General features: G+C 61.3%; 35 protein-coding genes and 2 pseudogenes (1 of these 37 cut by a window edge). 22 read left to right on the top strand and 15 right to left on the bottom strand.

Going from position 1 to position 40845, the window contains the following annotated elements; genetic code table 11:
• Positions 1–3154: 3154 nt before the first annotated feature.
• On the bottom strand, positions 3155–4774 hold the full coding sequence (gene ggt / locus AC1DQR_RS27740; RefSeq protein ID WP_477134151.1) for a gamma-glutamyltransferase: 1620 nt from the start codon (positions 4772–4774) through the stop codon (positions 3155–3157).
• Between the two features lie 91 nt (positions 4775–4865).
• Positions 4866–5849 carry a Bug family tripartite tricarboxylate transporter substrate binding protein gene (locus tag AC1DQR_RS27735; RefSeq protein ID WP_477134150.1) on the bottom strand — a complete coding sequence of 328 codons (984 nt, stop codon included), beginning with the start codon at positions 5847–5849 and terminating at the stop codon, positions 4866–4868.
• A gap of 120 nt (positions 5850–5969) precedes the next feature.
• On the opposite strand from AC1DQR_RS27735, the gene AC1DQR_RS27730 reads away from it, so the two are divergent.
• From AC1DQR_RS27730 to AC1DQR_RS27720, 3 genes and pseudogenes are all read left to right on the top strand, one after another.
• Positions 5970–6932: a LysR family transcriptional regulator gene (locus AC1DQR_RS27730; protein ID WP_477134149.1), complete on the top strand. Its 963-nt coding sequence runs from the start codon at positions 5970–5972 to the stop codon at positions 6930–6932.
• Positions 6933–6960: 28 nt separating this feature from the next.
• Positions 6961–7153, top strand: a pseudogene (locus tag AC1DQR_RS27725) (integrase core domain-containing protein); the annotation flags it as partial.
• A gap of 163 nt (positions 7154–7316) precedes the next feature.
• A complete protein-coding gene (locus AC1DQR_RS27720) occupies positions 7317–7529 on the top strand; it encodes a hypothetical protein (RefSeq protein ID WP_477134148.1) in 213 nt (70 codons plus the stop codon).
• Between the two features lie 155 nt (positions 7530–7684).
• On the opposite strand, the gene AC1DQR_RS27715 is transcribed toward AC1DQR_RS27720, so the two are convergent.
• Positions 7685–8074 carry a VOC family protein gene (locus AC1DQR_RS27715; protein ID WP_477134147.1) on the bottom strand — a complete coding sequence of 130 codons (390 nt, stop codon included), beginning with the start codon at positions 8072–8074 and terminating at the stop codon, positions 7685–7687.
• Positions 8075–8293: 219 nt separating this feature from the next.
• Here AC1DQR_RS27715 and AC1DQR_RS27710 point away from each other — a divergent pair, with 219 nt between their 5' ends.
• Positions 8294–9274 (top strand): NAD(P)H-quinone oxidoreductase, encoded by a 981-nt coding sequence (locus AC1DQR_RS27710; RefSeq protein WP_477134146.1) that lies wholly within the window; start codon positions 8294–8296, stop codon positions 9272–9274.
• Positions 9275–9333: 59 nt separating this feature from the next.
• On the opposite strand, the gene AC1DQR_RS27705 is transcribed toward AC1DQR_RS27710, so the two are convergent.
• Positions 9334–10254, bottom strand: coding sequence for a LysR substrate-binding domain-containing protein (locus tag AC1DQR_RS27705; protein WP_477134145.1), 921 nt, complete (start codon positions 10252–10254; stop codon positions 9334–9336).
• A 126-nt stretch (positions 10255–10380) separates the two neighbouring features.
• On the opposite strand from AC1DQR_RS27705, the gene AC1DQR_RS27700 reads away from it, so the two are divergent.
• The 4 genes and pseudogenes from AC1DQR_RS27700 to AC1DQR_RS27685 form a co-directional block, all read left to right on the top strand.
• Complete coding sequence (locus AC1DQR_RS27700) at positions 10381–11100, top strand: type 1 glutamine amidotransferase domain-containing protein (protein WP_477134144.1); 720 nt, start codon at positions 10381–10383, stop codon at positions 11098–11100.
• 83 nt (positions 11101–11183) lie between these two features.
• Positions 11184–12017 carry a type 1 glutamine amidotransferase domain-containing protein gene (locus AC1DQR_RS27695; protein WP_477134143.1) on the top strand — a complete coding sequence of 278 codons (834 nt, stop codon included), beginning with the start codon at positions 11184–11186 and terminating at the stop codon, positions 12015–12017.
• A gap of 163 nt (positions 12018–12180) precedes the next feature.
• A complete protein-coding gene (locus AC1DQR_RS27690) occupies positions 12181–12483 on the top strand; it encodes a putative quinol monooxygenase (RefSeq protein WP_477134142.1) in 303 nt (100 codons plus the stop codon).
• Between the two features lie 15 nt (positions 12484–12498).
• Positions 12499–12678 (top strand): annotated as a pseudogene (locus AC1DQR_RS27685) (hypothetical protein); the annotation flags it as partial.
• 40 nt (positions 12679–12718) lie between these two features.
• Here AC1DQR_RS27685 and AC1DQR_RS27680 read toward each other — a convergent pair.
• On the bottom strand, positions 12719–13624 hold the full coding sequence (locus tag AC1DQR_RS27680; RefSeq protein WP_477134141.1) for a LysR substrate-binding domain-containing protein: 906 nt from the start codon (positions 13622–13624) through the stop codon (positions 12719–12721).
• Positions 13625–13825: 201 nt separating this feature from the next.
• The gene (locus AC1DQR_RS27675; RefSeq protein WP_477134140.1) at positions 13826–14647 is read right to left on the bottom strand and encodes a shikimate dehydrogenase family protein; all 822 of its coding nucleotides are present in this window, start codon (positions 14645–14647) and stop codon (positions 13826–13828) included.
• A gap of 222 nt (positions 14648–14869) precedes the next feature.
• On the opposite strand from AC1DQR_RS27675, the gene AC1DQR_RS27670 reads away from it, so the two are divergent.
• From AC1DQR_RS27670 to AC1DQR_RS27625, 10 genes are all read left to right on the top strand, one after another.
• Complete coding sequence (locus AC1DQR_RS27670; protein ID WP_477134139.1) at positions 14870–15964, top strand: glycerol dehydrogenase; 1095 nt, start codon at positions 14870–14872, stop codon at positions 15962–15964.
• A gap of 12 nt (positions 15965–15976) precedes the next feature.
• Positions 15977–17431 (top strand): NAD-dependent succinate-semialdehyde dehydrogenase, encoded by a 1455-nt coding sequence (locus AC1DQR_RS27665; protein ID WP_477134138.1) that lies wholly within the window; start codon positions 15977–15979, stop codon positions 17429–17431.
• A 157-nt stretch (positions 17432–17588) separates the two neighbouring features.
• Positions 17589–18404: a transketolase gene (locus AC1DQR_RS27660; RefSeq protein ID WP_477134156.1), complete on the top strand. Its 816-nt coding sequence runs from the start codon at positions 17589–17591 to the stop codon at positions 18402–18404.
• 1 nt (position 18405) lies between these two features.
• On the top strand, positions 18406–19386 hold the full coding sequence (locus tag AC1DQR_RS27655) for a transketolase family protein (protein ID WP_477134137.1): 981 nt from the start codon (positions 18406–18408) through the stop codon (positions 19384–19386).
• Positions 19387–19506: 120 nt separating this feature from the next.
• Positions 19507–20772: an ABC transporter substrate-binding protein gene (locus AC1DQR_RS27650; protein WP_477134136.1), complete on the top strand. Its 1266-nt coding sequence runs from the start codon at positions 19507–19509 to the stop codon at positions 20770–20772.
• 124 nt (positions 20773–20896) lie between these two features.
• Positions 20897–21754, top strand: a complete 858-nt coding sequence (locus AC1DQR_RS27645; RefSeq protein ID WP_477134135.1) for a branched-chain amino acid ABC transporter permease — start codon at positions 20897–20899, stop codon at positions 21752–21754.
• A gap of 52 nt (positions 21755–21806) precedes the next feature.
• Positions 21807–22808 (top strand): branched-chain amino acid ABC transporter permease, encoded by a 1002-nt coding sequence (locus tag AC1DQR_RS27640; RefSeq protein ID WP_477134134.1) that lies wholly within the window; start codon positions 21807–21809, stop codon positions 22806–22808.
• Positions 22805–23539, top strand: coding sequence for an ABC transporter ATP-binding protein (locus AC1DQR_RS27635; RefSeq protein ID WP_477134133.1), 735 nt, complete (start codon positions 22805–22807; stop codon positions 23537–23539). The genes AC1DQR_RS27640 and AC1DQR_RS27635 overlap by 4 nt, the downstream gene beginning before the upstream one ends.
• Positions 23520–24236 carry an ABC transporter ATP-binding protein gene (locus AC1DQR_RS27630; RefSeq protein WP_477134132.1) on the top strand — a complete coding sequence of 239 codons (717 nt, stop codon included), beginning with the start codon at positions 23520–23522 and terminating at the stop codon, positions 24234–24236. Before AC1DQR_RS27635 ends, AC1DQR_RS27630 begins: the two co-directional genes overlap by 20 nt.
• Positions 24237–24273: 37 nt before the next feature.
• Positions 24274–24972, top strand: a complete 699-nt coding sequence (locus tag AC1DQR_RS27625) for an SDR family NAD(P)-dependent oxidoreductase (RefSeq protein WP_477134131.1) — start codon at positions 24274–24276, stop codon at positions 24970–24972.
• Between the two features lie 183 nt (positions 24973–25155).
• On the opposite strand, the gene AC1DQR_RS27620 is transcribed toward AC1DQR_RS27625, so the two are convergent.
• The 5 genes from AC1DQR_RS27620 to AC1DQR_RS27600 form a co-directional block, all read right to left on the bottom strand.
• A complete protein-coding gene (locus tag AC1DQR_RS27620) occupies positions 25156–25908 on the bottom strand; it encodes an SDR family NAD(P)-dependent oxidoreductase (protein WP_477134130.1) in 753 nt (250 codons plus the stop codon).
• 148 nt (positions 25909–26056) lie between these two features.
• Complete coding sequence (locus AC1DQR_RS27615; RefSeq protein WP_477134129.1) at positions 26057–27310, bottom strand: sugar ABC transporter substrate-binding protein; 1254 nt, start codon at positions 27308–27310, stop codon at positions 26057–26059.
• A 152-nt stretch (positions 27311–27462) separates the two neighbouring features.
• Positions 27463–28446, bottom strand: a complete 984-nt coding sequence (locus AC1DQR_RS27610; RefSeq protein ID WP_477134128.1) for an ABC transporter permease — start codon at positions 28444–28446, stop codon at positions 27463–27465.
• A gap of 11 nt (positions 28447–28457) precedes the next feature.
• Positions 28458–29948 carry a sugar ABC transporter ATP-binding protein gene (locus AC1DQR_RS27605; protein ID WP_477134127.1) on the bottom strand — a complete coding sequence of 497 codons (1491 nt, stop codon included), beginning with the start codon at positions 29946–29948 and terminating at the stop codon, positions 28458–28460.
• A 62-nt stretch (positions 29949–30010) separates the two neighbouring features.
• The gene (locus AC1DQR_RS27600; protein WP_477134126.1) at positions 30011–31264 is read right to left on the bottom strand and encodes a sugar ABC transporter substrate-binding protein; all 1254 of its coding nucleotides are present in this window, start codon (positions 31262–31264) and stop codon (positions 30011–30013) included.
• Between the two features lie 339 nt (positions 31265–31603).
• On the opposite strand from AC1DQR_RS27600, the gene AC1DQR_RS27595 reads away from it, so the two are divergent.
• Both AC1DQR_RS27595 and AC1DQR_RS27590 read left to right on the top strand, forming a co-directional pair.
• Positions 31604–33202 (top strand): GMC family oxidoreductase, encoded by a 1599-nt coding sequence (locus AC1DQR_RS27595; RefSeq protein ID WP_477134125.1) that lies wholly within the window; start codon positions 31604–31606, stop codon positions 33200–33202.
• A 213-nt stretch (positions 33203–33415) separates the two neighbouring features.
• On the top strand, positions 33416–34834 hold the full coding sequence (locus AC1DQR_RS27590) for an aldehyde dehydrogenase family protein (protein WP_477134124.1): 1419 nt from the start codon (positions 33416–33418) through the stop codon (positions 34832–34834).
• Between the two features lie 108 nt (positions 34835–34942).
• Here the strand turns inward: AC1DQR_RS27590 and AC1DQR_RS27585 are convergent, their stop codons facing one another.
• From AC1DQR_RS27585 to AC1DQR_RS27570, 4 genes are all read right to left on the bottom strand, one after another.
• Positions 34943–35626, bottom strand: a complete 684-nt coding sequence (locus AC1DQR_RS27585) for a GntR family transcriptional regulator (RefSeq protein ID WP_477134123.1) — start codon at positions 35624–35626, stop codon at positions 34943–34945.
• Positions 35627–35847: 221 nt separating this feature from the next.
• On the bottom strand, positions 35848–36861 hold the full coding sequence (locus AC1DQR_RS27580) for a zinc-binding dehydrogenase (protein ID WP_477134122.1): 1014 nt from the start codon (positions 36859–36861) through the stop codon (positions 35848–35850).
• A gap of 10 nt (positions 36862–36871) precedes the next feature.
• A complete protein-coding gene (locus AC1DQR_RS27575) occupies positions 36872–37831 on the bottom strand; it encodes a TIGR03571 family LLM class oxidoreductase (protein ID WP_477134121.1) in 960 nt (319 codons plus the stop codon).
• A 21-nt stretch (positions 37832–37852) separates the two neighbouring features.
• Entirely contained in the window at positions 37853–38983 is a 1131-nt protein-coding gene (locus AC1DQR_RS27570) for an alkene reductase (RefSeq protein WP_477134120.1), read from the bottom strand.
• A gap of 445 nt (positions 38984–39428) precedes the next feature.
• On the opposite strand from AC1DQR_RS27570, the gene AC1DQR_RS27565 reads away from it, so the two are divergent.
• Entirely contained in the window at positions 39429–39983 is a 555-nt protein-coding gene (locus AC1DQR_RS27565) for a copper resistance protein CopQ (RefSeq protein WP_477134119.1), read from the top strand.
• A 177-nt stretch (positions 39984–40160) separates the two neighbouring features.
• Positions 40161–40845: the 5' portion of an efflux RND transporter periplasmic adaptor subunit gene (locus AC1DQR_RS27560; RefSeq protein ID WP_477134118.1), read on the top strand. The gene runs 515 nt beyond the window's last position; 685 of the gene's 1200 nt are visible here — the first part of the coding sequence; it begins with the start codon at positions 40161–40163; the stop codon falls past the right edge of the window.

Here is a 40845-nt window from a genome sequence, read left to right as displayed (position 1 = left end):
CAGCAATGGCTACCAGGTAGCTACTAGCGCAACGAAATGGTCGAAATAGTACCGACATGGCAACTGGGGTCAATATACCTGATAGATACCTACGAGCTATCGTTTAGTGGGCACAACGACGAGCACAGCAGGATTCCTCCGGTGCCGAACAGCCAGTGCAGCTACTTGGTAGCTACCAATAAATCCGACTCGCCATGCCGCGGGGGCGTAGACTTCCAAATCTCTGCAGCGGACAGAGTGGGACATCGATTCAAGCTAGCTGGTAGCTAACCAATAGCTTTTGGTGCGAGATGCGGCGATGCTCGATTGCCACCTGGCAGCAATAGCTACTAGCGCAACGAAATGGTCGAAATAGTACCGACATGGCAACTGGGCTCAAGATAGCTGATAGATACCTATGAGATATCCTTGAGTGGGCGTAACGGCGAGCACAGCGGGATTCCTCCGGTCCTGGAACAGCCAGCGCAGCTACTTGGTAGCTACCAATAAATCCGACTCGCCATGCCGCGGGATCGTAGACTTCCAAATCTCTGCAGCAATAGAGTGGAACATCGATACAAGCTAGCTGGTAGCTAACCAATAGCTTCTAGTGCGTCTAGTGCGAGATGCCGCGATGTTCGATTGCTATTGGGCACCAATAGCTACTAGGTAGCTACTAGCGTAACGAAATGGTCGAGATAGACCTTCAGGGTGATTGGTATAAAGATACCTGATAGATATCTAAGAGATATCTTTGGATATACACAACGACGAGCACAGCAGGATTCCCCCGGTGCCGAAACAGCGCACCGACTGTCGATGGGATAGCTAGTAGCTACCACTGTGACAGCAACCAATGCTGCTACCTAGTAGCTACCAATAAACCCAGCTCGCTTCGGCGCGGGATTGTGGTCACTCCAAATCCCTGTAGCAGTAGGTTGGAATATCTATATAAGTTAGCTGGTAGCTAGCTATTAGCTAACTGGACCAGTCGGCGTAATACCGACCGGTCTGGGCATACCTTAAAGATACCTGATGGGTATCTTTAAATGGGCGCTCCGGCGAGCAACGCTGGAAATTGCCGATGCTAAAACGGCGGATCGGCCCGTCGATAGGATAGCTAGTGGCTACCAGGTAGCAGCAATAACCAATGCTGCTACCTGGTAGCTATCAATTAATCCGACGCGCTATGGCGTGGGATCGTAGACCACCTAGTCTCCGTATTCGAACAGTTGCCCTGATGAGAGGGCGGCCGAAGTACATCTCGGTCGGCTATCGGATAGCTATCAGCTAATCGCATTGGAGCGCGTTCGCGTTGCGGGGGAGGAGATCTTGATTGTTGGACAGCTACCAGATATCTGAGGATATGCATTACCAGTTGATACCCCAACGCGGTCCAAGGGGAAGTACGTGGACGTTCGAGTGAGAGATAGTAGTACTAGTTACTTATCTATCCGTCGGTAGTAGCCACCAGTTGATCTCGGATTCAGGGAGCGTCCGCCTCCGATGGATACCAGATGGCTATCCTTGCGGTTGAGAAGAGTAGCTCGTGTTCTTCTCGCTAGTTGGCAGGGGCATTTGTTCCCTAGTGCAACGTAGCGCCCCAACGAAAAAATGCGTAATCGAAGTACTAGATAGCTACTAGATAGCTTGGCGCCGGAATCTGATGAGTGGCCCTGGTGAGACCTCCGTGCGGGACAACGTGTGCCACATAAGTGCACCTTTCGGGGCGGAATGGAAATAGGCTTCGCTGGAGAGCGATCGTGGTCATAGCTTGTCAAATATGGACGCCGGGGAGGGCTGTCCTTTAGACAGAGCCCCGGCATGCTGCCGTGGGCTGAGTGCGTTGGGAGACCCACCATCAGCAGCAACCATTTGGAAAGTTGATTCACCGAAAATTACTATTTGTTTTATGTAGCTAATAGCTAACAACTATTAATCTCCCTCAAGTCCACATATGGGGTTGCTGCAAATGCTGCTGTGCTTGGTTCGCCGGTCCAGTCCACACTTAAGCACCATGTGTCCCTGCGGCGAGGCAATCCCAGCAGACAGATCGCCATTCGTGATCGCTGGCGAAGAAGCCTTGCCGCGCGCCCCTTCTGGCGGTTCGATGTCTGGCGACAATCTGAAGAGACCGAGGTCCCCCCACGTAGCCGAATCAAGCAAGGGGAGTGGCAGATCAACACGCAACCAGAGGTCCCGCGGAGCCGGCATCTGGAGGTACACCCCGCAGCGCCAGGGGGCGCTCGACGCAAGTCCGCTGACACTGTCCCACGGGTGTAAGTCTTTGATTTTTAATATTTACTATCTAGTGCACCAATCATCCGCTCAAAAATGACGAGCGAAATGCTATGCCGATAACTGTACGTCTTGCCCGGGAATTCCATTGCGATAACGGAGTCGCACTGAATACGGAGGCGTAGGGAGACGTGCCTGGCCAGCTATGACCTGAGCCGCTATCCGGAGGACACAGGCGACAGCTTCACTGCATTCCACTATCCTGACCCGTACGCTGCCGGACTACGACTCGAGCAGTCATCGGCGGCGCTATTCATCAAGATGGCAAGAGCGCAGGCGAATGCTGCTGCCTGGATGCTTGCGGCGATGCATTGGTGCGGCTGCCGCCATCCCGAGGCCCTCTGGCGTCAGCCCCTGTATCCACCGATAGGGCTTGTACGCGGGCTGAGCGGCTTTGATGTGCTCCAGCAGAGCCAGCACCCGCGGGACTTTATGACAAAGCTAGCGGAAAGGATAGGGTGTGTCGAACAGCAAAGCCGCAAGCTTGTCAGGGCAATGAGAGCCCGAAAGCGAGTCATCGCGTTGCTGCCCGCAATGCTGCTGTGATGGTCGGAGCCGGATACAGAATCCACCGATCCACGGGATGGTCGCAACCTTACTACGCAAAAGTCGCGTCTTTACTACACTTCACGGCTAGGGTCGCAATCAAATCAAGTGGCAATCCAGGTGATCGCGTCCGTGCCACTCTTGCCGTGCAGGGCCTACCCGTCGATCAGGCGGCACGTAGTTGTAGTGTGTCAGCCGGGCTGCTATCGAAGCTGGAAAACGGGAAGAGCGTGAATTTTGAATCTGTCCTTCGAGCACTCGAAGGGTTGGGGATTGCGCGGGGAGAAACGACATAACGGGGACGGGGCGCTACCATGTGTCTAGCGCCGGGTCAGGGTAAAGCCGTCTCCAGCGCGACCCCGTCGCGCCCCGGATCCGCACCGCCGTCGAGTTCTCCGTTCGCCAGCCGGATCGCGTGGACCCAGGCGATCGTGTAGTTGTACGGATTGCGGACCACCTCGTAGCCTTGCGCCTCCAGCTCTGCGGTAAGGTAACGCGGGATCCGGTTGCATACGTCGATGGTATTGCTGGTCGAGGAGAAGCGGGGCGCCGACACTGCCGGCTGCATTGCCATGCCGAAATCCACGACGTTCAGGATGGCCTGCAGCACACCCATGGCAATCTGGGTACCCCCCGGGGCGCCGAGGACGATCTCGGGCTTGCCGTCCCGAAACACAATCGAAGGACATGACGACGTGAAGCGCCGCTTGCCGGGGGCAATGCTGCCCGCGCGGCCCGGGCGCGGGTCGAACACGCCCATGCAGCCGTTGTGCAGGAACCCGAGTCCCGGCGTGATGACACCCGATGGCATCGCCAGCGAATGGGTCAGCGAAATGCAGTTGCCGGCGCCGTCTACCACCGACAGGTGCGTGGTGTCGCGCGGCACCACGTGGCCGGGATTGATGCGGGGAATGTCGATTTTGTCGCCGGCACGGATGCGTTCGGCAAGCTCGCGCGCATAGCCTTTGTCGAGCAGCCGGGCGAGCGGCACCTCGACAAATGCCGGATCGCCGACGTGGAGGTCCTTGTCGCGCGTCGCGCCCTTCATGGCCTCGCAGACGATGCGCAGGTATTCCGGTGTGTTATGGCCGATCTGCGCCAGGTCGAACTGCTCGAGGATGTTAAGCATTTCGACCAGCATCACGCCGCCGCCCGGCGGCTGGTTGGTGGTGATCGTGCGGTCGCGATAGGTGCCGGTCAGCGGCGCCGTCCGTTCGATGCGGTATGCCGCCAAGTCCTCGCGCGACAGCAGGGCACCGTTCGCTTCCATGTCGACGACGATCCGATTGGCGATATCGTGCAGGTAGAACGCGTCCGCCCCCTCGCGCGCGATCTGCTCGAGCGTGTTCGCGAAATCCGGATTGTGCAGCGGCGTGCCGATCGTCTTTGGCGATCCGTCCTCGCGACAGTAGAGGCGCCGGCCGTTCTCGCTGTACGCCAGGCGTTCCAGATTGCTGGCACGGCCAAGCGTGGCCACGTCGATCCAGAACGCATACATACCCGGCCGCACGAAGTATCCCTCGCGCGCCCAGCGGATGGCGGGCGCGATGACTTCACGCCAGGGCAGCCTGCCGTAGCTCTGGTGAATCGCCTCCAGCCCGCGCAGCGTCCCCGGAGTGGCTATCGACTGGTAGCCGATGTCATTGACGCGATCCTTTACGAAGAAGCCAAAGCCGTCGCGGGCCTCGCCGTCGAGCTTGTCGGCCCACATGTCGGGCGTGGCGCGCGCCGGCGCGGTCGCGTGAAAGTCGATGTATTCGTGCGCCTGTTTCGACGGCATATACACCGCCGCGGTGCCGAATCCCCCGATCCCGCACATCAGCGGATCGACCACGGCCTGGGCAAACGCGCAGGCGACCGCGGCATCCGCCGCATTGCCGCCGGTCCGCAGGATTTCAATGCCCGCTTCCGCTGCTTCGGGTTGCGGACAGACGACCATGCCTTTTTTCATTGAGTTCTCTGGATCTGGGTGGTTATGACGCTGAGCTGCGCGAGCGGCGGTCGGCAAGCGACCGAGCTCGCTTAGCTGGGCTTAGTTGGTCTTAGTTGGCCCGCAAATTCAGGTCGCCGATGGCGTTCTTCCACTTGACCGTGTCACGGACGGTCAGCTCATGTAGCTTGCCGACCGGACCGGGCATCGGCGTGACCTGCATCGAGCGCAGCTTGTCGACGACGGCGGGATCGGACAGGAATGTCTGCGTGGCGGCATGCATGCGCTGGATGGAGGCGGCCGGCGTGCCGGCCTTGGCGGCGATGCCCGACCAGCCGATGTCCTCAAAGCCGGTCAGGCCGATCTCAGATGCCGCGGGCACGTCGGGTAAATCCGGCACGCGCTTCGCTGCAAACACCACCACGGGCACCAGCTTGCCGGCGCGGATCTGCGGCAATGCGGTGCTGAGTACCGGCGCCATGACCTGCGTTTCTCCCGAGACGGTGGCAATGACGCCGTCGGGCTCGCCCTTGTAAGGCACGTGGGTCATGCGGAAACCGCGCTGCTTGAGCAGCATTTCCACCACCAGATGGGTCGAGTTCCCGAGTCCRGAGGAGGCGAAGTTGATGGCGCCGGGTTTCGCGCGCGATGCCTCGACCAGGTTATCCAGCGTGCGGAACCCGGTCTGTGAGTTTGTCACCAGCACGAACGGCACATTGGTCAGGGTCGCAACCGGCGTGAAGTCCTTCTCGGGCGAGTAGGACAGCGGGGCATAGGCGAACTTGTTCAGCACCATTTGCGACACGCCCGCAAGAAACAGCGTGCAGCCGTCCGCGGGTTGGGACAGCACTGACTTGGCGGCGATAACGCCACCGGCGCCGGGCTTGTTCTCCACCACCACCGTGCTGCCGAGTTCCTTGCCGGCATGCTCGGCCCACATGCGGGCAATCGTATCGGTGCTGCCGCCCGCTTGCTGGGACACCACCAGCCGGATGGGCCGGGTCGAACCCGCCTCGCCGCAACTCCAGGCGGGCGCCATCAGGCCCAGGCCGACCGCGGTCACCGCCAGATGCGAAAAAACTGAGAATTTCTTCATAGGTAGAAAATCAGAGAACAACGTAAGGGAACCGAGCATGTTAGGAATTCCCGCACATTATTGGATTGGTTTACCATGAGCACCAGTGAATTGTTCCGATGGATGTATTAGTAAATACTCATGATTGAACCTGCAGATAGCGTGGCCTGGGCGCGCCGGCTGCGCATGCGGCATCTCGAATCCTTCCTGATCCTGCTGGACGCCGGGACGCTGTCCGCCGCCGCCCTGCGGCTGCACATGACGCAGTCCGCGATGTCGCACTGGCTTGGCGAAATGGAAGAATTGGCCGGTGCTCGGTTAATCGTGCGCGGCCGCAGGCTGCAGCTGACGCCGGCCGGGGACGCGGTGCGCAAGCTGGCGATCCGCGTGCTGGGCGAGGTGTCCCGCGCACATGATGAGTTGGGCTCCATTGCCAAGGGGGCGGTCGCACGCCTGCATGTGGGCAGTGTCTTTGCCGGCGTGGCGCACCTGATCCCGCGCGCCATCGTCAGCTTCCAGCAATCCCGCCCCAATGTGCAGATCGAGGTCACGGAAGGCGTCTTCAACACGTTGCTGGAGCGGCTCGAGCGGCGCGACTACGACGTCATCGTCGGCTCCATCGATGCGCGCGCCTATGGCCCACATCTGGCGCACGAGGTGCTGTTCGAGGATGGCATCGGTGTGGTCGTGGGACGGAAACATCCGCTGGCCGCGCGCCAACGCATCGCCTGGCGAGACCTGTTTGCCTTTCCCTGGGTAATGCCGCCGCGCGAGACGCTGATGCGCAAACGGCTCGACACGGTCCTGCTCGAACGCGGCGCGGCCGGCCTGCAGCCGCGCGTGGAAACAGGTTCCGTGCTGACGATCGAAGCGGTGTTGCGGGACACCGACTACATCGGCGTCTGCTCCGACGCGATGGCGCGGCACATGGAAGCGCTGGGGCTGCTGCGGGTGCTGCCCGTGGCCGACGCTGAATCGTTCGGCCCGGTGGGCGCCGTGTGGCGCCAGGGCGGGGCCGATGAGGTCGTGCATGCGTTCGTGCGCAGCCTGCGGGAGGAGGTGGCGCGCATGGGGCTGGGTAAAGAAGCCATCCAGCCGATCTGATGTTGAGGGAAGCTGTTAACCTGGGGGCGCTTCGTCCAGCCGGCCACACGTGAGCAATGGCAACCCCTATGCGGAGTCGCTGTTCCGGACCTGCAAATGTCGGCTGACTACCCGCGCCAGGCGCTCGACAGTGTGGACGAGGCACGCGCGTAGACGCAGCGATTCGTGCGTTGGTACAACCACGAGCAAAGCATAGTGGGCCGAGATTCGAGACACCGGCGTAGCGCGTGCGAGTTGCACGACCTCGAGACGCCCAAGGACAAAACACTGCATCTGATCGCCGACAACTACGCCACGCACAAACATCCCGCGGTGCAAGACTGGCCGACCAAGCATTCGCGATGCAATATGCACTTCACGCCCGCCTCGGTGTCGTGACTGAACATGGTCGAGCGGTTCTGTCCCGCTATCACGACCGAGCGACTTCGCCGCAGCATATTCACCAGCGTGCCGGAACTGGTCGCCGCCATCAATATTTACATCGCTCACCACAACACCAACCCCAAGCCGTTCACCTGGAGCAGGAAAACTCGCGAGAGTTTGCAGAAGGTCATTCGCGCCAATCGCCAGTCCAAACGGGATGGAACAATGTACTAGGAATCACGTGGATTAGAGGTCACGTCATTCGCCGAAATGGCGATATGCAACAGGATCACCCGCTCGGAAGTTTGCTCGCACAGAGCCGCCTGGCACTCGGAAAGCAGAATTCCTTCCCCCAAGTCAGTCTTTGTCAAGGGCAGGGGGCTGCTGGATCACGCATCCGAAGGAGGAGGCTCCGAAGCGCTGAAATCCAGTTCAATTCTTGCCCCGTTGGGATCGTGCAGGAACAACTGCCAGAGGCCGGATCCTGCTTGCCGCCCGAGCTTGAAGGGGATATGCAAACGCTGGAGGTGACGCACGACGTGCTCGAGGCCGGTCGCGCTGAATGCCATATGATCCAGCACGCCCGCTGAAGATGCCGGTAGTTCGCTTCTTGCGACCAGATGAACAAGGGGAGCTCCCGCGGCATAGAGCCATGCACCCGGGAATGCCAGTGGCGGACGGACACCGGATTCGAAGCCAAGCACCTCGGTGTAGAAACTGACGCTGTCTTCCAGTGCTGCGGTCAGTACTGTGAAGTGGTTCATCCCTACAATCGACATGTTTCGCTCCCATAGATCAGTTTGGCGGCGTCGATCCTGCAAGCTGGTCCAATTGTCTCGACACTCGGTAATATGATGCATGATATATTATAAGAGTGTCAACGTCTGTCCGTGCCGCGAAGCTGACGTAACGTCACCGCTGGATCGAGCTAAATCAAGGCCGGCCTGCACCGACGTGTCTCATAGGCAAGTAACGCCCTTAGGGCAAAGGATGTCTCGATGAAGTACATCAGTCATGGCCCCAGCACAGGGGCGGATACGCTAGTTCTGAAGGAGGTCGACGTCCCCCGAGTTGCCTCGCACGAAGTCCTGGTACGTGTCGCGTTTGCGGGGGTCAACCGACCGGACGTGCTGCAACGGCTTGGGCTCTACAACCCGCCGCCGTCGGCAAGCCCTTACCTGGGCCTGGAGATTTCAGGCACGGTTGAGCAGGTCGGCGAGGCGGTGACCAAGTGGAATGTTGGCGACAAGATCTGCGCCTTGACACACGGCGGCGGCTACGCCGAATTCTGTGTCGCCGACGAGCGGCATTGCCTGCCGATACCGAACGGGTTGACGCTGGAGCAAGCCGCGGCACTGCCGGAGAACTACATCACGGTATGGGCCAACTTGTTTGCCAAACAACTCGTGTCGCAGGGAAAGTCCGTCCTGATTCACGGCGGCAGCAGCGGCATCGGCATTACCGCCATCCAGCTATCCCGTGAGGTCGGCGCTGAAGTCATCGTTACCGCTGGCAATTTGGAGAAGCTGACGATTTGCCAGCAACATGGCGCGGCTCATGTCGTCAACTACCGCCAACAGGATTTCAACGACGTCGTATTTGACGTGACGCAGGGTAGGGGTGTTGACGTTGTCCTGGATATGGTCGGCGGGCGCTATATCGAGAAGAACCTGCGCGCGCTCGCACTGGACGGTTCGCTCGTTCAGATTGCGTTCCTGGAGGGCAGTCAGGTCGAGATCGACCTGCTGCCTATTATGCTAAAGCGGCTCAACATGACGGGTTCCACGCTGCGGGCTCGTACACCCGAGAACAAGGCCGAGTTAATTAATGGCTTGCGCAATACCTTCTGGCCCGTGCTGGAGCAGGGCCGGTGCCTGCCGCTCATTCACACCATCATGCCGCTTGCCGAAGCCGGGAAGGCACATGCACTGATGGAGTCAAGCACGCACGCCGGGAAGATCCTGCTCAGGGTGGCATAAGAAGCCAGCATCCCAGGTGGGATTGGGGGGGGGGCTGCGACTCGCATGGCTCCCCGCGACTAGCCTCGGTCCTTCCGGGCTGGTGTGCTTTCGGCGAGGAAGTCGATCAACGCCCGCGATGCGGCGGATAGCCGTCGATGCGGCGCGAAGACCAATGAAAATGGCCGCGTCCGTCCCCGCGTATGCGCAAGGACCTCAACGAAATGGCCCTGTCGGATACGTTCGTCCGCGATAAAGCTGTAAGTCTGGCAGATTCCCAGGCCTTGCGCGGCAAGGGATACGACGCCAAGCACATCTTCCGACACTTGCAGGCCTGCCGACGGCGTCCAGTCAATATCACGACCGTTGTCGCGGAAGACCCACGGCGCCACCCGACCTGTACTCGGCATCACGAAGTGCAGGCAGGCATGGCCCGCCAGGTCGCCGATGACCTGGGGTGTTCCCGCAAGCGCCAGATACCCTGGCGTCGCAACCAGGCAAAGTTCGGCATCTTCCAGCTTGCGCGCCACCATTCCGCTGTCGGGCAGCTTCCCCAGGCGTATGGCCATGTCGAAGCTCTCCGCAACCAGATCGACGTTGCGGTTGGTGATGTTCAGTTCAATCTGCACGTGTGGATAGCGTTGCGCAAAGTGCCGGAGCATCGGCGCAAGTCGGTAGTGGGCGTAGGTCGTGGGCACGCTGAGACGGACCCGCCCAGTCAGCTCGCCATCCTGCGCCTGGATGGCGCGTTCGGCATCGTCGATCAGCGCAAAGGCGGTACGTGTGCTTTCCAGATACAGGCGGCCCGCCTCAGTTAGGTTGAGCCGCCGGGTCGTGCGGCGCAGTAGCTGGATGCCCTGGCGGGATTCCAGTCTTGCAATAGCACGACTGATGACCGATGGGGTCGTGGATAGGGCGATCGCTCCAGCCGTGACCGATCCCTTCTCGACTACGACGATGAATGCCTCCACATCGCCCAGATGATCAAATCGACGGCTCATTATTACCTTTGAAGAACAGGTGATTTCCCCTGATAACAGTTTATCGCCGGCGTCAGCCTAAATAAAGTGTGGCTAGCCGCGACGATCCAGCGCAAACCGTTCGACAGGACTTCTTTGGAGATATCGATGAACCCTATTGACATGACAGAACCGCAGACAGGAATCAAGCCGGTGCTAATGGTGCTTACCAGCCATGGTATCAAAGGCAACACCGCTCAGCTCACGGGTTTCTTTCTCGGGGAGGTCACCCATCCGCTAGCCGTGTTCGAAGCAGCCGGCATCGCAGTCGAGTACGCATCCGTCCAGGGCGGTAGTCCGCCCGTGGACGGCCTCGACCTGGAAGATGCGATCAATTTACGTTACTGGAACGACAGCCGTTTTCGCAAGGCTATTGGTGCCACGCAGCGTCTCGAAGACGTAGACTTTTCGACGTACGCGGCCATCTTCTTTGCCGGCGGCCACGGCGCCATGTGGGACTTCCCGACTTCCTCGGCGGTGCAACGCGCGGTTCGTCAGGTCTTCGAAGGTGGTGGCGTCGTGGCTGCGGTGTGCCATGGCCCCGCAGCGCTGGTCAACGCGACGTTGAGTGACGGAACCTACCTGGTCGCCGGCAAGAACGTTAGCGCTTTCACGGACGATGAGGAGCGCGCGGTGCAACTTGACCACGTCGTCCCTTTCCTGCTGGCAAGCACCCTCGGCGCACGCGGTGCTCTTCACCATCCGGCGCCGGCGTGGAGCGCCAACGTCGTTGTCGATGGCAGGTTGGTGACAGGCCAGAACCCACAATCCGCCACTGGTGTCGGCGAGGCCGTGCGCGACCTCGTCCTCGGCGGGGGTCGTTCCTGAGCATCGCGTGGGCGCGACTTCTATTGCTCTCCTGCAAGTTCGTCAGTGTTGTTGTTACCTTTAAAGATCGAAAAATGAAACTAATGAGCAAGTTTGCCATCGGCGTGGTGGCTGCAATGACAGCGCTTGGCGCGCAAGCCGGCAATGTCCTGGTGGTGCTGTCCGATGCGGATCACCTCGACCTGAAGGATGGCAAGGTGTACGAAACCGGGTTCTACCTGAACGAACTGATGCAACCGGTAAGGCGCTTGCTTGACGCCGGCCACTCGGTGACGTTTGCAACGCCGAAAGGCAATGCGCCCACGCTGGATAAATCATCCGTGGACAAGATGTATTTCAACGGCGACGAGGCAGCGCTGCAGGCGCACAAGGCCCTGATGGAACGGATGGACATCACCTCGCGAAGCAAGTCGCCGGTGATCAGCCTGTCGCGCGTCGAGCAGATCGGGTACGGGCACTTCGATGCCGTCTACATTCCCGGAGGTCATGCCCCCATGCAGGACCTGCTGCAAAGCGAGGAGCTCGGGAAGTTGCTGAAGAACTTCCACGCGAACGGCAAGACCACGGCATTGGTTTGCCATGGACCCATCGCTCTTCTCTCTACGCTGCCGGACGCCAGGAGATATGCACTGGGGCTCCAATCCGCGTCGGGTGTTCAGCCAGTACCGGCATGGACTTACGCTGGCTATCGGCTTACGGTAATCAGCAACGAGGAGGAAGAGCAGGCCAAGGGGCTGTTGAACGGTGGGGCGATGAAGTTCTACCCGCAGACAGCGGTGGAACAGGCCGGCGCGCGCTATAGCAGCAACTTGGCGCCCTGGACGTCTCACGTAGTTGTGGACCGTGAACTGATCACCGGCCAAAATCCGGCGTCCGCGCTGGACGTGGCTTCGAAGCTGATCGAGAAGTTGGAATAGAACACCCGACCGAGCACGCGGTATGCCGGTCGCCCTCGGTAAGGGGAGAGGGGCCGAGTCATTCTTGCGCCGGAATCAAATGTCTTCTGCGCAAGGCACGGTTTTTCTCCCGAGGAGCCGCGCCGATACTGGCGAAAGGCTTATTCAACGACTGCGGAACCCGATGCTCAATGTGATTGCCCACATCAAGACCATGCCCGGAGCGCGCGACCGGGTGCTGGCTTTGCTCGATGCGCTCGTGCCGACCGTGCTGGCCGAAACCGGCTGCGGCGGCTACCAGCCCTTGATCGACCTGCCACTGCATTTGCTGGCACAGACGGCCGGCGAGAACGACATTGTAATTGTCGAGAAGTGGGAGAGCGTTGCGGCGCTGGAGGCGCACCTGAGAACGCCACACATGCTGGCTTACCACGCGACGTCGGCCAGTTGGGTCGAAGAGGTTTCGGTGCGTCTGCTCGGCCGCTGAGATTTGCCGCGATGCATCCTTCGCTGCTTCACCCATCCGCGTTCAACATCGGAGTACTGCCGTGCCGCTCGCTCTCTCTTGGCGCTAACCGTTGGCGCCTTTGCCATCGGGACTACCGAATTCGTCATCGTGGGTCTGATCCCTACCATTGCCGGCGACCTTGGCGTGAGCCTGCCGTCCGAGCGGGCGGGGCTTCGTCAGCGACATGGCAGCGCATGCTTCGCGACGGGCTGTTTCAGTTGTCACCAGGCGTGATTTCGCCGAGTCTGGAACTGGCATAGTCAAGGAAGCAGGTAATACGCGACGACAGTTGCGTATTACGGTAGTAGACCGCATGGATAGGTTGCCGGACATCCACCGTGTCATGGACCAGTACCTGGACGAGGTCCCCTCGGGCACGGTCGCTTTGCGTCATAAAGTCGGCGAGGCAGGCGATACCTTCGCCGGCGAGTGCCAGCTTGAGTATGGTTTCACCGCTGGAGGCGCGTACGCTGGGTTCGATGCGCAAGGTATTGCCCGTATCGTTGCGAAGGGGCCACTGGTTTAACGTCTCCGGTTGCGTGAAGCCCAGCAGGCTATGAGCAGAGAGCGAATCCACATCCTTGGGCTTGCCGCGGGCCTTGAGATACGCTGGGCTGGCCAGCAGGCGCAGTCGGCTATCGAACAGCACGCGGGCGTGCAGGGTCGAATCCCGCAGGCTCCCGATGCGGATCGCGACGTCCGTTCTCTGCTCGATAAGGTCGATGATCTGATCGCTGGTATGCAACTCCAGTTCGATTTCCGGGTAAAGCGTGCGGAAGTCGCCAATGAGGGGGACGATTACATGATGCATGAATGGCGTGGCGGCATTGACTCGCAACTTCCCGGCCGGCTTATGCCGACGTACCGCCATCTGTTCCTCGGCGGACTCGACTGCGTCCAGTATCCTGCGAGCGTGGGCTAGGAAGGCGCATCCCTCCTCGGTCAGTTCCAGCCTGCGCGTGGTTCGCCGCATCAGCGTGGTCTCCAGTTTCTCTTCCAGCCGGCCGAGGGCGCGGCTGACAGCGGACACGGTTTGTTCCAGTCGTGCGGACGCCGCAGTGATGGAACCGGTGTCCACCACGATTGTGAATGTAAGGAGCTCGTCGAGTGTCGTCTTCATGGTACCGGGCATAGTCAGCCGGATGCCGCGGCTGGCGGAGTGGTAAGTGATGTTGGGTGGGCGCAGACGCCCTGCATATCGCCAGCAGAGTGATGGCAAGCGTCTGCGGCAAGGCAGCCCGCGCGGCCAAGCAGTATCGCGTGTTCTGCCTTCCGGATTAGCCTGCCCGGCGCCATAACATAGTTGACTAGCAAGCAACAATCACCGCGAGGTATGCTCCTGTCCCGCGAGGTTGCCCAACAGGTAGTCCAGTAACAGGTCAATCTGCGCCGTCACCATATGCTCGCCCCGGTGAATCCTGCTTCCACGCGCTTTCGCTGCCAGCAGCAGTGGTGTCTCCGCCGGCTGCATGATGACCTCCGCCACGATGCTATGAGGATCCAGCGTTGCGGGATCCATCGGCAATGGATCGTCGGGCTTCAGCCCGAGCGAAGTCCCATTGACAATGAGATCCCAGTACCCGGCCGTACTCTCGGCGGATGTAACGGCCGCATCCGGCCGGCTTACCTTCAACTGCGCGACTAGGACGTCAGCCTTGTCCCGTGTCCGGTTGACGATCGTTAGCTGACGCGCCCCTGCGTCGAGCAGAGCGGCGGCAACTGCGGTAGCCGCGCCGCCGGCGCCCAGCAGGAGCACTCGCTTTCCGGCTGGGTCGATTCCCTGACCGCACAGGCCCGCGACGAAGCCGACGCCGTCATACATGCGTCCGACAAAGCGGCCATCAGCCGTGCGGCGGGCCACATTGCAGACTTCGAGATCCGCGGCTATGCCTTCGAGCGCGTCGCAGAGTTGGGCCATTCGCTGCTTATGAGGCACCGTGACGATAACGCCGGCCAGATTTTCGACCTGACGTAGACCCTCCAGTGCCTCGGGCAGCTGTTCGGGCGAGACCTGCCACGGCACGAGAACGGCGTTTAGCCCCAGGGCGGCTGCACGCGCGTTGAAAAACGCCGGCGTGCGCACATGATGGGTGGGGTAGGCAAGGATGACGACGACGCGTGTGCGGCCGTCGATCAGCGTCACGGGTAGCTTGCTTGATTCTGACATCGTTGGTGTGCTCCAGAAGTATCAAAAGGACTAAGAAAACGGCGCGAGCAAAAAAGCCTCTTGCCCAACGCTGATAATGATGTAGGATATATCCTATATGATGTATTTGGAAGGCGCAGCTACATCGTAAGGTTACGCAGCCCATTAGGTCAGCAGGCCGGCATTCCGCAGATCGGCGCTATAGACGGAGGAGAGAACGTGCAAGCAGTATTTGGCGCGCCCGGACGCTATGTCCAGGGCGTGGGAGCATTGGACCTGCTGGGCAAGCAGGCGGGTCGGCTCGGCCACGATGCCGTGTTGGTCGCGGACCGAATGGTAATGGCAATGATCGGCGAGCGGGTCGAGCGGCAATGCAGCGCGGAGCTGGTTACGCTACGACGCATCAGCTTCGACGAAGACCTGACCCCGCAACTGGTCGCCCGCCTGGTCGATGATCTGGGTAATGCCACCCCGGATGTGATCATTGCCGCAGGCGGCGGTCGCAGCATCGACGCGGGCAAGGCGCTCGCGGATCATTATCAGGTGCCGGTCATCACGGTGCCCACGGTCGCTTCCAACGATGCGCCCACCAGCAAGAACTACGTCCTGTACGACGATCAGCATCGGCTGCTGGCGGTCAGGCATCTGCCCTACAGTCCCGCGTGTGTCATTGCCGACACCGCGCTGATCTCGCAAGCGCCCGCACGAATGTTGTTAGCTGGTATCGGGGACGCGATCTCCAAGTCCTTCGAAGCCGCGCAATGTGAGGCGGCTCCGCAGGGGCTGAACATGTTTGGTACCCGACCCTTGTTGTCGGCGCAAGCGCTGGCGAGGGAATGCCACCGTGTGCTGATGGCCGATGCACAGGCTGCGCTGGCGGTGGCCGGTTCGGGTCGGCCTGATGCGGCGTTCGAACGGGTGGTGGAAGCCACCATCCTGATGTCCGGACTGGGTTTTGAAAGCGGTGGTCTGTCGATCGCACATGCCTTGACGCGTGGGCTTTCTGCGTTACGCCAAGCCAGGCAAGCTCCGCATGGCCTGCAGGTGGCGTATGGCCTGCTGGTGCAGCTAGAGCTGGAACGACGCCAGGACAGCGCGCGGGTGGAAGTCGAAGCGTTATACCGGCGTATTGGCTTGCCACTGTGCCTGGCGGACCTTGGGCTTAGCGACGCCTCGCGCGAGGAACTCGAGACGACCGCGACCCTGTCGCTTACCGCGGCGCATATGAAGAACTTCTCGCGTGAACTGGGCGTCGTCGACATCGCAGATGCGATGCAGCATGTCGAAGCGCGCGCGGTACAGACCCCCCGATAAGCTGGAGAAAATATGAAGCTGAAAGACGCGGCATTGATGCGCATGCAGGCGTACATCGACGGCGAATGGGCCTCTGCGGACGACGGCGCGCGATTCCCGGTTGCCAGTCCCGCGAACGGCGCAGTGATTGCCGAGGTGCCCGACATGGGCGAAGCCGAAACCCTGCGGGCGATCGCGGCGGCCGAGCGTGCGCTGGCCACGTGGCGTGCCACCACGGCAAAGCATCGGTCCGATTGCCTGCGGCGCTGGTACGACCTGATTCGCCTGCATCAGGGTGATCTTGCAATCCTGATGACCGCAGAGCAGGGCAAGCCGCTGGCGGAGGCCGAGGGCGAAGTCGCCTACGGCGCCTCATTCGTCGAATGGTTCGCCGAGGAAGCAACGCGAACCTACGGCGAGCTGATCCCGGCTTCTACCGATAACCGCAGGCTGATCGTCATCAAGCAACCGGTGGGCGTTGTCGCCGCCTTGACCCCGTGGAATTTCCCTGTGGCCATGGCAACCCGAAAAGTGGCCCCGGCATTGGCAGCAGGTTGCACGGTGGTGCTCAAGCCCGCATCCGAGACGCCGTTGTGCGCACTAGCTCTGGCTGAGCTGGCTCACCGCGCGGGCATTCCGCGCGGGGTCTTCAATGTCGTGACGAGCGCGCGCGCCGCGGTCATCGGTGCGGTGCTGGCACAGAATCCTGCGGTTCGCAAACTTTCATTCACGGGTTCCACACGCGTTGGCCGCCTGCTGATGGAGCAATCCGCCGCGAACATCAAGAAGCTGTCCCTTGAGCTTGGCGGCAACGCGCCATTTATCGTGTTCGAGGACGCTGATCTCGACGCGGCGGTGCGGGGGGCGATGGCTTCCAAATACCGCAACGCTGGGCAGACCTGCGTCTGCGCAAACCGGATGTTCGTCCACGCGGTCGTCTACGACGAGTTCGCGCGCCGGCTGTGCGATGCCGTGGCCGACCTAAAGGTGGGGGACGGCAGCGAGCCCGGCATCACCATGGGCCCGCTTATCAATGCGCGTGCCGCCGGCCGAGTGCACGAGATGGTGGAAGACGCGGTGGGGCAGGGCGCCCGCTTGCTGGCCGGTGGCAAGCAGCCGGATCCCGCCAGCGCGTTCTATCTGCCAACCGTGGTCGGCGAGGTCACACCCGCGATGCAGCTGGGGCGCGACGAAATCTTTGGGCCGGTGGCTCCGCTGCTGCGCTTTGAGTCGGACGAGGAGGTTGTGCGGATGGCCAACGACACCCCGTTCGGCCTAGCCGCCTATTTCTACACGCGCGACCTGAGCCGTGTATGGCGCATCGCCGAGGCTCTGGAATGCGGCATGGTCGGCATCAACGAAGGTTTGATTTCCACCGCCGTCGCGCCCTTCGGCGGCGTCAAGGAATCGGGCCTGGGCAGGGAAGGTGCCAGGCAGGGCATCGAAGACTACCTGGAGCCCAAGTACATGTGTATGGGCGGTATTTAAGAGGAGCATAAGCGATGGATTTTCTGTATTTCACCACAGGATGCATGATGTATCGTGCATCTAAAAAAGTAGGAGACGCTAAATGAACAACGCCGTTGCGCCGGTCATCCCGGCTGCGTCCGGGAACGCGTTCGCGCCAAGCGCGGGACAGGTTGCGCTGCTCAAGGAGCGCGCGACCTTCGTGCGCCTGGAGACCATCAGGCTGATCGAGATTGCCAAGACCGGCCACTACACCTCGGTGTTCTCGGCCGCCGAGACGTTTGCGGCGCTGTACTACGACGTCATGCGGCTGCGCCGGGGCGAGCCTGCCTGGCCGATGCGCGATCGTTTCCTGATGGGCAAAGGCCACGCTGCGGTGGGCCTGTTCCCGATTCTGGCGGATCTGGATTTTTTCCCGAAGGCCTGGCTTGACGAATACACCCGACTGGGCAGCCCGCTGGGCGATCACCCCGATATGCGCAAGGTGCCAGGCATTGACTTCAGTTCCGGCTCGATCGGGCACGCGCTATCGGCAGGCCTGGGCATGGCGCTTGCGGGCCGGCACGCCGGTCTGGATTTCACCACCTTCGTCATGCTGGGCGATGGTGAAATGCAGGAAGGGCAGGTGTGGGAGGCGGCCATGTCCGCTGCGCACCACCGCGCCAATCGCCTGATTGCCATCGTCGACCGCAACGGCTACCAGCTCGATGGCGCCGTCGACGAAGTGATGGGCATCGAGCCGCTCGATGCGAAGTGGCGCGCGTTTGGCTGGGAAGTCCACGTGGTGGATGGCCATGACGTGGCCGCCCTGACCGCCCTGCTGCGCAGGCTGCGTGCCGACGATACCCGCACCACGCCGGTTTGCGTCATCGCAAAGACGGTCAAGGGTAAGGGCGTTTCCTACATGGAGACCGAGCCCGGATGGCATCTCGGATACCTTGCGCCCGAGGATGCTGAGCGCGCGGTCGAAGAAATTCTTGCAAAGGATCGATAGCATGAACCAGCCACTTTCCAAGGATTCCTGGCAATACCGGGGTCTGAACGCCATCACGCCGGGCCTGAGCTACTTGTCCGACGGCCTGACCGACCTGGTCGAGGCCGGCGCGCCGGTCCTCGCGGGATCTGCCGATCTGCAGTACTCCAATGGTCTCGCGCGTTTCGCGCAACGTTTTCCCGAGCGCTACATCCAGTTTGGCATCTCCGAACAGAACATGGTGACCGCGGCCGCCGGCATGGCCAGCGTGGGCTATACGCCTTTCGTCGCTACCTTCGCGTCCTTTCTGGCACTTCTGTGCTGCGAGCAGATCCGCATGGACGTGGCCTATTCCGGTCTGCCAGTGAGGCTGATCGGCCACCATGCGGGCATTTCGCTGGGCTTCTATGGCACGTCGCATCACGCGACCGAGGATCTGGCCATCATGCGCTCGATCGCCGACCTTACCGTGGTGGCGCCGGCCGACGGCCCGCAATTGCGTTCCGCGATCAAGGCTTCGGAAGGTCATGCACAGCCGATCTACTTCCGCATTGGCCGGGGGCGTGAGCCGGCGGTCTATGAAGAAGGCACCACATTCCAGTTCGGCAAGGCCATTGAGCACGTGCAGGGCGACGAGTTGACGCTGATCGCGACCGGCTCTTGCGTGCACCCCGCGCTCGAAGCCGCGAAGCGGCTCAACGCCGCAGGCCATTCGGTGGGAATGATCGACATGGCGACCGTCAAGCCGCTGGATCGCGAGGCCGTGCTGAAAGCTGCCGCGCGTTCGAGCGTACTGATGACTGTGGAGGAGCACAACGTACTGGGAGGACTCGGCGGTGCCGTGGCTGAGGTGCTGGCCGATGTCGGCGCAGGGGTACGCCTGGTGCGTCACGGCATCCTCGATGAGTACAGCCTGATCGCTCCACCTACGCATCTCTACAAGCACTACAAGCTCGATGCCGACGGCATCGAGCAACTCTCCCGGCAGGTCCTTGCGTCCTAACGGAGAGTGTATGACCCGCATTCGATAGTGCGGTGGCGGACATTGGCATCAGCCTGTCCGCCGGGAATTGCCTCATTGATATCTAAAACAAGACAGAGTCGACTCGACTCAGGAGACGGTATGCGTACCCTTATTTCACGGACCCGGCGAGGGCTCTTGCTTGCCGCCGGCGTCGGCGCCGCGCTGGCATGCAGCGCGACATTCGCCCAGGTCAAGGAAATCCCGATTGGATTCGTGCTGCCCCTTTCCGGGGGCGCGGCCACCATTGGCAACCAGACCAAACTCGGCGCGGAAATCGCGGCAGAACAGATCAACAAGGCAGGTGGCATCCGTTCGCTTGGTGGCGCGAGGCTGAAGCTTATCTTTGCCGACAGCCAGTCAAAGCCCGATGTGGGCGTCGCGGAAACCGAGCGCCTGATCCAGCGCGAGAACGTGCCTCTGATTGTCGGCGCCTACAACAGCGCGGTGACCTTCCCGGCCTCGGAGGTAGCGGAGCGCTACAAGGTGTCCTGGCTGGTGACCGGCGCGGTCAAGGACGAGATTACCGAGCGTGGCTTCAAGTATGTCTTCCGTCCGAACAACAAGGCCATCTACGACGCGCGCGAGCAGATCGATGCGCTGGACCTGCTCAAGAAGGAGACAGGCAAGGGTCCCAAGACGCTGGGGCTCTTCTATGAAGGCACCGACTGGGGACGATCGCACGCCGCCAATGTCAAGAAGCTGGCGAAGGAACGTGGCTACGCGATCTCCCTCGACGAGTCGTATCCGCCCAACCAGACTGACTTGTCCGCTCAGTTGCTCAAGATTCGCAGCGCTAAGCCGGACGCCCTGATCGTGGTTGCGTACACGCCCGATCACATCTTGTTCACGCGCCAGTTGTCCGAGAGCCGTCTCTATATTCCCTTCGGTGTGCATTCTGTCGGCGGTGGTTCGGAGGATCCGAACTTCTACAAGGCCGTGTCGCCCAAGGCCGTTGAGTATATGTTCGTGCAGGATGATTTCCAGGTCGACATCATGAAGGCGGCCAAGGACCCAGTGGTCATCGAGGCGGACGCGAAGTTCAAGGCGGCGCTGGGGTACGGCATGAACTCCTACGGCGCCCAGGGCGTATCCAACGTGTATATCCTCAAGGATGCGCTGGAGCGCGCCGCCTCGATCGACCGAGAGAAAGTGCGCAACGCACTGGCCGCGACGGACATCGCTAGCGGCCCCGCGCTGGTTACCGGTTACCAGCGCATCAAGTTCGATAACCAGGGCCAGAACACCTTTGCCCACGGCGTGATCTCGCAGAACCTGAACGGCGAGCGCCGCACGATCTGGCCGGCGGAGAACCGGCTGGCCGGTGTCAAGCCGGTGTGGCCGCTACCGGCTCCCGGGTCGCACTAGGCCTAGGCACGCAGCTGCACGATCCGGCATGACTGCCGGAGCGTCACATACCGCACGGCTGCCGAGGCCGGCCGCCGTGCCCAACCGAGGTAAGTAAATGGACCCAATCATTTTGGCTTACGCCGTGCTCAACGGCGTATTGCTCGGCGGGATCTATGGAGGAATCGCGCTAGGCCTGAGTCTCATCTTTGGTGTACTGAGGGTGATCAACTTTGCGCATGGTTCCTTCCTGATGCTCGCCATGTATCTCAGTTACCTGATCTGGTCGGTCTTCGGCATTCATCCTTATGCCACGGCGTTGCTGACGGTTCCCCTGTTGTTCCTGCTCGGCTATTTCACGCAGGCCGTCGTCATCTCGCCGCTGTTCCGGCGGGAAACCACCATGGTAGTCGAGCCGCTTGGCGCCTTGCTGCTGACGACGGGCGTCTTCCTTGTCATCGACAACGCGATCCTGATGAGCTTTGGCCCGGATGTGCGCACGGTGACGACCGAGCTACTCAGCGGATCGATCGACATCGGAGGGCTTCCGATCAATATCCCGCGCCTGATCGCTTGCGCGGCGGCGGTCGGCGTCTCCGCAGGGCTGGCGTATTGGCTGCGATTCACCGACACCGGGCGAAAGATCCGTGCTACCGCGCAGAACAGGGAGGCTGCAGCGCTGTCGGGCATCAACGTCGGGCGCGTCTACAACGTGACGTTCGGCATAGGCGCCGGCATCCTAGGCTTGTTCGGCGCGATGCTGGTGCCGTTTCTTCCGGTTTCGCCCACTACTGGCCTGGGCTTCGGTATCAAGTCTTTCTTGGTGGTCGTGCTGGGAGGCATTGGATCGATTCCCGGTTCCCTGCTCGGCGGGCTGGCGCTAGGTGTGTTCGAATCCGTCGCTTCGCAGTTCGTCACCGCCACGTCGGCATCGGTGTTCTCGTTCTGCCTGTTCATCGTTGTCCTGCTGGTCCGGCCGAACGGCCTGCTAGGCCGCAAATGAGGAGGGCCTCTGTATGAGTTCGTCAAGGACCAATATCAATCTGGTGCTCGGCATGCCGTTGCTGTGCATCGCCGTTGTTCTGCCGCTGTTCGTCAAGGATTCCTACGCGCTGCACTCGCTTGTCATGGTGCTCTACTTCGCCTACATGGCGTCAGCGTGGAACTTTGTGTGTGGCTACGTTGGGCAGCTCTCGCTCGGGCATTCGGTTTTCGCTGGGGTTGCCGGCTATGTCACCGTACTGCTGTTCACGGGGCTCGGCCTTTCGCCTTGGGCCGGCATGTTTGCCGGCGGGCTGGCGGCAGCGCTGCTATCCGCGTGCATTGGCTATCCAACTTTCAAGCTTAAAGGACCGTATTTCACGCTGACGACGATCGCTTTTGCCGAGATCGTCCGCATCTGGATCGAGAACACCGACGAGTTCGTCGGCATACCGCTCAAGGGCGCGCAAGGCCTGGTGATCCCGCCATCGGCAGGCGGATGGGCAGCGTTCCAGTTCGACGAGAAGGTGCCTTACTACTACATCATCCTGGCCATGCTGGTCGTGATGTTATTGGCCACGTTCGTGCTGGAACGCTCGCGTCTGGGCTACTACCTCAAGGCGATTCGAGGCGACGAAGCCGCGGCGCAGGCAGTCGGAGTGAGCACCACCAAGTACCCGCTGATCGCGCTGGCGATCAGTGCCTTCATGACCGGACTCGGTGGCGCGTTCTATGCGCAGTTCTTCCGCTATATCAACCCGGAGCGGAACATGGGTCTCGACTTGTCGATCGATGCCGCCATCATGGCGATCGTCGGGGGGCAGGGGACCATCATTGGTCCTGTGATCGGCGCCTTCGTGTTGCATCCGATCGCGGAGTTCACGCGAACCTATTTCGCGGGTCGCTTCCTCGGCCTGCATCTGGTGATCTACGGGCTGGTGCTGATCGGCGCGGTGCTCTACTTCCCCAAAGGGATTATTGGACCACTCGACCGATTGCTGCAGCGGCGTGTCAAGCGGCGTCTCGCGGTTGAGCTACCGCCGCGCGCAAGGCCTGGCGGAGAGAAGGCGCAATGAAAAACATTCTGGAAGTGAAATCCATTGGCAAGCGATTTGGCGGTCTTCAGGCGGTGAATCAGCTTTCATTCACCGTGGGCAGGGGCGAGATCCTGGGCTTGTTGGGCCCGAATGGCGCGGGAAAGACAACGGCATTCAATTTGATCGCCGGCTTCATCAAGGCCGACGAAGGTGAGATTCTGTTTGCCGGCGAGCAAATTCGCGGGCGCGAGCCATACCAGATCTGCGCCAGCGGCATTGCGCGAACCTTTCAGCTCTCAAAGCCGTTCGGCGGACTGACCGCGCTGGAGAACGTCATGGTTGGCGGATTCGCTCGCGGCGGTTCGCGCGCCAAGGTGCGCGACGAGGCCTACAACTGTCTGGAGTTCCTTGGTCTGGCCCAGCGCGCGGACACCGACGCTAATGACCTGACGGCGTTCGACAAACGCAAGCTCGAACTCGGCCGCGCGCTGGCTACCAAGCCACGCCTGCTTCTCATGGACGAGGTCGTCGCGGGGGCGACACCGAGCGAAGCGGGAGAGATGGTGGAACTGGTCCGGAAAGTGCGGGACCGGGGCATCACGGTACTGATCGTAGAACACGTGATGAAGGTCATCATGGGCTTGTCGGATCGGGTCATTGTGATGGAGCAGGGACGCCTGATCGCCGACGGCGTGCCGTCAGAGGTCGTGAAGATGCCTCAGGTACTCAAGGCCTACTTTGGAGAGGGCTATGTCAGCACTAGTGCTTGAAGTCAGCGATATCTGGTCGGGCTACGGTGAGCAGCAGGTCTTGCGTGGCGTGAGCCTCTCGCTTGCCCCGCGCTCAATTACCGCGCTGATCGGCGCAAACGGGGCGGGCAAGACTACCTTCCTGCGCACGGTGTCGGGCCTGTTGCGCCGCAAACGCGGCACCGTACGCTTGAACGGCAAGGATCTCGATGGCCTTGCGCCGCATCAAATAGTAGCGGAGGGCTTTGTCCAGTCGCCGGAAGGCAAGCAGTTGTTCCTCGGCATGTCGATTCTGGAGAACCTGCTGATCGGCGCTAGCAACGCGCGTGCGCGCCAGCGACGCGCGCAGACCCTGCGCGAGGTGTTCGAGCTGTTCCCGATCCTGGAGGAGCGACAGAAGCTGGCGGCCTCCACCTTGTCCGGCGGGCAGCAGCAGATGCTGGCCGTTGGGCGCGCGCTGATGGCGATGCCCCGTGTGCTGGCCCTCGATGAGCCATCGCTGGGGCTGGCGCCGATCATGGTCGACCGGCTGTTTGACAGCATCCGCCGTCTGAAGGAGCGGGACCTGTCCATCCTGGTTATCGAGCAGAACGTCAACCAGGTGCTGGATATGGCGGACTACGGCTATGTGATTGAAAGTGGCACGATCGCGCTGGCGGGAACGGGCAGGGATTTGCTAGCCAACCCGCACTTGCGCGCAACTTATCTCGGCGTCTAGCCGAAGTGATCTGAAATCTGGAAAGGAGCCTTCTAGTATGGAGCAACGTGTTGCAGTGGTGACGGGCGGTGGAACAGGCATCGGCAGGGCCATTGCCGAGGAACTCAACGCGGCAGGCATGCGGGTCGTCTGCCTTGGCATGGATGCGGATCCGGACCTGCCTGACGCGCTGACCTACCGCAAGCTCGACGTGACCTCGGTTGAAGCTGTCCGGGCGGTGACGGAAGATCTGGATGACGTATCGGTGCTGGTCAATGCCGCTGGCATCATCCGGCACGAGGGCAAGGAGTTCACGCCAGAGGGATTTCGAGCCGTCGTCGATGTTAATCTGAACGGGTCGCAGATCCTGACCAGCGTGCTGCAGGAGCGCCTGGTGCGTGCCCAGGGGGCGGTGGTGAACATTGCCTCGATGTGGAGTTACTTCGGCTCGGCGAACAACCCCGCCTATGCTGCGAGCAAGGCCGGCATTCTCGGCTTGACCCGTTCGTATGCCGTGGCCCTCGCACCGCACGGCGTCCGGGTGAACGCCGTCGCACCGGGCTGGATCCGCACGCGGCTGTCGGCCGGTGCGCTCGACAATCCTGAGCGCAGCGCCGCCATCATGGCGCGGCTGCCGATGCGCCGCTGGGGCACGCCTGGCGATGTCGCGCGCGTGACGCGGTTCTTGTGCTCGGAAGACGCGCACTATGTGACGGGGGTAATCCTGCCTGTGGACGGAGGATTCGGCATCGCCTGATTGTGGTGCTCGACGACAGCCGCCCGCAGCCGGCTGTCGTCGCATCGGACTCGACTTCGTGTGCAGTAGAGGCGTCCAGGTACTGACGTGATGCGACTGGACGACGATCTTCACCGGTACCAATTTACCTAGTGACCCGATGACCGGCTCTGAAAGCCCGCAATTCTGAAGAATGTCGGGATTTCATCCCGACACGTAGCCGCCGTCGACAGGAAGCGTAACGCCGGTAACGAACGCTGCGGCGGGGGACGACAAGAACAACGCGGCTCCGACCAGATCATCCACCTCGCCCCAGCGCTTCAACGCACTACGCGCGGAGATGCGCTCGGCAGTCTCCGGTGTTTCCCAGAAGACACGCGTCATGTTCGTCCGGTGATAGCCAGGCGCGATCGCATTGACGCGAACGCCGGCTCCGCCAAATGCATGCGCGAGCGATCGCGTGAGGCCGACTATCCCGGTCTTGCTCGCGCAGTAGGCGGGCACGTCGCCATCGGCGAGATAGCTCAGCATTGACGCGATATTGATGATCGATCCGCCCGACTGTTCCAGAAGTGGCCGGACCGCCATCGAGAGACGCATTGCACTGGTGAGGTTCACATCCAGCACGTCGCAAAACACATCGTCGCGATACTCCTCGAAGGGACGCGCGACACCTGCAGCATTGACCAGGATATCAAGCCGGTCCAGGCTCCTTGCGAATGCCTGGATGGCTCCCGCATCGCGAACATCGAGCTGTTCGAATCGGATTGGCTCAAGCATGCTATTCGAGCGCAGCGTATCCAGCTTCTGTTGCGAACTGCCTGTGGCAAAAGCCTCAGCTCCGAGCGCGGCGAAGCCCTGGGCTATTGCCAGTCCAATGCCGCTGGACGCACCGGATACAAGAACCCGGCGCCCGGAGAAGAGGGTGGGGCGAAAGCTATCGGTTATGTGTTCCAATTCGTTGGCTCCAGAGAGAGAATCGAAGTAAAGATGTGAGAAGGAAAGTCTCGCCGATCACGGAAATACTGGACAGAGACGCCGTGCCCTTAATGCGACCATGCGCGGCGACGCGGCAACATATGAGATGTCGCCGCGTCTTCCGCGATCACTTCGCTGAGGCATGCGCGCGGATTTCGGGAATCGATTTCACCGGCGGGATGGTGTATTTGAAAAACTGATTGGCCTTGTTCGGATCAATCATCTGATCGACGTTATCCCTGGTGATGATGCCCGGCGGAAAGCCGGAACCCATCGGCAGATTGCTCGCGTCTAGATGCTTGTTAAACACGTCGTTGACGAACTCGATCGCCGCGACGCCATTCTGTTCACCTGAATTCTTGCCGGTGACCAGAATGTTGCCCTTCTTGATCTCCTCCAACTCTCTGCGAAAACCGCCCGCAGCATTCGCGATACTGATCTGCCGCACTTTGCCCATGCCATTGATCGCACGCAATGCACCCAGGCCCATGAAGTCGTTCTCCGAGAGGATGAAGTTAAGCTTGTCGCCCTCCGCGGACAGGATGTCCTCGGTAGCGGTCAGGCCACCCTCTTCGGTCCATTTCCCTACGCCCATGGAGGCGATCCTGAAACCCAGGTCGGGGGCATCTAGCTTCCCGGTCTTCTTCAGCGTTTGGAAGAGATTGAAGCCGCGCAACATGGCAGCTTCCTTGTTTATGGGGGCGCCTAACGCCTGGGAGCGGCCATACACAATGCCGGAGATCATGCCATTGATGCGGCTTTCGGAAGTCGAGTTGCCCACTACGCCAATGATGACCGCCGCATTGATCGGCGCGCTCTTGTCGGTGGCTTGTGCTACATAGCGCCCCGCTTCGAAGCCGTTTCCGTATGCATTGGCGAGAATCGTCGTCAGCACGCGAGCGCCGGCGTCTGGAATCGTTCCAACGGTAACCACGGGAATGCCGGCGTCGACGGCGCGATTGATGCACGCGGATACGCCTAGCGTATCGGTTGGATCGACGACTATGACGTCCATCTTGCGCGTGACGAAATTGTCGATCTGCGAGCACTGGCGCTGCAGGTCACCGTCGGCCACCTGCACGTCAAGGGCGAAACCGTACTTCGATGAGGCTTGCCGCGCGCCCTTGATGAGTTCGACAAACCACGGGTTGCCCATTGTGATCTCGGTCCAGCCGATCTTCAGGCTCCTGGGGTCTACCACCTTCTTTGGCCATGCCTTGTTCACGCCGATACGATCCGCCATGTCTGGGTCGAGGACACCGGACAAGGCGGTACTGGGCAGGAGCGTATAGATCTTCTCCTTCGCATTAACGGCGGAACTTGCAGTGAGCGCCACGCCCAAGGCCAAAGCCGCACCGAGCCTACTTCGTTTGACTCTCATTTTTGTCTCCTCGATTGATGGCAAACATGTAATGCGCTCGCGCGATCTGGATCTGCACCTCGGCTAAGCATGCCGGCGTACCGGATTGCAGGCGGGTCGCAAGAGGACGCCGGTCAATGTATGGCGATCACCGGCTCCGTGTCACATATCGCCTAGCGGTTGCCGATACGCTGGAGAAGGACCGCTAACACGATGATCGCGCCCTTGATGATCTGCTGCGGGTAGACCGGCACGCTCATGAGATTCATCACGTTTCCGATCAGTCCCAGTACCAGTACGCCGATGACGGTGTTTACAACGGTGCCCTTGCCCCCCGACAGCAATGCGCCGCCGATCACGCATGCCGCGATGCCATCCAATTCGAGTCCCACGCCGGTGATAGGCGTGCCGACTCCGGTACGTGCGGTGTATATCATCCCGGCAAGCGCGCTTAGCGCTCCAGAAATCACGTAGACGTAGAACTTGTACTTCCGTTCCGAGATGCCAGCCAATCTGACCGCAGTCTCGTTGCTGCCGGTCGCGATGACCATGCGTCCGAACGTGGTGCGGGTCGTAATGAAATAGAAGGCGAGGATGACGAGGATGGCCAGGACGACCGGCCAGGGAATGCCGGCTACGGGCAGGCCGCTGCTGCCAAATGCGTTGAGCATCTCTGCCGACGGCAGGTCGTACGGCAACATCATCGGTTGCCCGTTGGACAACATGAACGTGATGCCGCGTACGATGGTCATCATCGCCAGTGTGACGATAAATGGTGCGAGGCCGAACACCGTGACCAGACCGCCGCTCACCGCGCCAAATAGCGCACCTAGCAGAAGCGTAAGACAGACCGCGAGAAGTAGTCCGCCTGCCCCCTCGGCTGGCATGACTGGCAGCAGCATCGCGACCAACAGGCCTCCGGCCGCAGCAATCGAGCCGACAGAGAGGTCGATGCCGCCAGTGTTGATGACCAGAAGCATGCCCACGCTCACGAACAGCAGCGGCGTCAGCTGCCTGAGGAGGTTGAACAGGTTTCCCTGGCTCAGGAATGCGCTTGACATCATGCTGGATACGACGAACAGCGCAACCAGCATGATCAATGCGTTATGGCGAACCACCCCTTTCAAGAGCGGCGTCCGCGGACGACTTGCTTGCATGACACCTTCCATTATCTGACTCCCATTGCGAGCGAGATCAGCGATTTTTCGTTGATTGCAGGACCGCTGAGTTCCCCTGCAATCGTGCCCGTCCGCATCACCAGAACGCGATCGCACAGGCCTATGATTTCCGGCATGTCGGATGAGACAACAATGATCGCGACGCCGCTCTCCGCTAGCTGATTGATGATTTGATAGATCTCGATCTTGGCGCCGATGTCCACGCCACGGGTGGGCTCATCGAGTATCAAGACTTTGCATTTCGCTGACACCCATTTCATCAGTGCCACCTTCTGCTGGTTGCCACCAGACAGGCTCGAGACCTCGATCTCGGTGTCGCGCGCCTTGACGCGCAATCGCTTGAGCAGCGCTTGCGTTTCCTGAAGTTCGGCGTCGTGATCGAGCCACCAGCCCATTCGCGCCTGGCTGTTGCGTGGTTTCATCATCGCGTTCTCCCGGATCGACAGGTCAAGCAGTGCGCCTTGCTGTTTGCGGTCTTCGGGCAGCATGCCGATGCCGTTTAGGACGCCGTGGCGCGGCCGCCTGCACTCGATTACCTGGCCGTCAAGCCGGATCTGCCCGGCGTCCTTGGGGTCAGCGCCGAAGATCGCCCGCATTGTTTCTGTGCGTCCGGAGCCGACCAGGCCGCTGAATCCCAGCACCTCGCCGGCACGTACTTCGAACGACACGTCGCGGACCCTGTCCCCCGCAAGCAGGTTGCGCACCTCCAGCACCGGCTTGCCGATCGTCGCGTCGCGCAGTGGAAAGAGGTCGCCGAGCTCCCGGCCGACCATCAGGTGCACAAGCTGAGCTTCGTCGATATCGCCGATCTTGACAGTTGTGACGTAGGCACCGTCTTTCAACACGGTCGCTACGTCGCACAGGTGGAAGATCTCCTCCAGCCGGTGCGAGATGTAGATGATGCAGACTCGATCGCGTTTTAACCGCTCGATCAGTTTGAAGAGCCGCTTGGTTTCGCGTTCTGTCAGTACAGCGGTGGGCTCGTCGAATACCAGGACGCGTGACGGTCGCGACAACGCCTTGCAGATCTCGACGATCTGCTGTTCAGCGATTGACAGCTCGGATACTGGTCTCGATACGTCCAGTTCGCCAAAGCCGAGTGCGTCGAGTTGCTGCTGTGCCCGCGCTTTCAGTTTGGACCACCTTACGATCGGGGTGCCTGCGCCAAGGTCATGAAGGTAGATGTTCTCGGCCACGGACAGGTGTTTAGCCAGCGAGAATTCCTGGTAAATGACCGAGATGCCATGTTCGCGCGCCGCATGAGGGCTGTCTATCGAGAGTTGCTGCCCGCCAAGCAAGATCTCGCCGTCGTCGGGCGCGTACGCGCCGGACAGGATCTTCATCAGGGTCGATTTTCCAGCACCGTTCTCGCCCATCAGCGCATGTACCTGGCCGCCTTCGGCTTCGAGGCTGACATTTCGCAATGCCTGCACCCCCCCAAAGCGCTTGCTGATGCCGCGCATAGTCAATTGGTTGTTCATTGTCTCCCCGGTGAGGCTGCTGTGAGGCGGCGTCTATGCTTAGTGGGACGCCGCGCTGGATGTCAGGTAGCTTTCGCTTCCGCGCGGAGCTGTGGGATCGTCTTGACCGGGGGGACCGAATACTTGAAGAACATGTTGTTCTTGTCCGGATCCATCAGCCGCTCCACGTTGTCACGCGTGATGATCCCGGCCGGGAACGTGGAGCCCATCGGCAGATTGTTCGCGTCGAGGCCCTTGTTGAAGATCTGGTTGATGAACTCCACGGCAGCTACGCCGTTTTCTTCACCCGAGCACATTCCGGTCACTAGCAGATTGCCTTTCTTGACCTGATCGAGCGCAATGCGAAATCCATCCGCAGCCGAGGCTATGTTGATCTGGCCTTTGCGCCCGGAGCCGCCGACTGCGCGAAGGGCGCCGAGCCCCATGAAGTCGTTCTCGGCCAGTATGTAGTTGAGGCGGTCGCCGTGCGCGGAAAGAATGTCCTCGGCCGCAGACAGCCCGCCTTCCTCGGTCCACTTCCCTACGCCGATCGCCGCAACTTTGAAGCTCAGGTCGGCCGCATCGAGTCGGCCGGCTTTCTTCAGTTCCTGGAAGAGGTTGAAGCCGCGTAGCATCGCACCTTCCTTGCTGATCGTCGTGCCCCGCTGGACCGAGCGTTCATAGACGATGCCGGATATCATGCCGTTCAACCGGCTCTCGGACGTTGAATTGCCGAGCACGCCGATGATGGCCGCCGCATTCAACGGTGTTTGCTTGCCGGCATCGCGTGCCACGTAGCGGCCGGCTTCAAATCCGTTGCCGTAAGCGCTGGCGAGGAGCGTGGTGAGAATGCGGGCGCTGGCGTCGGGAACCGTGCCGACGGCGATGACGGGGATACCCGCATCCACTGCACGGTTGATGCAGGCGGCGACGCCCAGCGTGTCGGTCGGATTGACCACGATCACATCCATCTTCCGCGTCACGAAGCTCTCGATCTGCGCGCATTGGCGCTGCAGGTCGCCGTCCGATACCTGTACGTCCAGCGCAAAACCGTATTTCGCCGACGTCTGCTTCGCACCCTTGACGATCTCGACGAACCACGGGTTGCCCATCGTAATTTCGGTCCAGCCGATCCGGATCTGCTTCGGGTCGGCGGGCTTCTTCGGCCAGGCCTTGCGGATCGCGTTGCGATCCGGCATATCCGGGTCGACCACGCCCGATAAGGCTGTATTGGGGAGTAAGGTGTAAATCTTCTCTTTTGCCTGCACGCCATGGGCCATGGCTAGCGTAGCGACCAGCGCCATTGCCGGCAATGCGCGGTCGAATCTGTGCTTCATTTGTGTCTCCTCAATCGATTGAATGATGCAATGGACCTGGGTCGTTGGAAGGCGCCATCCGGACAGGGGACGGGGTACGCGTTGCGCGTTCGCTCCACCGTCAATGGTGCGATTGGTTTTGCCCTATACGACATCGAATGCATGATATATCATCCATCATCAGGCATAACTGGGGTTTGCCCTGACGTCCGCCCAGGGTCGCGGCGAGACAGGTGTGTCTTGCCGCGCGGCTGGGTGCGCAAGCATTGAAAGAGACGTCCGCGGGAGAAGAAACTTACGTAACAGGCAAGCGTAGGCCCTGCGTAGGCCTCGCAATAATCTGCATAGGAGACACACTCAATGTACGACTACATCGTGATCGGCGGCGGCTCTGCCGGTAGCGCCGTGACTGGACGTCTGATCGAGGCCGGCGCCCGGGTGCTGCTGCTCGAGGCAGGTCCTAGAGATCGCCATCCGCTGATCCACATTCCGGCAGGCTTTACCCGGCTCTTGTCGACGGATTTGTTGTACCACTATGAAACCGTTCCGCAACCGGGGCTCGATTCGAGATCGCGCATCGTGCCGCAGGGACGAACCCTCGGGGGCGGCAGCTCGGTCAATGCACTAATCTATGTTCGCGGACAACGAGAGGACTACGACGAATGGTCGCGTCTTGGCTGTGCCGGCTGGTCATACGAGGAAGTGCTGCCGTACTTCAAGCGGGCTGAAGACAACGAGCGGCTGAACAATATCTACCACGGCGTCGGCGGACCTCTTGGGGTATCGGATCTGGGGCAGCGCTGCGAGCTGTCCAGTGCCTTCGTGCGTGCCGGGCAGCAAGCTGGCATTCCGTTTACGCACGACTTCAACGGCGCGCGGCAGAACGGGGTGGGCTTCAACCAGGTCACGACGCGAGACCAGCGCCGCTGCAGTGCCGCGGTTGCCTATCTAAGGCGCGCCGAAATCAGCGGGAGACTTACCATCCTGACCGGTGTGCGGGTGGATCGTATCCTGATCGAAGGAGGACGGGCAATCGGCGTCGAGTATCGTCATAAAGGCCGTACGGAGCAGCTCAAGGGCTGCAAGGAGGTGATCCTGTCGGGTGGCTCCGTGCAGTCGCCGCGGCTGTTGATGCTCTCGGGCATCGGTCCGGCGGATGCCCTGTGCCGTCACGGCATACCGGTAACGCAGGATCTGCCCGGCGTTGGTGGCAACTTGCAGGATCACGCGGAGTTTCCGACGGTCTCCTACTGCACGGGCCCATACGGATACTACGGCCAGGACAGTGCTCTCAACATGGTGAAGAACGGCATGCAGTACCTGCTGTTCAAGAGCGGCCCGGTGGCGTCGAACGTCACTGAGGCGTGCGCCTTCGTGAATGTGGATGACCCGAACGAAAGGCCGAATATCCAGATGCATTTCGTGCCCATCGTTTTTCTCGACCTGGATCAGGAGCACATCAAGAAAGCCGGCGCGACCATCAACCCGTGTGTGTTGCGGCCAATGAGCCGCGGCGAAATCCAGCTTAACAGCGCGAATCCCGACGCGCCGCTGTCGCTGGATCCGAAATATCTGCAGCACCCAGAAGACTGCCGTCTCGCCGTCAAGGGCTTGCGCAAGGCTCGCGAGATTCTCGGGCAATCCGCATTGCGTGCCTATACGAGCGAAGAGGCGTTGCCAGGGCAAGGATCGCACAGCGACGAAGACCTCCTTCAGTACATTCGCAAGCGTGCCAAGACCGTTTACCACCCTGTCGGCACGTGCAAGATGGGGATCGATGGCGAGTCGGTCGTAGATCCGGAGTTGCGTGTCACGGGCATCAGTGGCCTGCGTGTCATCGATGCGTCGATTATGCCGAATCTGATCTCGGGCAATACCAACGCCGCGTCCATCATGATCGGGGAGAAAGGGGCGGACCTGATATTGGGCAAGCCGGCACTCGAAAGAATCGCGGTCTAGCGGACGGCATGTTCAAGCGCGCATGTGCGCTTACAGATAGCCACAAACGAGGCGAGATATCGGGTTCGCCGTTTGTGCAAGCGTAGACGGATGGCTCACCTGCATGGAAATTTCGACTCATATTTTAGATGCATGATTACAAGGTTCAATCATGCGACGCGGCCGGCAGCGGCGCGGCACGCAGCCGGCCGAAACACCACTCTGGAGAATGGCATGGTAGACACAAGAAAATTCTACATCGACGGACATTGGCTATCCCCAAATGCGACCGCGGAGATCGTGGTCGACCATCCCGGTGACAAAGAGATTATCGCGACGATCTCTGCGGCATCGGCGCAAGATGTCGACGACGCGGTGGCAGCCGCAAAGGCGGCATTCCGGACGTTTTCGAAAACCTCCCTCGAACAGCGCGAGCAGTGGCTCGTAAAGCTGCTGGAAGTCTACAATCGTCGCTACCAGGAGGTGGCGCGTATGATCTCCGAGGAAATGGGCGCGCCAATCGACTTTGCAGTCGAGCAACAGGCACGTACCGGTCAGGGGCATCTTGAGGCTGGGATCAAGGCACTGCGGAGTTTCCGCTTCCGGCGTGCCGTGGAAGGCGGCGAAGTGGTCAGGGAGCCGATCGGCGTGTGCGCGCTGATCACACCATGGAACTGGCCGGTCAATCAGATCGCCTGCAAGGTTGTGCCCGCATTGGCTACCGGATGCACGATGGTGCTCAAGCCCAGTGAGATTGCGCCGCTGAGTGCGCTGCTCTGGACGGAGATGATCGACGAGATTGGCTTGCCACCAGGCGTCTTTAATATGATCAACGGTGAGGGAGCAACGGCGGGAACCGCGCTGGTGGCGCATCGAGACGTCGATATGGTCTCTTTTACCGGCTCCACACGCGCAGGCGTCGCCATTGCTATGAGTGCGGCTCCGTCGGTCAAGCGGGTGACCCAGGAGCTAGGCGGCAAGTCGCCGAACCTGATTCTGGAGGGCGCCGACCTGCAACGCTACGTTGCCGCCGGTGTTCAGCATTGCATGTCCAATAGCGGCCAGTCCTGCAACGCGCCGACGCGTATGCTGGTGTCGCACAAGGACTACCACGCGGCGGTCAGGATTGCGCAGGAGACTGCGGAGTCAATCCGCGTTGGCCGGCCGCGCGAGCGGGGCAACCATATTGGACCGGTTTCATCGGCGGTCCAGTATGACAAAGTGCAATCGCTGATCGGTGTGGGCATTGACGAAGGCGCGTCGTTGATAAGCGGTGGGCTAGGACTGCCAGAAGGCCTTAGCGACGGCTACTACGTGAAGCCAACGGTGTTTGCGGACGTCCACAATGACATGCGGATCGCGCGCGAGGAAGTCTTCGGTCCGGTTCTGGCCATGATTCCCTATCAGGATCTTGATGAAGCGATCGCTATCGCCAATGACACGCCATATGGACTGGCAGCGTATGTGCAGGGCGACGATGCGATCGTGAAGTCAGTAGCGAAGGATCTGCGAGCGGGGATGGTCCACCTGAACGGTGCCGGACAATCGTTCGATGCGCCGTTCGGCGGCTACAAGCAGTCGGGCAACGGGCGGGAGTGGGGCGAGTACGGATTTGAGGACTTCCTGGAAACCAAAGTCATAAACGGAGCTTGACGCGGTAATCCGTGGAGTCTCGACTTCTGCGGAAGAGGCAATGCCGGGCGTACTCGCGTGACGCCCGGCTCTCGACGCGAGGCCCGTTAGGCGTCGCGTTTACGGCGGTCAGGCAGTTTCTTCTTCTTCCCGTGTGGCCATCCAATTCAGCAAAACGGTCCTGCCCCACTGAATGTCGTCGCGTATTGCGCCCGATGCCATCTTCGCGTCGTGCTTCGTTAGTCCTTCTAGCACACGGTAGTGCGGATGCTCGTCCAGGCTTTCCCGGCTGGCTTGCAGTTCGGTGTGAAAGACGTGTAGCAGGGGGCCCATGCGTACCCACATGCTCTCGACGACCGAAAACAGGTTCGGCAGATGCGAGGCCGCCAGCAGTTCGAAATGGAATTTGCGGTTCTGGCTTGCTGCTTCGCGCGGGCTGGTTGCCACCGCCTTGATGAACGCTTCATGCGTCTTGCGCAGCCGGGCGATTTCCTGCGGCGTCACCCGAAGTGCGGCCGCTTCCGCGGCGGCGCCTTCGAGAAGGGTGCGCATCAACTGGATCTCGGACACCGTATCCGCATCGAGCTCGGGCACCGTGATTGATGTTGCCGCTGTCATCGTCAGGGCTTGTTCGCTGACGAGCCGGAAGATTGCCTCACGCACGGGAGTGCTGCTCGTTCCCAGCGATTGGGCCAGTTCCGCCACGCGCAATCGTTCGCCTGGAACGTACTTGCCACTCATCAGTGCGGACCGGATCTGGTCATAGACGCGTGAAGACAGATTGCTCTTCTCCACACGCGCTAGTTCTCTCATGACGTCTTGCCTCGATAGGGGATGTTTAAGGACACATCATATATCATACGCAATGCCCATCTACCCGTCATCCCGGAATCTATCCCATACGGCCGGCTGGCCAGGACGGCAATTGCCGGTTCCAGGCCGAGTGGCTTACTGGTGGCAACGAGACTCCAACACACCGCAGCCGTGCCCATCTTGGGGGTGGGCACGGCCTCGGCGACGCTACGGAGCGGCGGTCAGAGTCGGATCAGCTGCTTGCCTTGGGCATCCCCTGCCTTGAGGGCTGCCAGTGCTGCGGGCAGCGCAGCGAAATCGTACATGGTGGTCTCCGGCAACTGCAGATTGCCGCCGCGAAGCTGCTCGAACAGCCTGAGGCCGGCGCCCCGCCACTCTTGCCAGTCCTGTGCGGCTGCGAAGGCATGGGCGCTGTTGAGCGCTACCTCATGAAGCGAGATCGCACTAGTGAAGGCGGGCAGTGGTGCCTGCTCCTGGCGGTCCTGGATGCAGACCAGATGCCCGTTGTAGCCGAGTCGAGCGGCCAGCGAGCGGGCATGGTCGCCGCTGACCGTATCGAATGCGGCGTACAGCCTGCGCGTGCCGAGCACGGCCTGTAGTCGGTCGAGCCAGCCCAGCTCGCGGTAGTCAAAGGCGCCGGCCACGCCAAGGGCGGTGAGCCGGGCGTGATGCCTCGTCGAGGCAGCGGCCCAGACCCGCCAGCCGCGCGCGAGCGCCAACTGGACGAGGATCAAGCCAACGCTGCCGCCCGCGCCGCTCACCAGCACGTCGCGCGCCGGCGCGTCGGGCACTTTTTGCAGCGCTTGCCAGGCGGTCAGCCCAGGACAGGGCAGGCTAGCGGCGAGTTCGTCGCTCACGTTTTCGGGCACCGGCAACAGGCATTCGGCGCGCAGGCAGGTGTATTCGGCAAAGCTGCCGTCGCGCGCCAGGTCCTGGTGGTAGGCAAAGCGGGCTCCGACAGGCAGCCGCACGCCGTCTCCCAGCGCTGCGATGCTGCCGAGGCCGTCGACGCCGGGTACGTGGCCTGGGCGCCACGCGGCGTGGCCCCATTCGATCATCTTCCAGTCCACCGGATTCAGGGCGATGATGCGGTTTGCCAGCAGTACTTCGTCAGCCCCGGGCAACTGCATCGCCTTGCGCTGCAGCTTCAAGGCCGAGGGCTCGCCTGTCTCGGACCAGGTCCAGGCAAGGTATTCGTGCGGGGAGGACTGGCGATCGTCGGTAGGTTGATGCATCTGGGGTTCCTCAGGCGGTTTCTGGCTGAGCATTGGCGATGCGCGCGTCGTCGTGAAAGTGCGGCAGTACATGCGCCGCGATTTCCTCCATGACTTCCCGCACCGGCCGGTGGCTGCGGCGGAAGTGCAGGCCGATATGTCCGGCGCCGGCTTCGCGCATGGCATGGAGCTCGGCAATCAGGCCGTTGCGGCCAACTGCCGCGCCAAAGCGCTGGCGTTGCAGCGGCGCGTTCGCATGGTCCAGCAAGTCAAGATGGATAAAGCTGATGTAAGGCTTCGCGCCGGCCACGCTGCGCCAGAGCACGCTGCGGCGCGTATGGTCTTCCGGCGTGCCGGGATAGGCAAGCCACCCGTCCATATGCTCACCTACCCAAGAGGGGGTCTGCTGGGCCAGTCCTGCTACCAACAGGGGCAATGGCTTATGAAGGCGCGGCAATACCTTGACGCCAGCGGGCAACTCGGCCGCGCCCGCGTCGCGCAACAGTGCTACCTGCTTGCGGAAGGCCTCGCCGCGGTGTTCGAAGTCGCGGCCGAAGACCGGGTATTCGATGGGGCGATCGCCGCTGGCCACCCCTAGCAGTAGCCTGCCGTTGCTGAGATGATTTACTGTGGCGGAGGATTTCAGTGTCAGCACTGGTTCGCGCAGCGGCAGCACCACCGCGGCCGTGCCGAGCAGGATGCGCTCGGTCACGCCCGCCAGGTAGCCCAGGTAGCTGAAGGTCTCGAAGACCTGCGCGGCATCCCCGAACTGCGGGTCATAGAGCGGTACGTCCCGCACCCACAGCGCGCGAAAACCGAGTTGATCTGCCAACCTGGCCAACTCACCGTGCCGGGCCAGGTCCGGCTCTCCGGGCAGGCGGCCGGCCTGGCGGCGCGCAAGGTCGCCGGCAGGCGACCAGTCATTGTCCAGCGGCAATTCGGCTCCGATGCTGAAGCCGCCGGCGGTCAGTTTTTCCAATGCGGATGGCATGGCGATTCCTTGTGTGCCGGCCTATGCGGCGGCCTTGGTTTCGAGCGAGGCGGCGGTGTAGCGCGGGTAGTCTGTATAGCCGGCAGCAGCACCCCCGAAGTACTTGGAGCGGTCGCCCACACTGAGCGGCAGCTTGTGCTGCAGGCGGTAGGGCAGATCCGGGTTGGCGACAAACGCGCGGCCGAAGCCGATCAGGTCCGCCCAGCCATTGGTCAGCGCTTGCTCGGCACGCGCCAGGGTGTAGTTGCCGGAATAGATTAGCGTGCCCGGATAGATGGCGCGCAACGCTTCCTTGAACGCCGCCGGCATCACCGGGGCATCTTCCCAGTCCGCCTCGGCGATATGAATGTAGCCAACACCGATCTGCCCGAGCGCATGCGCAGCGGCGAGGTAGGTGGCTTCCGGCGTGTCGTCGACCGCGCCTTGCAGGGTGGTCAACGGCGCCAGCCGCACACCGATGCGTTCCTTTCCAACCACGTCGGCCACGGCCTGGGCCACTTCCTTGAGGAAGCGCAGCCGATTGGACAGCGAACCGCCGTATTCGTCATCACGGGCATTGGCTTGCGAATCGATGAACTGGTTGATCAGGTAACCATTGGCGCCATGTAGTTCGACGCCGTCGAAGCCAGCCTCCAGCGCGTTGCGCGCGGCGCTGGCATAGTCCGCGACGATGCTCCGGATTTCGTCGACGGCAAGCGCACGCGGCGTGGAATGCTGGATCATCTCGCCGACGCCGGCTTGCGGGCCGCGTCCCTCCGGATCGACGAATACCTTGACGCCATTCGCGACCAGCGCCGATGACGAAACCGGCGCGGCATTGTCCGGCTGCAGTGACGTGTGCGAAATCCGGCCCACATGCCAGAGTTGCGCGAACATTCTGCCGCCGGCGGCATGCACCGTGTCGGTGACCCTGCGCCAGCCGCGCACCTGCTCCGTGCTGTAGATGCCGGGGGTCCAGGCATAGCCCTGGCCTTGCCTGCTGATCTGCGTGCCTTCGGAAATGATCAAGCCTGCGCTAGCGCGCTGGCTGTAGTACTCGGCCATGAGGTCGGTGGCGATGTCGCCGACGCCAGCCCGCGAGCGGGTCATAGGAGGCATGACGATGCGGTTGGGCATCTCGATGTTGCCGAAGCGGTAGGGAGTGAAAAGCATGGTTCTCTCGCAAGTAGGAAGGGTTAGGCTGAAAGCCGCCACGAGGAGCCGGCCAGCATGAAGACCCTTGGGGTTGCTCCGGCCGCGTTGCCGGCAAGATGTGGCGATTATCGGGAGAACCCGGGTTCCGAAAAAACCCCGCTGCGGGCAAATGATTCTTGCGTCCAGGTCAAGGATATGTCGATGTGCGCCCTGCGCTGGAGAACAGCGGAGCGCGGGAGAACGGCTAGGAAGCTGGCGGCTTTGGATGTGCCTCCGCGGCAAGGGCCGCCGGGCATTGTTGCCTCGGATTCAAGTCTCTTCTGCGCGCGACACGGTTTTTCTTGTGGCGCGGACTGACCATACTTCGTTCCGCAGCGTACGGCAGGTCCTGATCCAGGAAGCCATGCCGGACAACCCGCTTGTAGCGAGCGGTCAAACACCGTAACCCGACACGGAGATCATCATGAATGCCAAGTTCCTTATTACCGCCGCCAGCCTTGCCGCCGCTCTTCTCGCGGGAACCGCGCAGGCAGCCTACCCAGACAACTCCGTGGACAAGGCCGCGCACAACACCGCCACGCATGGTGTTGCTGTGCGCGAGCGCGATCCCTACACCGATGGCGCTCGTACTCGCGTCGATCCCTTCACGGATGGTGCGCGTATCGAAACCATTGCGGGACTTGACCGCAGCGGGCCGTCTGCTGACCCTGCACGCGAGCGCGATCCTTACACCGATGGCGCTCGTACTCGCGTCGATCCGTTCACGGATGGTGCGCGTATCGAAACCATTGCGGGACTCGACCGCAGCGGGCCGTCTGCTGACCCTGCACGCGAGCGCGATCCCTACACCGATGGTGTCCGCACTCGCGTCGATCCGTTCACGGATGGTGCGCGTATCGAACGCATTGCGGGACTCGACCGCAGTGGACCGTCTGCGGACCCAGCGCGTCAGCGTGACCCCTTCACCGACGGTGCCCGTGGCCAGGCCGATCCCTTCACCGACGGTGCGCGTGCGTAAGCCGTCCCGATAGCGGGCGCACCGCTTCGCGGATCCGCCAGCACAGTGACATCCTGGGCAATCGTGCCGCCCGAATGTGCACCCTGCGCTGGCGACGGGGACGAAATCGAAAAATACGAAGGGGTGCGCTTGCGAGCGAACTGCATATCGCGCATGGGAATGCGTACAGGAATCCCAATGAAACAGAATCTATGGACCAGGCGGCTGGTGCGGGGAGCCGCGCTTGCCGCTTTGCCAATGGCTGTCTTGGCAACGATGTCCGGCTGCAAGTCGGACGACGCGAGCAGGCCAGCGCTGCAGACGGTCACGGTCAGCAAGCCGGTCGCGCGTGAAGTAAAGGACGTGGACATCTATACGGGCCGGTTCGAAGCCACCGATACGGTGGAAGTGCGCTCGCGAGTCAGCGGCTATCTCGAGAAGATCGCCTTCCAGGACGGGGCTTTCGTCAAGAAAGGTGACCTCCTCTTTGTCATCGACCCGCGGCCCTTTCAGGCTGCGGTGATGGAGGCGGAGGGCGCGCTTGCCAAGGCGCGGTCGCAACTCAGCCTGAGCGAACAGGAGTTTCAGCGGGCCAATGTGCTGATCCAGACCAACACGATAGCGACGAGCTTGTTCGACCAGCGCAAGCAGGCCGTGCAGGGTGCCCGGGCGGAGGTTACCAGCGCCGAAGGCGCGCTTGCCAGAGCCAGGCTCGATCTGTCCTTCACTCGCGTCACCGCGCCGATGTCAGGCCGGATCAGCCGCAAGCAGGTCAGCGAGGGGAACCTGATCAATGGCGGCAACAGCGCGGCCACGGCGCTGACCACCATTGTTTCGCAGGATCCCATCGATATCTATTTCGATGTCGATGAGCAGAGCTATC

It is taken from the genome of Cupriavidus sp. 05L411, assembly GCF_056398045.1.
The sequence above is the reverse complement of the archived record's forward strand: the minus strand, read 5'-3'. Positions and strand labels throughout refer to the sequence as shown.

Coding starts and splice junctions, on each gene's coding strand:
- AC1DQR_RS27585 (WP_477134123.1), bottom strand. CDS start 35,626: ATGAGAGAACTAGCGCGTGTGGAGAAGAGCAATCTGTCTTCACGCGTC.
- AC1DQR_RS27625 (WP_477134131.1), top strand. CDS start 24,274: ATGGAGCAACGTGTTGCAGTGGTGACGGGCGGTGGAACAGGCATCGGC.
- AC1DQR_RS27580 (WP_477134122.1), bottom strand. CDS start 36,861: ATGCATCAACCTACCGACGATCGCCAGTCCTCCCCGCACGAATACCTT.
- AC1DQR_RS27695 (WP_477134143.1), top strand. CDS start 11,184: ATGAGCAAGTTTGCCATCGGCGTGGTGGCTGCAATGACAGCGCTTGGC.
- AC1DQR_RS27690 (WP_477134142.1), top strand. CDS start 12,181: ATGCTCAATGTGATTGCCCACATCAAGACCATGCCCGGAGCGCGCGAC.
- AC1DQR_RS27570 (WP_477134120.1), bottom strand. CDS start 38,983: ATGCTTTTCACTCCCTACCGCTTCGGCAACATCGAGATGCCCAACCGC.
- AC1DQR_RS27665 (WP_477134138.1), top strand. CDS start 15,977: ATGAAGCTGAAAGACGCGGCATTGATGCGCATGCAGGCGTACATCGAC.
- AC1DQR_RS27635 (WP_477134133.1), top strand. CDS start 22,805: ATGAAAAACATTCTGGAAGTGAAATCCATTGGCAAGCGATTTGGCGGT.
- AC1DQR_RS27640 (WP_477134134.1), top strand. CDS start 21,807: ATGCCGTTGCTGTGCATCGCCGTTGTTCTGCCGCTGTTCGTCAAGGAT.
- AC1DQR_RS27565 (WP_477134119.1), top strand. CDS start 39,429: ATGAATGCCAAGTTCCTTATTACCGCCGCCAGCCTTGCCGCCGCTCTT.
- AC1DQR_RS27630 (WP_477134132.1), top strand. CDS start 23,520: ATGTCAGCACTAGTGCTTGAAGTCAGCGATATCTGGTCGGGCTACGGT.
- AC1DQR_RS27715 (WP_477134147.1), bottom strand. CDS start 8,074: ATGTCGATTGTAGGGATGAACCACTTCACAGTACTGACCGCAGCACTG.
- AC1DQR_RS27700 (WP_477134144.1), top strand. CDS start 10,381: ATGAACCCTATTGACATGACAGAACCGCAGACAGGAATCAAGCCGGTG.
- AC1DQR_RS27705 (WP_477134145.1), bottom strand. CDS start 10,254: ATGAGCCGTCGATTTGATCATCTGGGCGATGTGGAGGCATTCATCGTC.
- AC1DQR_RS27610 (WP_477134128.1), bottom strand. CDS start 28,446: ATGCAAGCAAGTCGTCCGCGGACGCCGCTCTTGAAAGGGGTGGTTCGC.
- AC1DQR_RS27680 (WP_477134141.1), bottom strand. CDS start 13,624: ATGAAGACGACACTCGACGAGCTCCTTACATTCACAATCGTGGTGGAC.
- AC1DQR_RS27720 (WP_477134148.1), top strand. CDS start 7,317: ATGGTCGAGCGGTTCTGTCCCGCTATCACGACCGAGCGACTTCGCCGC.
- AC1DQR_RS27710 (WP_477134146.1), top strand. CDS start 8,294: ATGAAGTACATCAGTCATGGCCCCAGCACAGGGGCGGATACGCTAGTT.
- ggt (WP_477134151.1), bottom strand. CDS start 4,774: ATGAAAAAAGGCATGGTCGTCTGTCCGCAACCCGAAGCAGCGGAAGCG.
- AC1DQR_RS27605 (WP_477134127.1), bottom strand. CDS start 29,948: ATGAACAACCAATTGACTATGCGCGGCATCAGCAAGCGCTTTGGGGGG.
- AC1DQR_RS27615 (WP_477134129.1), bottom strand. CDS start 27,310: ATGAGAGTCAAACGAAGTAGGCTCGGTGCGGCTTTGGCCTTGGGCGTG.
- AC1DQR_RS27590 (WP_477134124.1), top strand. CDS start 33,416: ATGGTAGACACAAGAAAATTCTACATCGACGGACATTGGCTATCCCCA.
- AC1DQR_RS27730 (WP_477134149.1), top strand. CDS start 5,970: ATGATTGAACCTGCAGATAGCGTGGCCTGGGCGCGCCGGCTGCGCATG.
- AC1DQR_RS27650 (WP_477134136.1), top strand. CDS start 19,507: ATGCGTACCCTTATTTCACGGACCCGGCGAGGGCTCTTGCTTGCCGCC.
- AC1DQR_RS27595 (WP_477134125.1), top strand. CDS start 31,604: ATGTACGACTACATCGTGATCGGCGGCGGCTCTGCCGGTAGCGCCGTG.
- AC1DQR_RS27600 (WP_477134126.1), bottom strand. CDS start 31,264: ATGAAGCACAGATTCGACCGCGCATTGCCGGCAATGGCGCTGGTCGCT.
- AC1DQR_RS27655 (WP_477134137.1), top strand. CDS start 18,406: ATGAACCAGCCACTTTCCAAGGATTCCTGGCAATACCGGGGTCTGAAC.
- AC1DQR_RS27575 (WP_477134121.1), bottom strand. CDS start 37,831: ATGCCATCCGCATTGGAAAAACTGACCGCCGGCGGCTTCAGCATCGGA.